Here is a 45,533-nt window from a genome sequence, read left to right as displayed (position 1 = left end):
CCCCCCCCCCCCCCCCCCCCCCCCCCCCCCCCCCCCCCCCCCCCCCCCCCCCCCCCCCCCCCCCCCCCCCCCCCCCCCCCCCCCCCCCCCCCCGGTCCCGCGCTCAGCCGTTCGGCAGGATCACCGCGCGGCCGTTGATCAGCCCGGCGTGCAGGCGCTCGTACGCCAGCGGGGCCTCGTCGATGCCGTAGGTCTCGACGTGCACCTCGACCGCGCCGGCCCGGGCGAGGTCCAGCACCTCGATCAGCTCGGGTCGGGTGCCCCAGTACGGGGAGGCCACCGACACCTCGTACGGGAGGGTGCCGAAGCCGACCGGCAGGGAGCCGCCGCCGAGGCCGACGATCGTCACGTCGCCCTCCACCGCCGCCATCGCGCCGGCCGAGGCCACCGTCGGCGGGGCGCCGACGAAGTCGAGCACCACCTGGGCGCCGACGCCGCCGGTGAGGGCGCGGACGGCCGCCGGTGCCGCGGCGTCCGAGAGCACCGTCTCGTGCGCGCCCACGGCCCGGGCCAGGGCCAGCTTCTCCTCGGTCACGTCCAGGGCGACCACCCGGGCCGCCGTCATCGCGCGCAGCAGCTGGATCGCGACATGGCCGAGGCCGCCGGTGCCGATCACCACGGCGGTGCTGCCCGGCACCAGCTTGCCCAGCGAACGCTTGATCGCGTGATAGGGCGTCAGACCGGCGTCGGTCAGCGGGACGGCCCGCACCGGGTCGAGACCGCCGAGCGGGACCAGGTGCCGCGGGTCGTCGACGATCATGTACTCCGCCATCGCGCCCGGGGCGCCCAGGCCCGGTGGGCGGATGCCGAGTTCGGCGGCGCGCAGGCAGTAGTTCTCCTTGCCCTCCGCGCATTTGGCGCAGCTGCCGCAGCCCCAGGGCCCGTACACGGCGACCGGGTCGCCCTCGGTGAAGCCGGTCACTCCGGCGCCGAGCGCCGCGACGGTGCCGACGCCCTCGTGGCCGAGGGTCAGCGGCAGCGGGAAGGACAGCTGCTCGGCGGGCAGGCTCATCACGGCGATGTCGGAGTGGCACACGCCCGCAGCGGTGACCTTCAGCAGGACCTGCCCGGGGCCGGGCTCCGGATCGGGGACGGTGACCACCTCGGGGGCGGCGCCGGCCGTGCGGTACTGGACTGCCTTCATCGTCGTGACTCTCCTTCGGTGCGGGCGCGTTCGGGACGGGCTTCCGGTGCGCGCGGTGTGCGGTGTCCCCCCGGAATCGGCCGGGTCAGCGGGCCGCGTAGGCGCCGTCGACCAGGTGGTAGCTGCCGTGGACGAAGGAGGCCCGGTCGGACAGCAGGAAGGCGGTCAGCTCGGCGACCTCCTCCGCGCGGCCGAGCCGGCCGGCCGGGTGCAGCGCGACCAGCGCGTCGCGGGCGGCGGCGTCGGCGTCGCGCAGCAGCGGCGTGTCGATGAAGCCCGGGCCGACGGCGTTGATCCGCACGCCCTGGGCGGCGTACTCCAGGGCGGCCGTCTTGGTGAGGCCGACCACGCCGTGCTTCGCGGCGGCGTAGGCGGGCGAGCCGGCGAAGCCGTTGGTGCCGAGGATCGAGGCCATGTTGACGACCGCGCCGCCGCCGGCCGCGAGGATGGCGGGGATCTCGTAGCGCAGCGAGTAGAAGACGCCGTCCAGGTTGGTGGCCAGCACCCGCCGCCAGTCCTCGGGCTCGTAGGCGCCGGTGGGGGCGGCCGCCCCGGCGATGCCGGCGTTGTTGACGGCCAGGTGGAGGGCGCCGAGCCCGTCGACGGTGGCCCGGACGGCGGCGCGCACCGACTCCGGGTCGGTGACGTCCACTTCGACGGCCAGGGCGCGGGCTCCGGCGGCCGTCAGCTCGGCGGCGGCCTCGCGGGCGCCCGCGGCGTCGAAGTCGGCGATCGCGACGGCGGCGCCGCCGGCCGCCAGTCGCCGGGCCACCGCGAGGCCGATGCCGGAGGCGCCTCCGGTGACCAGCGCGGTCCGGCCGGTGAACTCCTGGGTGTAGTCGATGCCGGTCATGGCGGTCGTTCCTTTCGTACCGGTGCACGCCGGGTGGGCGCGCTCGTTCACACCGCCGTGCCGTCGGGTGGCGGCTCGGCGGTGAGCAGCTCGAAGGCCTGCTCCAGCAGGTCGGGCAGGTCGGGGGCGGCCGCGCCGGTCGCGGGGTGCCGGACCCAGGCGCGGGAGGCGGCCTGGAGGGCCGCGACCCCGAGGCCGATGGCGACGGCCGGGCGCAGGTCGTGCTCGGCGTCCAGGCCGAGCCGGGCGGCGGCGATCCGGATGGACGCCTCCTCCTCGTCGACGCAGATCCGCCGGTAGGCGGCGGTCAGCGCGGGTTCCGCGGCGATCAGGCCGAACAGCTCGCGGACGCCGGGGCGCCGGTGCCAGGCCGGGTCGAGGTCGTCCCGCAGCCAGACCCGCAGGGCCGCGCGGTACGCGGTCAGCGGGGTCTCGGCGGCGGGGCGCTCGGCCAGGGCCGCGTTGATCCGGGCGAAGTCGGCCCGCAGGCAGTCCAGTACGGCGTCCTCCCGGGAGGGGAAGTACCGGCTGAAGGTGCGCCGGGAGACGTCGGCCAGGTCGGTGACGTCCTCCACGGAGACGGCGGCCAGGCCCCGCTCCAGGACCAGCCGCAGGGCCGCGGCGGCCAGCGACTCCCGGGTTCGGCGTGCCTTGCGTTCGCGCCGGCCCTCGGGGGCCGCTCCCGCTGCCTCTTCGATGCTCACGTCGTCCACCGTACACCCGGAAATGTCCCACTGGGACATGAGTCTCGGCGGGACATCCGGCGGGTCAGCTCGGTTCGGGATGGAACCGGTGCAGGCCCTTGCGGTCGTAGTAGGTGGTCATCGCGAAGCCGAAGACCAGGGCCGCGACCGTGCCGATCGCGATCATCACCCAGGCCCGCGCCAGCCCGGCGTCGGCCTGCGCGTCGAAGTAGAGGATGGCCCGGACGCCGTCGCTGAGCTGGCGCATCGGCTCGAACACCGCCAGCCCCCGGTAGAAGGTCGGCAGCGCCTGGAGCGGGATGGTCGCCCCGGAGGACGGCAGCGACAGGGCGATGAAGACGAACATGCTGATCAGCTGCCCGATCCCGCCGAACGCGGCGATCAGGGCCTGCGCGCCGAGCCCGACCGCCGCGCTGGCGCAGACCGAGAAGACCCAGAGCAGCGGCAGGTGCGAGGCGTCCATCCCGAGCACCACCACGGTCGCCAGCATCACCAGACTGGAGGTCAGCACCGAGAGGCAGACGGACATCACGCAGGTGACGGTCAGCGTCTGGGTGCGGCTGATCGGCACCAGCGGGTGCTGCATCCGCAGCGGCCCCAGCTCGCTGGCCGCGTAGCCGAGCGCCACGTCCACACCGTTGCTGATCACGTTGGCGCCGAGGAAGCCGGCCAGCACGAGGAGCAGCGTGTAGTAGAACGCCGTCAGGCCCAGCCCGCTGTGCGGGCCGATGGGGTGGCCGACCTTGACCTCGACGGCCGCTGGGTCGGCCAGCTGGAGCAGCGTCGCGTTGATCGCCGCGCCGCCGCCGGCCGCCGGCTGGGCCTGCGCCTGCGCCTGCGCCTGCGCCGTGAGGGTCTTGCCGAGCTGCGTCGAGGCCTGTTGCGCGGCAGCCTGGGTGATCGAGGAGGCCAGCGAGGACGCGAGACTGCCCACCCCGGGGTTGGTCAGCACCGTCAGCGTGGGCCGCGGCGGCATCGGCTGCGCGGGCGCGCCCAGCGCGGCCACGGCGGCGGTGAAGCCGGCCGGGACCTCCAGCGCGCCCGCGAGCTTGCCCGAGGCCAGCTGGTCGTCGGCGGCGGCCTGGTCGAGCAGCCGCCAGGAGACCTGCCCCTGCGGGTCCGGCGCGGCCGCGATGCCGGCCGTGATCTGCGCGCCGAGGTTCTGCGGCTGGCCCGCCACGACGGCCCCCTGGTCGGCGTTGACCAGGCCGATCGGCAACCGGTGCAGGTCCGCCCGGGGGTTGATGATGCCGCCCAGGTAGAGCAGCGACAGCAGGAAGGCCACCGTGCCGACGATGACGGTCGGGACCATCCAGACCTTGGGGTTGCGGAGCACCTGCCAGGCCCGTACCCGTACCACCGCCACCCCGCCCTCGGGCCGCTTCGAAGTCATGGCTCTCCCGTGCGCGTCGTCCGGTCGTCCCGCCCCCGCCAGAAGGTAGCGGCCGACCTCCGTCCGACCGGCGCGCCTCGCCCGAACAGCCCGCAGGCCGACCCGGTCGGCAGCGTCCGGGCCGGGTCGGAGGCGGGACCTCCGGTCCCGCCCTGGCGCACTGACTAAGCGCTTGCTTAGACTCTCCCTCGTCGCGCGAGGTCCGCCGTACCGCGGTCCAGCTCAGTCCAGCCACCGGGAGCCGCCATGTTGTCCGCAGAGAACCGTCAGATCCGCCTCGCCCGCCGGCCGGTGGGCGAGATCGGCCCCGAGGACTGGGAACACGTCACCGAGGCCGCCGCGGCGCCGGGCGAGGGCCGGTTCGCCGGCCGAACCCGCTACCTCTCGCTGGACCCGGCGATGCGCGGCTGGCTGGACGACCGCCCCTCCTACCTGCCGCCGGTCGGGATCGGCGAGGTGATGCGGGCCGGGTCGGTCGTCGAGGTCACCGAGTCCAACCACCCCGGCTTCGCCATCGGCGACCTGGTCGCGGGCCTCTTCGGCGTCCAGGAGCACGTGGTCTCCGACGGGAAGGGCGCCGTGCGGATCGACCCCGCGCTCGCCTCGCCGTCGACCTTCCTCGGCGCGCTCGGCAGCCCGGGCATGACGGCGTACTTCGGCCTGCTGGACGTCGGCGCGCTGAAGGAGGGCGAGACGGTGGTGGTCTCCGGCGCCGCGGGCGCCGTGGGCAGCATGGTCGGCCAGATCGCCAAGGCGAAGGGCTGCCGGGTCGTCGGCATCGCCGGCGGCGCCGAGAAGTGCGCCGTGCTGACGGACGAGCTCGGCTTCGACGCGGCGGTCGACTACCGCGCCGGGAACGTCCGGAAGGCGCTGCGCACCCTGGTGCCGGACGGCATCGACGTGTACTTCGACAACGTCGGCGGGGAGATCCTGGACGCCGCCCTGGCCTGCCTGGCGATGCGCGCCCGGGTGGTCGTCTGCGGCGCGATCAGCCAGTACAACGCCACCGACGTCCGGGGGCCGTCGAACTACCTGTCGCTGCTGGTGCGCCGGGCCCGGATGGAGGGCTTCGTGGTGTTCGACTACGCGCCGCGCTACAAGGAGGCCGCGCGGGAACTCGGCGGCTGGATCGCCGAGGGGCGGATCAAGGTGCTGGAGCACGTGGTCCGGGGCACGGTGGACGACTTCCCGCAGACCCTGCAGATGCTCTTCCGGGGCGAGAACACCGGCAAGCTGGTGCTCGAACTCGTCTGACCGGCCTGGGCGGCGCAGCGGCGGTGAGGGCCCGCGCGGCTGCTCGGCGGCGGCGAGGGCCTCGGACCGCGACGCGGCGGGCGGCGACGCGGCGGGCGGCGACGCGGCGGGCGGCGACGCGGCGGGCGGCGACGCGGCGGGCGGCGACGCGGCGGGCGGCGACGCGGCGGGCGCTCAGACGGTGAGCGGGCCGTCGGACGGCGAGACCGGTGCGGGCAGTTCGGTGCGCCCGCGCAGGTGGCGGTCGACGGCGGCCGCCACCGCCCGGCCCTCGGCGATCGCCCAGACGATCAGCGACTGGCCGCGCCCGGCGTCGCCCGCCACGAACACGCCGTCCGCCCCGCCGGCGAACTCCTCGTCGCGGACGAGGGTGCCCCGCGGGCCGACGGCGAGGCCGAGTTGGCCGACCAGCCCGCCGTCCCGGCCGGGCCCGGAGAAGCCGGCGCCGGGGAAGCCCGGGCCGGCGAAGCCGAGGGCCAGTAGGGCGAGGTCCGCCGGGAGGGTGCGTTCGGTCCCGGGCCGGGGGCTGCGGTCGCCCCGCCGCGCCTCGGCGAAGCGGACGGCCGCCAGCCGGCCGTCCGGGCCCGCCTCGAACCCCACCGTGGCCGCCGCGAACACCCGGGGCTCGGCGGCCGGGCCGCCGGCCTCCTCGTGCGAGGTGGTCACCCGGTAGACCCTAGGGTGCACGGGCCAGGGCTGGCCGGAGGCTCGGCGTCCGGGCGGGCGGGGGTTGATGTCGAACTGGGTGACCGTCGCGGCCCGCTGGCGCAGCGCGGTGCCCAGGCAGTCGGCGGCGGTGTCGCCGCCGCCGACGATCACTACGTGGCGGCCCTCGGCGGAGACCGGCGAGACGGGGTAGTCGCCCTCGTCGACCCGGTTGGCGAGGGTCAGGTAGCTGATGGCCTGGTGCACGCCGGCCAGCTCGCAGCCGGGTACCGGGAGGTCGCGGCAGCGGGTCGCGCCGACCGCGACCACCAGCGCGTCGCTGCGGGCGCGCAGTTCGTCGGCGGGCAGGTCGTGGCCGACCGCGACGCCGGTGCGGAAGACCGTGCCCTCGGCCCGCATCTGGTCGATCCGCCGGTCCAGCCGGTGCTTCTCCAGCCGGAACGCCGGGATGCCGTAGCGCAGCAGGCCGCCGATCCGGTCGGCGCGTTCGTAGACGGTCGTGGTGTGGCCGGCCCGGGTCAGCTGCTGGGCGGCGGCCAGCCCGGCGGGGCCCGAGCCGACCACGGCCACCCGCAGACCGGTCAGCCGCTCAGGCGGCTGCGGCAGGTCGTAGCCGCTCTCCAGGGCCCGGTCGGCGACCGCCAGCTCGATGTTCTTGATCGTCACGGCCTCCGCGTCGATCGCCAGTACGCAGGCGCTCTCGCACGGGGCGGGGCAGAGCCGGCCGGTGAACTCGGGGAAGTTGTTGGTGGCCAGCAGACGCGCGGCGGCGGCGTGCCAGTCGTCGTGGGCGACCAGGGTGTTCCAGTCCGGGACGAGGTTGCCGAGCGGGCAGGCGTGGTGGCAGAAGGGCAGGCCGCAGTCCATGCAGCGGGCGGCCTGGTCACCGGCGACCGGCAGCGTCGCGCCCTCCCGGTAGACCTCGCGCCAGTCTCCCAGCCGCTCCTGCGGGTCCCGGCGCTCACGGGGGTGCCGGGGCGTGGTGAAGAAGGCCATGCGGTCGGCCAGGGGATCAGCCATCGCGGTCTCCGGCGGGGCGTGCCATCGCGGGGCGGTGGCACCGCCGTCCCGCGCCCCGACGGGCGCGCGACCGCACTGCGCACCACCGTGTGGCCACCGTACGCCCGCGAACCGCCCGGCGACAGCGGCCGGCCGTCGCCAGGGCGCCTCGGTCGGCCATGCCCGGGCGCCGGGTGGCCGGAAGTGAATGTTCCGGTCCGAATTGACGGCGTACCGTCGTATGGTCTTAGCGCCGTGAGCGGTCGAACCCCTTGATCCCGCCGACGGCTCCGCCCTAGGATCCAAATGAAATGTCACATGGCAATGGAGCCGTCGTGGGGGATCACACCGTTCCGAGCCGGGGTACCGCCACGAGCGCCCTGCCCAGGCCGTTCTACCGGCTCGCCGTCGGAGACGCCGTCTCCAGCTACGGCAGCCAGCTCAACATGGTCGCGCTCAGCCTCTTCGCCTACGAGGCCGCGGGCAACGCCCTCGGCACCGCCGGGTACCTGACGCTGCGTCTGCTCGGCGGCTTCGGCGCCGGCGTGCTCGCCGGACGCGTCGTCGCCCGCCTCGACCGCCGGCTGCTGATGGTCGGCTGCGCCTTCACCCAGGCCACCGGCCTGGTGGCGCTCGCGATCGTCCCCGACCACCTGCGGATCCCGGTGCTCTACCCGCTGGCCCTGCTCTTCGGCGCGGCCGGCACGCTCAGCGCCGTCGCGCTGCGCAGCAGCGTGCCCGAGATGGTCGGCCCGGAGCACCGGGCCCGCGCCAACGGGGTGCTGGTGACCGGGCGTTCGACGGCGATGGTGCTCGGGTTCGCCTCGGCCGGCGTGCTGGTGGCCTGGGCCGGGTTCCAGGCCGCGCTGCTCACCGACGCCGCCAGCTTCGTCGTGTTCGGCACGGTCGTGCTGCGACTGCCGCTGCGCACCCGGGCCGAGCGCGACGGAGCGACGGCGCGCCCGGCGGCCGAGCCGGGCGGGCGGTTCGCCGGGCTGGTGCTACTGCGCACCCTGCCGGTGATCGGCGCGATGGTCGCCATCCGGCTGGTCGACGCCTTCGGCTCGGCCGCGCACAACATCGGCCTGCCGGTGTTCGCGACCCGGACGTCCCCGGACAACCCGGCCGCCGTGCTGGGCCTGTTCTGGGCCACCTGGGCGGTCGGCAGCCTGGGCGCCCACCAGCTGGTCTCCCGACTGCTCGTCAAACGCGGCCGGGAGCCGGGCGAGCGGGCCTTCGCGGTCGGCACCGCGCTGATGTCCACCTGCTTCATCCTGGCCTTCACCGGGCTGCCGACCCCGCTCTTCCTCGTCGTCGCGCTCGGCGCCGGGCTCGCCGACGGCTTCACCGAGATCTCCTACACCACCCGGATCCAGGCCGTCGACGACGACCGGCGCGGCCAGGCGTTCGGGCTGGTGGCGAGCGCCGAGAGCCTCGGCATGGGCGTCGGGATGCTGCTCAGCGCCGGGCTGATGGAGCGGTTCAGCCCGCTCACGGTGGTCGGCTTCTCGCACGCCGTGCCGATCGCGCTGGCCGCCGGGTTCCTGCTGATGGTGGGGGTCGGCGCCCGTCGACGGCGCGCGCCCGCCGGGCGGCCCGTCCCCGCCGACCACTAGCCGCGTACCGGCCCTCCCCCACCGGGCGGCCGAGCCCCGGGCGACCGCCCGCCGTACCCGCCCGACCGCCGTACCGGCCGCCCCGGCCGCCGCCCGCCGTCACCCCGCCGTACCGCGCCCCGCCCGCCGTTTCGCAGAGCCCAGGAAGGTACGACCCGCATGAGCGTCCCCGGCCCCGACCGCCCCAGAGCCGACGTGGTGGAGGGCCGGCTGCTGCGCCACGCCGGCCTGGCCGACTGCGCCCTCGTCCCCGGCGGTTCCCCGGGCGGCGCCGAGCCGATCGTCTACCTGGTGCCGGCCGACGACCGGGACCACGCCGGACTGCGCCGCTGGGCCGCCGCCCACCTGCTGGAGGACGCCCCCGACGCGGAGATCCGCCTGGTCGACGGCATCCCCCGGACCGCCGACGGGGCGGCCGACGCCGCCGCCCTGGCCGCCGCCCGCGACCCGCGCGAGCACCCCCGCCCCGCCCGTCGGCACCTGAGCGAACTCACCGGCCGCTGGCGCCCGTTCGGCGCCGCCGCGCCGGCCGCACCGGAGCCGTCGGCGGAGCCCGAGCCCGCGGCCGGCGAGCCCGCCGTCGCCGTCGGACCCGCCCTGACGGCGCTGCCCGACGGCCCCGCCGACCTGCCCGACGCGCTGCTGCGCGCCGCCCGGCTGCACCCCGAACGCGGCCTGCACCTGGTGCGCGCCGACGGCGGCGCCACCACCCTGCGCTACCCCGAGCTGCTGGACCGGGCGCTGCGCGTGCTGGGCACCCTCACCGCCGCTGGCCTCGGCCCGGGCGACCGCGCGATCCTCCAAGTCCCCGACCTGGAGCACTACTTCCCCGCGCTCTGGGCCTGCCTGCTGGGCGGCGTCCTGCCCGTCACGGTGGCCCGCCCGCCGGGCTACGACCGCCCGGGCCCCGTCCTGGAGAAGCTGGTCAACGCCTGGGAGACGCTGGAGCACCCGCCGGTGCTGGCCGCCGGTGAGGCCGTCGCCGGGCTCGCGGGCATCGGCCGGCTCGACCCGCGGGCCGCCGGTCTGCGGGTGATCCCGGTCGACCGCTCCGCCGCGCAGCCGCCCGCCGCGCCGCACGGCGCCGGCGGCGATGTCGCGATCCTCCAGCTGTCCTCCGGCTCCACCGGGCGCTCCAAGGCGATCCGGATCAGCCACCGCGGCATCCTGGAGTACGTGGCGGGCGCCTGCGAGCAGGGCTTCGCGCCCGGCGACCCGACCGTCAACTGGCTGCCGCTCGACCATGTCGCGGGCCTGCTGATGTTCCACCTGCGGGACGTCGTGGCGGTCTGCGACCAGACCCACATCCCCACCGAACTCGTCCTCGCCGACCCGCTGTTGTGGCTGGACACGCTGGAGCGCCGGGGCGCCGCACACTCCTGGTCGCCGAACTTCGGCTACCGCCTGGTCGCCGAGGCGCTGCGGGCCGCCCCCGAGCGGCGCTGGGACCTCTCGGCCGTCAAGTCCCTGATCAACGCGGGCGAGCAGTGCACCGAGGGCGTCGCCGAGGAGTTCCTGGCCCGGCTGGCCCCCTCCGGGCTGCGGCCCGACCACCTCCTGCTCGCCTGGGGCATGGCCGAGACCTGCACCGTCATCACCTACAAGCGCTACGGCGAACCCGGCGCCGTCCAGGTCCTGGCCACCGACTCGCTGACCGGAGCGCTGCGGCCGCTGCCGGAGGGCTCGGACGAGGCGGCCACCCGTTTCCTCTCGATGGGCCGCCCGGCCGCCGGCGCGCGGTTGCGGGTCGCCGACGACCGGGGCGCCGTCCTGCCCGAGCTGCGGATCGGACGGCTCCAGGTCTCCTCCGGCCGGGTCACTCCCGGCTACCTGAACAACCCGCGGGCGAACCGCGAATCCGCCACCGCCGACGGCTGGTTCGACACCGGGGACCTCGCCTACCTGCGCGACGGGGAGGTGATCCTCACCGGTCGGCGCAAGGAGATCATCATCATCAACGGCGTCCACCACTTCTGCCACGACCTGGAGGACGTGGTGTCCGCCGTCGACGGGGTGCTCTCCGGTCACGTCGCCGCGTGCGGGGTGCCCGACGAGCGCAGCGGCAGCGAGCAGTTGGCGGTCTTCTTCGTGGCCGCCCCGGAGGCGGGCGAGCCGCACCGGACGGCGGGCGCCGTACGGGCCGCGCTGGCCGAGCGGTTCGGGCTGTCGGCCGCGCTGGTGCTCCCCGTCCCGGCCGCCGACTTCCCCCGCACCACCAGCGGCAAGATCCAGCGCACCGCGATCCGCGCCCGGCTGCTGGACGGCGGCCTGGACGCGCTGATCACCCGCCTCGACCTCGCCGAGGGCAACGCCCGCACCGTGCCGGACGTCGTCCGCCGTGCGGCCTGGGAGCCCCGGCCCGCGCCGGACGCCGCGCCGGTGCCACCGCCGGGGACCGTCCTGCTGCTCGGGCCGGTCGGACCGGGCACCCTGTCGGACGCGCTCGCCGCCGTGCTGCCGGACACCGTCCAGGCGTCCCAGGCCGAGTCCTTCGCCCGGCTGGGCGACGGCTACGCGCTCGACCAGCGGCGGGCCGGGAGCTGGCCGCGGCTGCTGGACGAGCTGGAGGCGGCCGGCCGCCGCCCGCACCGGGTGCTGCACCTGTGGGCGCAGGTTGCCGAGCCGGACGAGGTGCTGTGCGGCGAGGCCCTGCTCGGGCTGACCCGGGCGCTGGCCCACCGGTACGGCGGCGGTCCGGACGGGGTCGAACTCGTCACTGTCAGCGCCGGGTTGCACGCGCTCGCCGACGGCGAGCTGCCGCGGCCGGTCGCCGCGCCGACCGCGGCCCTGACCGCCGGGGCCCGGGCCGAGCGGTTGCTCGCCGGGACCCGCCACCTCGACCTGCCCGCCGACGCCCCGGCGGACCCGCGGGCCGTGCTGGCCTTCCTCGCCGACCCGCGGCGCGAGCCCGAGGCCGCCTGGCGCGACGGGCGCCCCTACGTGCCCCGGCTCGGCCCACTCGCCCCGCTCACCGCGCCGGAGGCCGCCGCCGCACCGGCCTGCACGCTGCTCTCCCCCGGGGCCCGCTGGCTGGTGACCGGCGGGCTGGGCGGCCTCGCCGGGGAGCTGCTCCCGGAACTGCTCCGCCGGTACGGCCCGCACCTGCTGCTGGTCGGGCGCACCGACCCGGCCGCGGGCGGTCCGGCGGCGGCCGCGCGCCGCGCCGCGCTGGAGCGCCTGGTGCGGGCCGGCGGCCGGGTCGAGTACCGGACGGCCGACGTGACGGACCGCCGGGCCCTGGCGGCCGCCGTCGCCGAGGCCGAACAGGCCTGGGGCGCGCCGCTGGAGGGCGTCCTGCACCTGGCCGGCGAGTACCGGATCGGCCTGCTGGAGGAGCTCGGACCCGAGCGGTGGCAGGAGGCCGTCCGGGCCAAGACCGCGGGCACCGACGCGCTGGCCGAGCTGGTGGCGGCCCGCCCCGGTGCCCAGTTCGTCGGCTACTCCTCGATGATCGGGTTCCAGGAAGCGGTCGGCTCGGCGGGGTACGCGGCGGCCAACCGCTCCCTGGAGGCGGCGGTCGAGCGGCTGCGCCGGGAGCACCGGGTCGCGGCCTGGACGGTCTCCTGGGGCCTGTGGCGGGGTGTCGGGATGAACCGGGAGGCCTCCCACGACGCGGCCGCCGCCGAGCGCGGGATCGCCGTGCTCGACGCCGCCGAGGGCCGGCGGCTGGCCACCGCACTGCTCGCGGCCCCGCCCGGTCACTACTACGCCGGTCCCGACAGCACCCGCCCCGCCGCCCGGCGCCGGCTGCTGGCGGGCGAGCCGCGACTGGTCGCCGACGCCCCGCAGCCGCCCGCCGCCGGACCGGCGCGCCCGGTCGTGGCGGCGCCCGCCCCGGCCGAGCTGCGCCGCGCCGTGCTGGACACCTTCGAGGCCGTCCTCGGCGAACCGGTCGACCCCGGCCGGCCCTTCCACGAACTCGGCCTCGGGTCGGTGCAGTTGATGCGGGTCCAGGCCGCACTGGCGGCGGGCCCGGCGCCCGGGCTGGAGCCGACCGCGCTGTTCCGGCACCCCACCGTGGACGCGTTGGCGGCCCGGCTGGCCGGCGGTGCGCCGGAGCCGGCACCGACCTCCACCGCGCCCGCGCCGGAGGTGCCCACCGACCGTCGGGTGGCGGTGATCGGCCTGGCACTGCGGCTGCCCGGCGCGGACACCCCCGAGGAGTACTGGCGCAACATCGTCGACGGCGTGGTCAGCACCACCCGGTACACCCCCGAGCAGCTCGCCGCCGCCGGCATCCGGGCCGAGGAGTACAGCCACCCGGACTTCGTCCCGGTCACCGCGCCGATCGCCGACATCGGCCACTTCGACGCCGAGGCCTTCGGCATCAGCGCCGCCGAGGCCGCCCTGATGGACCCCCAGCAGCGGCTGCTGCTGGAGACCTGTGCCCGGGCCCTGGACGACGGCGGCTACGGCGACACCGCGCCGGACACCCGGGTCGGGGTCTTCGCCGGCACCGGCATGACGCTGTACTCGCTGCGCGGCTACCTCCAGCACGCCATCGGCGCGGCCGCCGACCCGGCCCGGCCGGTCGAGGCGCTGCAGGTCGCGATCGGCAACCAGGCCGACTTCGCCGCCACCCGGGTCGCCTACCGGCTCGGCCTCACCGGGCCCGCCGTCGGCGTGCAGACCGCCTGCTCCACCTCGCTGGTCGCCGTCCACCTGGCCGTCCAGTCGCTGCTGACCGGTGACAGCGACCTCGCCCTCGCGGGCGCCGCCGCCCTGCACGTCCCGCAGGCCGCCGGCTACCGCTACCAGGAGGGCTCGATCCTGGCGCCCGACGGCGTCTGCCGGGCCTTCGACGAGCGGGCCGCCGGAACGGTCGGCGGCAACGGCGTCGCCGCCGTCCTGCTCAAGCGCCTCGACCGGGCGCTGGCCGACGGCGACACCGTGCATGCGGTGATCCTCGGCTCCGCCGTCAACAACGACGGTGCGGGCAAGGTCGGTTACACCGCGCCCGGCCTGGACGGCCAGGCCGCCGTGGTCGGCCGGGCCCTGGACGTGGCGGGCGTGCCGGCCGACAGCATCGGCTACGTCGAGGCGCACGGCACCGGCACGCCGCTCGGCGACCCGATCGAGGTCCAGGCGCTCACCCGCGCCTACCGGGCCCGCACCGGGGCGGTCGGCTTCTGCGCCCTCGGCTCGGTCAAGCCGAACATCGGCCACCTGGACACCTGCGCCGGGATGGCGGGTCTGATCAAGGCCGTCCTCGCGCTGCGCCACCGGGCGATCCCGCCGGTGACCCACCTGACCAGGCCCAATCCGGCTCTCGGGCTGGCCGGCAGCCCCTTCACGCTCCCGACCGAGGCATCGCACTGGCCCACCGGGGATGCCCCGCGCCGGGCCGGGGTCAGCGCGCTGGGCGTCGGCGGCACCAACGCCCACCTGATCCTGGAGGAGGCACCGGCCGGCACCCCCGCGGACGCCCCCGCCGCCCCCGACAGCGAACCGCCGGTCGCCCTGCTGCCACTGTCGGCCCGCAGCCCGCAGGCGCTCACCGACCTCGCGGCCACCGTGCTCGACCGGCTGCGCGGCGAACACCCGCCCCGCCCGGCCGACCTGCTGCTCACCCTCGGCGCGGGCCGCCGCCCGCTGCGCCACCGGCTCGCCGTCACCGCCACCGGGCCCGCCGAACTCGCCGACGCGCTCGCCGGGTTCGTCGCCGGGCGGACCTCCGGCCCGGCGCACTCGGCGCGGGACGCCGGGCGCGGCACACCGGCCCCCGTCCTGCTCTACACCGGACAGGGCGCGCAGTACCGGGGCATGGCCGCCGGGCTGTACCGGGCGTACCCGGTCTTCCGGGAGGTGCTGGACACCTGTGACCGGCTGCACCGCGAGACCTGGGGGGAGTCGCTGCTGCCCCTGCTGCTGGAGCCCGGCCCCGACGGCGGGGAGCAGCCGTGGACCACCGAGGCCGCGCAGCCCGCGCTGTTCGCGGTGCAGGCCGCGTACACCGCGCTCTGGGAGGAGTTCGGGCTGCGGCCGGCGGCGGTGGCGGGGCACAGCGCGGGCGAGTACGCGGCGGCCTACGCGGCCGGGGCCTTCTCGCTGGCCGACGGCCTCTTCCTGGCCGGGGTGCGCGGACGGCTGATGCACCGCTCGACGGAGCCGGGGGCGATGACGGTGGCCACCGCGTCCGCCGAACGCCTCGGCGCGCTCGCCGAGTGGCTGCCCGGGGTGGACCTGGCCGTGGTGAACGGCGCCGGGCAGTGCGTCCTGGCCGGGCGGCCCGGGGACATCGCGGGAGCGGAGGCGGTGCTCGCCCTGGAGGGTGTCGGAACCGAACGGCTCACCGCCGACCGGGCGTTCCACTCCCGGCTGATGGAGCCGATGCTGGAGGCGTTCCGGCGCCGGCTGGAGCAGATCGCCCTCCGACCGCTGCGGGTCCCGCTGGTGAGCAATCTGGACGGCGTGCCGCTGGCACCGGGCACGGTGCCCGGCCCCGACCACTTCGTCCGCCAGACCCGGGAGACCGCGCGCTTCGACCGGGTGCTCGCGACGCTCGACGGGCTCGGCCACGGGCTCTTCCTGGAGGTCGGCCCGCACCACACCCTGAGCGGGCTGGGCCGGCGCGAACTCGCGGGGGCGGTGTTCGTGCCGAGCGGACGCCGCGGTCGCCGCCCGGAGCGCCAACTGCTCGCCGCGCTGGGCACGCTGTGGACCCACGGGGTGCCGGTGGACTGGGCGGCGGCCGCCGCCGCCCGGCGGTGGCCGGACGGGCCCGCGCGGCGCGTCCCGCTGCCGGGCCGGCCGTTCCACCGTACCTACCACTGGTTCACCGCGCCCGGCGCCGAAGACACGGCCGACGCCTCGACCGCATCGCCGCCCGCGACCGCGACCGCGACCCGGCCCGTACCGGCGCCGGGGCCCGTACCGCTGTCGGGTTCCGCACCGCTGACCGTGGCCGGGGCCCGTCCCGGGCCGGCGGCCCCGCCCGTAGCCGAACGCACCGTCCTGGAGGAGCCCGTCATGACCGACACCCCCGCGCCGGACCCGCTGGAGCAGGCGGCCGCCCTGGTCCTGGGCCGGGTCGTCGCGCAGACCGCGCGTCAGCTCGGCGTGGCGGAGGAGGCGGTGGGCGCCGAGGACCCCTTCTTCGACCTCGGGGCCGACTCGCTGTCGATGATCAACATGATCCGGGACCTGGAGCGCGCCTTCGGGGTGCGGGTCCCGATGCGCGAGCTGTTCGAGGACGCGGACACCCCGGCGCGGCTGGCCGGACTGATCTCCGGGCGGATGAGCGCCGAGGCGCTGGCCGGCCTGGTGCCCGCGCCGACGGCGGCGGCTCCGGAAGCGGTGCCCGCGCCGGTACCGGAGCCCCTGGCCGTGGCACCGGCCGCACCCGCGCCGACGCCCGGACAGCCGGCGCCCACCCCGGCCCCCGCCGCTGCGGCTCCCGTCGCTGCGGCTCCCGTCACCCCGGTGGCGGCCGCCGCTCCCGACGGGGCCGGCGCGGTGATCGAACGCCAGCTCGCCCTGATGGGCCAGTTCTCCCAGCTGATGGCCGACCAGCTCGCCCTGCTCGCCGGCACCCCCGCCACGCCCGCCACGCCGACCGCGCCCGCTTTGCCCACCGCCGCAGCCGCCGCCGTCACGGTCGCACCGGAACTCCCCGCCACACCGGCCCAGCCGGCCACCCCATCGCAAGCACAGGTGCACGGCCCGCGCGTCACGGTCGCCCGGGACTCCGGGATGGCCGGGGGCGGCCTGACCGGCGAACAGCGCCGCCACCTCGACGAGTTGGTCGAACGCTTCACCGCCCGCACCGCCGCCTCCAAGGCGCTCACCCAGCGCCACCGCCGGGTGCTCGCGGACAGCCGGGCCGTGGTCGGCTTCCGTTCGGCCACCAAGGAGATGCTCTACCCGCTCGCCGCCCGCCGGGCGCAGGGCTCCCGGCTGGAGGACGTCGACGGCAACTCCTACGTCGACATCACGATGGGTTTCGGCGTGCTGCTCTTCGGCCACGAGCCCGCCTTCGTCCAGGAGGCCGTCCGCGAGCACCTGGCCGGCGGTCTGCGGCTGGGTCCGCGCGGCGCGGAGACCGGCGAGGCCGCCGAACTGCTCGCGGAGCTGACCGGCACCGAGCGGGTCGCGTTCGCCAACTCCGGGACGGAGGCCAACGCGGGGGCGATCCGGCTGGCCCGGGCGTACACCGGGCGGGACACCATCGTGATGTTCGAGGGCTCGTACCACGGGCACTTCGACCACACGCTGGGCCGCCCGGTGGGCCACGGGGCCGAGCGCGAGACGGTCCCGGTGTCGATCGGCATCCCCGGCAGCGCGGTCGCCGACCTGGTCGTGCTGCCGTACGGGGAGCCGGAGAGCCTGCGGGTCATCGACGAGCTGGGCGACCGGATCGCCGCCGTGCTCGTCGAACCGGTGCAGAGCCGCCACCCCTCCCGCCAGCCCGCCGAGTTCGTCCGGGGGCTGCGCGAACTGACCGCCCGCCGCGGCATCGTGCTGATCTTCGACGAGATGCTCACCGGCTTCCGGCCGCACCTGCGCGGCGCCCGCGGGTTCTGGGGCGTGGAACCCGACCTCTCGACGTACGGCAAGGTCCTCGGCGGCGGCTTCCCGATCGGCGCCATCGCCGGGCGGGCGGCCGTGATGGACGGCATCGACGGCGGCTTCTGGCAGTACGGGGACACCAGTCACCCGCCGAACGACACCACCTTCTTCGGCGGCACCTACATCCAGCACCCGCTGTCGATGGCCGCCTGCCGTGCCGTGCTGCGGCACTTCAAGGAGCAGGGGCCGGGCCTTCAGGAGCGGCTGAACGCCCGGACCGGGGAGCTGGCAACCACCCTCAACGGCTTCTTCGAGGAGGAGGAGTTCCCTCTCCGGCTGGCGCACTTCGGCTCGCTCTTCCGCTTCGAGCCGCGTGCCGACATGGAGCTGCTCTTCCACCACCTGCTGGTGAAGGGGGTCTACGTCTGGGAGTGGCGCAACTTCTTCCTCTCCACCGCGCACTCCGACGGCGACGTGGAGTTCGTGGCCGACGCCGTCCGCTCCTCCCTGCGGGACATGCGGCGCGGCGGCTTCTTCCCCTCGACGCGCGGGGTGGCCGTGCCGTCCGTCCCGGCGCCGCGCCTCGAACTGCCCGCGCCCACCCCCGTCCCCACGCCAGTCCCCGCGCCAGCCCCCGCGCCCGCCGGTGACCCGGACCGCGAGGTCGACTTCAGCCTCTCCTTCTTCGGCGACTACCCGCTCGACACCCGGCCCGAGGACCGCTACCGGATCGTCCTGGAGAGCGCCCGGTTCGCCGACCGCAACGGCTTCCACGCCGTCTGGCTGCCCGAGCGGCACTTCCACTCCTTCGGCGGCATCTTCCCCAACCCCTCGGTGCTGGCCGCCGCGCTGGCCCGGGAGACCGAGCGCGTCCGGCTGAACGCGGGCTGCGCCGTGCTGCCGCTGCACCACCCCGTCCGGGTCGCCGAGGAGTGGTCGGTGGTCGACAACCTGTCCGGCGGGCGGGTCGGCCTGGGCTGCGCCAGCGGCTGGCACCCCAACGACTTCCTGTTCTTCCCCGACCGCTACGGCACCCACAAGGAGCTGATGCACCGGCAGGTCGACACCATCCGGGCGCTGTGGCGCGGCGAGCCCTACCGGGGCCGCAACGGCAGCGGCGAGGAGATCGAGGTGCACCTGCACCCGCGCCCGCTCCAGGAGCTGCCGCCGATGTACACGGCGATCGTCGGCAACCCGGACAGCTTCCGCGAGGCCGCCCGCCACGACCTCGGTGTGATCACCAACCTGATGACCCAGAGCGTCGAGGAGCTGGCCGCCAACGTCGCCCTCTACCGGCGCACCCGGGCCGAGCACGGCCTGGACCCCGAGGCCGGGCGCGTGGTGGTGCTGGTGCACAGCTACCTCGGCGCCGACCTCGCCACCGCCCGCGAGCAGGCCTACCGCCCGTTCTGCGGCTACCTGCGCTCCTCGCTCTCGCTCTTCGGGCAGGTCGCCAACAGCCTCGGCCTCACCCTGGACTACGAGAACACCCCGGAGGAGGACCTGGAGTTCGTCCTGGAGCGCGCCTACGAGCGGTACTGCGCCTCGCGCGCGCTGATCGGCACCCCGGAGAGCGTGCGGACCGTCCTGGACTCGCTGCGCGCCGCCGGCGCCGACGAGATCGCCGCCTTCGTCGACTTCGGCCTCTCGCCCGAACTCGTCGCCGCCGGCCTGCCGTACCTGGACGAGCTGCGCCGCACCGCCCAGCGGCCCCGCGAGCGGCGCGCGCCGCTGTCGTACGCCCAGCAGCGGATGTGGTTCCTGCACCGGATGCTGCCCGACAGCTCCCGGTACAACGAGGTCAAGGCCATCGCCCTGGACGGGCCGCTCGACCACCGCGCGCTGGCCGGCGCCCTGCACGCCCTGGCCGAACGGCACCCGGCGCTGCGCACCGTCTTCCGCGAGCAGGACGGCGAGGCGTACCAGGTGGTGCTGCCCGCCCCCGGTGCACCGCTCCCGGTCGAGGACGCCCCGCCGGGGCGGGACCGGGAGGAGGCCGTCCGCGCGCTGGTCGCCGAGGAGGGCGCCCACCGCTTCGACCTGGCCACCGGCCCGCTGCTGCGCACCCGGCTGCTGCGGCTGGCCGAGGAGCGCCATGTGCTCGTCCTCGCCATGCACCACATCGTCATCGACACCCTCTCCGCCGTGGTGATCACCCGCGAGCTGGGCGAGCTCTACCGGGCCGCGCAGTCGGGCCGCCGCCCCGAACTGCCTCACCTGCCCACCGACTACGCCGCGTTCGCGGCCCGGGAGCGGGCCCTGGTGGCCGAGGGCGCGCACGCCGCGAGCCTGGCGCACTGGCGCGAGGTCCTCGGCGGCGAGTTGCCGGTGCTGGCGCTGCCCACCGACCGGCCGCGCCCGGCCCTGCCGGACGGCCGGGGCCGCGCCTTCGTCCGCCTGCTCGACGGCGAACTCTCCGCCCGGGTACGGGAGCTGGCCCGTTCCCGGCGCTCCACCCTGTTCATGGTGCTGCTCGCCGCGTTCGCCGGCGTGCTGCACCGCTTCAGCGGCCAGGACGAGCTCGTGCTCGGCACCCCCGTCGCCAACCGCGAGGAGGGCACCGAGGACCTGGTCGGCTTCTTCGTCAACACGCTCGCCCTGCGCCTCGACCTGTCCGGGGAGCCCGACTTCGAACGGCTGCTCGCCCGGGTGCGGAGCACCGCGCTGGACGCCTACGAGCACCAGCGGCTCCCGTTCGAAGTCCTGGTGCAGGAGCTGAACCCGGCCCGCGACACCAGCCGCAACCCGCTCTTCCAGGTGATGGTGGAGTTCGAGAACCACGCGCTGTTCGAGCTCGACCTGCCCGGCATCGAGGCCCGGCCGCTGGACGACGTCGTCGACAAGTCCGGCTTCGACCTCACCCTGTTCCTCACCAACCTGCCCGAGGGCATCCGCTGCCACGTCGAGTACGCCACCGCGCTCTTCGACCGGGAGAGCGTCGAGCGCCTGCTCACCGCCTTCGAGCAGCTGCTGGCCGCCGCCGTCGCCGACCCCGCCCGCCCGGTGGCCGAGCTGCTGCCCGGCGGCCGCGAGGTGGCCACCCCTGCCCTGCCCGGCACCCCGTCGCTGCGCGAACGGCTGGCCCGCACGGCGGCCGCGCACGCCGACCGCACCGCCGTCCTCACGCCGGACGGCACCCCGGTCACCTACCGCGAGATCACCGACCGGGCCGAGCGGCTGGCGGCGCTGCTGGCCGCCGCCGGGGTCACCGCCGGCACCCCCGTCGCCACCCTGCTGCCGCGCTCCGCCGACCAGGTCGCCGCGCTGCTCGCGGTCGTCCGCCTGGGCGCCGTCCACGTACCGATCGACCCGGTGCACGGCGCCGAGCGCTGCCGGCTGATCGCCGCCGACAGCGGCGCGCCCGTCCTGCTCACCCGCGCCGGCACCGACCGGCTCGGTATCACCCTGCCCGCCGTCCTGGCCGACGACGAGAGCGCGGTGCCGCCGGCACCCGCCGCCGTCGACCCCGATCCCGAGTCACCCGCCTACTGCCTCTACACCTCCGGCACCACCGGCCGGCCCAAGGGCGTCGTGATGCCCTACCGCGGCCTGCGGTCCCTGGTCGACTGGAACACCGACCAGCACGGCCCGCTGCGCACCCTGCAGTACGCCTCCTGCGGGTTCGACGTCTGCGTCCAGGAGACCCTCACCGCCCTCGCCGGCGGCGGCACCCTCGTCCTCGTCGACGAGGCGACCCGCTACGACGCCCGGGCGCTGGCCGACCACCTCCGGCGCACCCGCACCGAACGCATCCACCTCCCGCACACCACCCTGACCGGCCTGCTCGGCGCCCTGGCCGAGGCCCCGGTGCCCGACCTGCGCGAAATCGTCTCCGGCGGCGAGCAGTTGCTGCTCACCCCGGCGCTGCGCGCCTTCCTGCGGGAGAACCCGCGGTGCCGGCTGTTCAACCACTACGGGCCGACCGAGACCCATGCGATGACCAGCGTCGAACTCTCCGCCGACGGCCCCGACCACGCCCCGGTCGGCCGCCCCGTCCCCGGCAGCCGCGTCCAGCTGCTCGACCCGCACGGCCGGCCGGTGCCGGAGGGCGCGGTCGGCGAGATCCACGTGCTCGGCGACCAGGTCGGCCTCGGCTACCTGAACCGCCCCGAGGAGACCGCCGTCGCCTTCGTCCGCACGCCGCAGGGCCTGCGCTACCGCACCGGCGACCTGGGCCGGCTGCGGCCCGACGGCGCGCTGGAGCTCCTCGGCCGGATCGACGAGCAGGTGAAGATCCGCGGCTACCGGATCGAACCAGGGGAGGTGGAGAACGTGCTGCGCGCCGTCCCCGGGGTGCGGCAGGCCGCCGTTGCCGCGCACCACGGCCCGCAGGGCACCGCGCTCGCCGCGTACGTCGTGCTCGCCCCCGAAGCCCCCGAAGACCCCGAAGCCCCCGAGGCTCCGGCAGCTCTGCCGGCTCCGGCAGCTCCCGACGCGGCCGCCGCCCTCGCCCGGGTGCGCGACGAGCTCGCCGACCGGCTGCCCGAGCACATGGTGCCCCGGCTCTGGGCCCGCGTCACCCACGTGCCGCTGACCCGCAACGGCAAGCTGGACCGCGCCGCACTGCCCCCGGCCGTGCCGATCGGTGCCGACGCGGACACCGCCCCCGCCACCGAGCTGGAGCAGCGCCTCCAACAGCTCTGGGCGAAGGAGCTGGACGTCCCCGCCCCGGGCGTGGAGACCTCGTTCTTCGATCTGGGCGGGCACTCGCTGGCCGCCACCCGGCTGCTCAACCTGGTTCGCGAGGAGACCGGCCTGGAGATCGGCATCCTCGACTTCTTCCGCCGCCCCACCATCCGCGGCATGGCCGACCGCGCCCGCGCCGCCGCACCGGCCGAGACCTTCGAGCGAGGGACGCTGTGACCACCGTGCCCACCGGACCGACCGCGCCCGCCGTGCCCGCGCCGACCGAGGACTGGCAGCGGCTCCTCCGGCTGCTGGACGAGCGGGAGGTCGTCCTCTCCACCGAGGGCGGCCGGCTCGACTACCTCGCCCCGCCCGGAGCGATGGACGCCCCGCTCGTCGCCCTCGTGAAGGCCGAACGGCCCCGGCTGCTCGCCACCCTGACCGGCGGCGGCGCCGCCGAGGCCGCCGCACCGGCCGGCATCGCCCAGGCCCGGATGCACCGCAGCCACGGCCGGGTGGCCGACCCGAGCCTGTGGAACATCACCCAGCGGATCACCCTGCGCGGGCCGCTCGACCCCGCCCGCCTGCAACGGGCCCTGACCGCGCTGACCGCCCGCCACCGCAGCGTGCGCACCCGGTACGCACCCTCCGACCTCGGGCTGCTCCAGCAGGTCCTGCCCGCGCCCGACGCCCTGCCGCTGCCGGTCGCCGCGGTGGGCGGCGGCGCGGAGGCGGTGGCCGCCGCCACCCGTGAGGAGGCCGCCACCCCGTTCGACCTCGCCGCCCCGCCGCTGCTCCGGGCCCGGTTGCTCCGACTGGGCCCCGAGCACCACGTCCTGCTGCTGACGATCCATCACATCGTGCTGGACGGCTGGTCCCTGGCCACCCTGCTGGCCGATCTCGGCACGCTGTACGGGGACCACCGGGCCGACCTGCCCGAGCCGGGATCGATGATCGAACACGCCTGCTGGGAACGGACGGTGGTGACCCGGGAGGCGGTGCGCCGGGCCACCGCCCGGTACGCCGAGCGGCTGACCGGGCTGCCGCTCACGGTGCCGCTGCCCACCGACCGGCCCCGGCCCGAACGGCGCTCCGGGCACGGCGGCGTGCTGCCCTTCACGCTCACCCCCGAGCTCACCGCAGCGCTGAACCGGTGCGCGGCCCGCCGCTCCACCACCCCGGCGGCCGTGGTGCTGGCCGCCGTGGGCGATCTGCTGGGCGAACTCACCGGCGCCGACGAGACCTTGGTGATGCTCTCGACCGCCAACCGGCGGCGCCGGGAGCACGAGCGGCTGGTCGGGCTGCTCACCACCAACCTGCCGGTCCGGCTGCCGAGCCGCGCGCCGGGCGGGTTCGCCGGGCTGGTCGACCGGGCCGGCGAGGCCCTGGCCACCACGCTCGACCAGGCGGACGTCCCGTTCGGCCTGGTCACGGAGGAGCTGCGGGCGCGCGGGCTGGCGCTCCCGCCGTCCTTCCCCCAGGTGCTGCTGGCCGTGCAGACCACCCCGGCGCCGGTCCTGGAGCTGACCGGCCTGGACGTCGTGGTCGAGGACGTCCCGGGCAGCGGCGCCCGCTCGGACCTGCTGCTGGTGCTCACCCCCGAGGGGAACGGCCTGGCGGGCCTGGCCGAGTACGACGCCGACCTCTTCGACGAGGCCACCGTCCGGGGCTGGCTGGACCGGCTGGTGCGGCGACTGGCCGAGCAGGTGCCGCCGCTGGCGTGACCCTCCCCCGGGTCGGGCCCCCGGGGCCCGGTGCCTGGGCGTGACCCCGGAGGCCGCCCCAGCGCCCGTCAGGCGCGCAGGAAGGCCTCCAGGGCGGTCGCCAGCGCCACCGGCACCTCGTGCATCGGGTAGTGCCCGGAGTTGGCCAGGACCTCCAGGTCCGCGTTCGGGTAGTGCGCCAGCCAGGTGCCGCGCATCAACTCCGCGGACAGCGCGAGGTCGTGCTCACCGACGAAGACCTTGACCGGCAGGGTGCTGCCGGCGATCCGCGCCGCGAAGTCCTGGGTGGTCCAGTCGTCGAGGTAGCCGGCGACGGCCTCCGGGCTGGAGCCGGCCACCGAGCGGGCCGTCATCGCGTCCAGCCAGCGGCCGCAGGCGCGGTGCCCGGTCACCAGGTCCAGGATGGCCCGCCGGTTGGCGGGCTGCCGCGGGGCCTGGTGGAACAGGTCGTACGCGTCGCCCTCCAGCGGATAGGCGCTCGCGGGCACCGGGGCCAGCCCCACCAGCTTGCGCACCCGGTCCGGTGCCTCGGCCAGGACGCGCTGCGCCGCCTTGCCGCCCATCGAGTGCCCGACCACGGAGAAGGTGTCCCAGCCCAGCTGGTCGGTCAGGGCGAGCGCGTCCGAGGCGATCTCCGCCAGGGTGAACTCGCCCTCCACGTCGCGCCGTTCGCCGTAGCCCCGGTAGTCGAGGAAGGCGTAGCCGAAGGCGTCCGGGTCCAGGTGGTCGAGGAACGCGCCCCAACCCGCGCTGGTGCCGAACCAGTCGTGCAGGACGAGCACCTTGTGCTCGCCGGTACCGATGGTGCGGTGACTGATCGTCATGGCGGCGCTCCCGTTCGCGATGGTCTGCCGCTCTCCTCCCCCGGCCCGCCGTTCACCAACCCCACCGGCCACCGACGCCACGGCGCCCACCCCGGGAGCCGGGGCCGCCCGGCCCCCGCGGGGTCCTCAGGCGGGCAGCTGCTGGCGGTAGGCGTCCAGCGCGGGCGCGGTGGTGGTGGCGAGGAACTCCGTGACGGCGTACTCCGCCAGGCCGGCCAGGCTGAACGGGTCGGTCCGGACGATCTCCTCGACGACCGCCCGGTCCGGGGCCACCGCGATGATCACGCCGCCGTCACGGGGCTCCTTGCGGCCCGAGGCGAGGAAGGCCCCGGCCTCGTAGTGCTCCTTCAGCCACTCCACGTGCCGCGGGAGCACGGCGTCGATACGGTCCAGGGGCGCGGTGTAGGTCAACTCCAGAACGAACATGCGTCCAGGCTAGTCCTCCCTCCCGACGGGGTGTCAGCGGGGCGGCGGTCCGGAGATTTTGCCGAACGGTCGACCAACGCGCCCCGCGTCCCGGATAGCGTGCGGGCATCCCCGTGATCACGGGCGCGGCCGGACCGCGCCGGAAGAGGTGTGCCATGAACCGGATCGACGTCCCCGCGACCGCCGCCGCACTGCCCGGGGCCTGGCGCTCGCGCGTCCTCGGCCGGATCGGCACGGCCGCCGTCAAGGTGCTGCGGATGGACGAGCTGCCGCTGGCCGAGGAGCGGCACCCGCACGCCGAGGCGCTGCTCGTCCTGGACGGCCGGCTGGACCTGCTGGTCGCCGGCACGGCCGTCCCGCTCGGCCCCGGGGAGCTGTACGTGGTGGCGGCCGGGGTCCCGCACGCGGTGGCCCCGGGCAGCCGGGGCACGCTGGTGATCGTCGAGGTGGACGGGGACGGCGCCGGACCGGCCTGAGCCCGCCGTCCGGACGGCCCGCGCCCCGTTCACGCCGTCAACGGCGCAGGGGACTGCCCGGAGCCGGGCCGACTGCGGTACAACTGCGCTGATATGACGATTGATCGGAGATATCTGCCATGAGCAAGTCAGCTCTGCCCCGCCGCGGTGTGCTCGTCGGCGCGGCGGCCACGGTCATCGGCTGGAACACCGCCGGCCGCAGCTGGGCCGTCGCCGCCGGCCAGGACGCCCCCACCGACGGCCAGGCCACGGCGGACGCGGTGGCCGCACTGCCCCGGCTGGACGGCAGCCTGGTCACCGACCCCGCCACGCTCACCCGGTTCACCGGTGACTTCGGGCACCTGGTGACCGCCGCGCCCCGGGCCGTACTTCGGCCGGGCTCGGTGCGCGACATCACCGAGGTCGTCGGCTTCGCCCACCGCCACCGGATCCCGGTCGCCATGAACGGCCAGAGCGGTGGCGGCGACCCCGCGGAGCTGGAGTCGCACTCCGGCTACGGCCAGGCCACCGCACCCGGCGGCATCGCCGTCGACGCGCGGGGCCTGGACCGGATCCTCTCCCTCACCCCCGGCCGGGCCGTGGTGGAGGCCGGCGTCACCTGGGCGCAGCTCACCGACGCCGCCCTCGCCCAGGGCTGGATGCCGCCCTGTCTGACGGACTACCTGCACCTCTCCGTCGGCGGCACGCTCAGCGTGGGCGGGATCGGCTCCGCCGTGCAGCGCCACGGCCTCCAGGTGGACACCGTCGAGTCGGTCGACGTGGTCACCGGTACCGGCCGGCTGCTGACCGCCTCCGCCACCACCAACCGCCAGCTGTTCGAGGCCGTCCTGGCCGGCGGCGGACAGGCCGGGATCATCGTCCGCGCCACGCTGCGGCTCGTCCCGGCCCGCCGGCGCGCCCTGGTGTTCAGCCTGTCCTACGACGACCTCGCCGCCTACCTCGGTGACCAGGAGCGGCTGATGGCCGAGCGCCGCTTCGACCTCCAGGCGGGCGAGGCGGTGCTCGACGCCGCGGCCGGCACCTGGCGGTACAAGATCGAGACGGTCGCCCACTACGACGGCGCCACGCCACCGGACCGGGACGCCCTGCTGCGCGGGCTGCGCTGCCTCCCGGGCGAGACCACCGTCGTCGACCAGAGCGCCCGCGACTACGCCTTCCGGGTCGACGGCTTCGCCGGCTACCTCAAGGCCGCCGGCCTCTGGACCCAGCCCAAGGCCTGGCTCAGCGTCTTCCTGCCCGCCTCCACCGCGGCCGCCTTCGTCCGCGAGGCCACCGCGTCGCTCACCCCCGCGGACCTCGGCGCCGGGCTCCTCCTGCTCTACCCCTACCGCACCGCCGCCCTGACCCGCCCGATGGCCGTGATGCCGGACGCACCGGTCGGCTGGCACTTCGACCTGCTCTCCTTCCCCGCCCCCGGCGCCGACACCGCCGCCATGCTCCGCCGCAACCGTCGCCTCTACGACCGGGCCGTCGCCCTCGGCGGCAAGCGCTACCTGATCGGCGCCGTCCCCGGCATGACGCCGACGGACTGGCGCCGTCACTACGGTTCCCGCTGGGCGGCCGCCGTCGCTGCGAAGCGCCGCTACGACCCGGCCGGCATCCTCACCCCCGGCCAGGGCATCCACACCTGATCCGCCGCAGGCCCGCCCCGCCCCCGCGGCGGGCGGGGCGGGCCTGCGGGGAGGCACGGTGAAAATCGGTTCGGATCGGCGTGCGCCCGTGAGAGTGTCGACGGGGAAGGAGTGCGAGCGCGTGGACGCGGCCTGACGACGCGTCACCCGAGCGAGTCGTGAGCGGACGGAGCGCCGCGGCCGGCCCGGGCCGACAGCCGGTCGGCCGAGGCGGCGACACCGGTGGACGGAACGAGGGACGAACCCGATGGAAGCTGCACGCGTGATCGCCCTCGTGGCCGCGACGATCACCACCGGACTGAGCGCGGGGCTGTTCTACGCCTACGCCTGCTCGGTGATGCCGGGGCTGCGGACGACGGAGGACCGTACGTTCATCGACGTGATGCAGCGCATCAACGTGGCCATCCTCAACGGCTGGTTCCTGGTCGGGTTCGTCGGTGCGCTGGTCTGCACGGCGGTGGCGGTGGCACTGCACCTGCCGTCGGACGGTCACGACGTCCTGCCGGCCGCCGTCGCGGCCCTGGTCTGCTACACGGCTGCGCTCGCGGTGACCCGGAAGATCAACGTCCCGCTGAACGACGCGCTGGCCGCCGCCGGGGAGCCCGGGCGGATCCCGGAGCCCGCCGCGGTGCGCGAGCGGTTCGAGGCGCGCTGGGTGCACTGGAACATCGCCCGGGCGCTGCTCTGCACGGCGGCCCTCGGATGCCTCTGCTGGGCGCTGGTGCTGCACGGCAACGCGAGCGGCTGAGCCCCGCCCGGCGCCGGGTGGGGCTCAGCGCGCGGCCGGCGGCCTCGGCGGGTTGGTGCGCAGCGGAGCGATCTCGCGGTCCAGCGTGGCGACATCCATCGCTATCCGCCGGGCGATGTCGCGCGGACCCGCCTCGGCCGGCAGCCGCCGGCTCCAGGAGCGGGCCCGGGCCGGGCCGTCGTGCGCCATGTGGAAGTTCAGCCGCAGCCCGCCGCCCAGATCGACCAGGCTGATCAGGAAGTGGATGTCGGACAGGTCGATGATGACGTCGTTGCCGATGCAGGAACAGCCGACCAGATCGCCGATCTCCTCCTCCGCGAGGTACTTGGCGAGCTGGACGGCCTTCCCCTCGACACGGAACGGTCGCAGTACGGGATCCACGCTGGCTGTCGCCTCTTCCCCGGTGTTCGCTGGACTCCTGCCGTTGCCGACATGATTCTAGAACCGTCCTTGGAGTCCAAGTCACCGGCATCACAACGGACTTGGCCAGACAGCACGAGGGGGCGCAGGGGCGCACCACGGCGGAGGGGCGGCGAGCCGCCTGCGCGGTGCGGTCCGCCGGCTACCGCGTCTCGTGCTCCTTCCGCGCCGTCGCGGGCTCCCGGTGTCCCGCCCGCTGCCGCCACAGCAGCGGCAGGGCCGGCGCCGCCACGACCGCGAGCAGGCCGGCCAGGCCGATCGCGCGGCCGGCGCCGATCGCCTGGACGTCGCGGAAGGCCGCGGTGATGGCGTCCGCCGTGGCCTGGTCGACCGAGGAGAGGATCTGGTCGGCGAGCTTGGAGTCCGTGACCGCATTGCCCAGTTGCTGGGCGTCGTCCTCCGAGAGCCCGGCCGCCCGCGCCCGGCTGATCGCCTGGTCGGTCTCCACCGCCTGCTGGACCGCGACCGTCACGGCCACCCCGAAGGCGCCGCCCAGCATGCTGGTGACCTTGAACATCCCGGAGGCCGTCCCGGCCAGCTCCTCCGGCGGCCCGGCGACCGCGGTGTCGGACAGCGGGACGGACATCAGGCCGAGACCGGCGCCGAGCACCAGCAGCCCGGTGGCCAGGACGGCGTAGTGGTAGGTGTCGCCGATCACGGCGGTCACCAGGGTGCCGATGCCCAGCAGGAACAGGCCGACGACCACCGGGAGCCGGGCCCCCCGCCGGGCCGCCACCCGGCCGCCGAACGGGTTGAACAGCAGGATGGTCACGGTGGACGGCAGCAACAGCAGCCCGGCCGCGACCGGACCGTAGCCGCGGACCTCCTGGAGGTAGAGCGTGAGCAGGAAGCTCACCCCGGCGAAGACGATGTTCATCACGGAGTTCGCCGCGAGCGCCCCGTCGAACGGGCGGGAGGCGAACAGCCGCAGGTCGAGCAGCGGATCCCGGACCCGCCGCTCCACCAGCACGAACAGCGCCGCGAGCAGCACCGACGCGACCAGCAGAGTGATGATCACCGGGTCGGTGAAGCCGTCCTCCTGACCGGCCGTGCACCCGTAGAGCAGGCAGAACGCGGCCGCGGCGCTGATCACCAGGCCGGTGAAGTCGATGTGCCGGGTGGCGTTCGGGTCGGTGGACTCCACGGCCGACCGGCGCACCAGCCACCAGGCGATCACCGCCAGCGGGGCGTTGATCCAGAAGGTCGACCGCCAGCCGGCCAGGCCGGTCAGCACGCCGCCGACGGCCGGCCCGGCGGCCTGGCCGACCCAGGCCACCGCCATCCAGGCCCCGAACGCCCGGGGCTGCTCGCTCGCCGGGAACATCGGCGGGATCAGCGCCAGCGTCGCGGGCAGGATCAGCGCGGCGCCGAAGCCCATCGCGGCCCGCCCGGCGATCATCCCGGTCACCCCCGGCGTGAACGCCGTCAGCAAGGAGACCACGCCCAGCAGCACCAGGCCGATCTCCAGCATGCGCTTGCGCCCGAACACGTCGCCCAGCTTCCCGGCCGCGAGCACCAGCGCACCGGTGGAGAGGCTGAAGGCGTTGTTGGCCCACTGCAGGGCGGGCAGCGAGACCGACAGTTCGTCCGAGATCGTCGGCACGGCGACCCCGAAGTCGGCGAACGACAGCCAGACCATGCCGGCCGCGACGCACATCCCGGTCATCGCGGTCCACCGCTGCGGGGAGTACCCGCCGTCCGGCTCCCCGGACGTTCCGGCCATGGGTCCGCTCCCTCCTGCGCCCGGCCCCGTGCCGAACGGACCTGCCCACTATCCGGGCCCGCCCGGCACCGGGCCGGTGGCACACGCCGCGCATCCCCTGAACGGCCCCGTCGGCCTGGCCCTGCCCCGAGGCGCGCGGTCAGCCCCGTCACCGTGGCCCGGCCCCGAGAGGCACGGTCAGCTCCGGGCCCGGTGCTCGTACTGGTAGGGCGTCATGGTGGTCAGGACGGCGAAGCCGAGCCGCTCCAGGATCGGGCGGCTCTGGTCGGAGGCGTCGACCCGCAGGTACTCGTAGCCGAGACCGGCGGCGATCCGGGCCCGGTGCGCCACCAGCGCGCGGTAGACGCCGCGGCCGCGCCAGGCCGCCAGCGTCCCGCCGCCCCAGAGCCCCGCGAAGCCCGTTCCGGGGTACAGCTCCATCCGGGACGCGCACACCGGAACCTCCCGGCCCTCGTGGTGGGCGATCGCGAGGTGCACCTTCAGGGTGTCCGGGCTCTCGGTGAGCTGGGCCAGGATGCGGCGGCCGAGCCGGGTGCCGTCGGTGCCGAAGGCCTCCTCGTGGACGGCGACCACCTGGGCCACGCCCGCCTCGTCGGTGACCTCGCGCAGCTCGATGCCGGCCGGCTCCGCCGTGTCCGCCATCCGGCGGGTGAGGTCGCCGAGCTCGGCGACCATCAGGGTCTCCGGCTCCTCCGGGGTGAAGCCGGCGGCGGTGAGGCGCTCGCCGAGGTCGGCCGGGCGGTCGTGGCCGTACACGGTCCACTCGAAGTCCTGGCCGAGACCGGCGTAGTGGCGGACCTGCTCGGCGATCACGGCGTCGGCGACGGTGGGATCGAGGTCGGACCAGACGATGCCGTTCCAGACGCTTTCGGGACCGCTCTGGCGCACGATCCCCGGGGACTGCTCGATGCGCGCGGCCGGGGTCTCGCTCGAGATGCCTCGGCGCATCCGGGAGTCGACGAGGGCCAGCAAGGTGTCGTGATCGGTAGTCATCCGGGCACTCCATCATCCCGGTGAGCTGCGGGGCAATCGGAATTCCGGTGGGTGGCCGGTGGACGGTGGACGGCCGGGGTCGGCTCTCCTCGCCCCGGCCGCCCGGTCGCCCTCGGTCAGCGCCGGGCCGCGGTCACCACGGTCGCGTCGCGGTCCTCGCACGAGGCGACCGCGCCGTCCAGCCCGGCCGCGCCGACCACGGCGAGGGCCGCGGGCACCTGGCGCTCACTGGTCTCGAAGAACAGCGCCCCGCCCGGGGCCAGCCAGTGCGGCGCCTCCCCCGCCACCCGGCGCAGCACGTCCAGCCCGTCCGCGCCGCCGTCCAGGGCCGGGCGCGCCTCGTGCACCCGGGCCTCGGCGGGGAGCAGCGCGATGTCGGCGGTCGGTACGTAGGGCACGTTCGCCAGCAACACGTCGACCCGGCCGCGTAGTTCGACGGGCAGCGGATCGAACAGGTCGCCCTCGAACACCCGGCCGCCGGCGCCCGCCAGGTTGCGGCGGGCGCACCGGACGGCGGCCGCGTCGACGTCCGCCGCGTACACCTCGACCGGGTGGGCGGCCGCCGCCGCGAGGGCGGCGGCCAGCGCGCCGCTCCCGCAGCAGAGGTCCACCACCAGGGCGTGGGCGGGCGTCAGCCCGAGCGCCGTCTCGACCAGGAACTCGCTGCGGCGCCGGGGCACGAAGACGCCCGCGTCGACGGCGATCCGCAGACCCCCGAACTCCGCCCAGCCGACCACGTGCTCCAGCGGGCGGCCCTGGGCGCGGGAGCGGACCATCGCCGCGAGTTCGGCGGGAGTGGCGGCGGCGTCGAGCAGGATGCGCGCCTCGTCCTCGGCGAAGACGCAGCCGGCCGCCCGGAGGCGGGAGGTCACCGAGGAACGCAACAGTGCGGAAGAGAAGACAGACAACAGAAGAACCCCATCAAAGACACAGGCGAAAGATCAATCCGCCAGGACTCCCCGAGAGGGACCGCCGCCGAACCGGCAGAGCGCCACTACGCGCTCGGTGCCACGTCTTCACAGCTGTTCCCGGGGAGCACCCGCTCCGTCGTACCGGTAATGGGTCTCACCTCCCGAGGTCGTGGTTCTGTTCGGCGCCGCCACCCTACCGCACGCTCCGCACCCGGAAGGCATCGTGGCGAGGGGCCCTCACCCGGTGGCATCCAGGTCCGATGCGCTCCTCCGCCGCACCCGACAAGCCGCCGTTCGACGCCGTGCAGTGCGACATCGACGGCGTGGTCCGCTTCTTCGACCACCACGAGGTGACCCGCCTCGAACACGCCGCCGGGCTGGGGATGACGGGGCTGCTCCACCGCGAGCCCGAGGACCTGCGCCGGGCGCTCGCCCCGCTGTTCGACGGCCCGCGCGCCCCGGGCCGGTAGACCGTCGGCCGGGGCGCGGGCCTCGGGCCTCGGGCCTCGGGCGGGGTGACCGGGCCTCAGGCGAGGTGGTCGGCGACCAGGGTGGCGAACTCCTCCGGGGTGAGGATCCGGATGCCGAGCTCCTCCGCCTTGGCCCGCTTGGAACCGGCCTTCTCCCCCGCGACCAGCAGGGTGGTCCGCTTGGAGACGGACGAGGAGGCCTTGCCGCCGGCCCGCTCGATCAACTCGTTGACCGCGTTGCGCGAGAGCTCGGCCAGCGGACCGGTCATGGCTCCGGTGACGACGACGCTCTCACCGGTCAGCGGGCCGGCCACCGCACCGCCGGCCTCCGCACCGCCCGCCGCCTCCCCCTCCGCGCCGTCGGCGGACGCGACGGGCGCGGTCGGGGTGGTGACGGCGGTGCCCACCCCCAGGGCGGCCAGCCGGTCCAACAGCGGTGACACCCCGGCGAGTTCGGAGACGATGACGGCGGCCTTCTCGGCGCCGATGCCGTCCACCCCGGCCAGCGCCTCGGCGTCGGCGGCGCGGATCGCCGCCATACTGCCGAAGTGTGCGGCGATCCGGCGCGACATCGTCCGCCCCGTGCCGCGGATCCCGAGCGCGCAGAACACCCGGTTGAGCGGCTGGGTGCGGGCGGTCTCGATGGCGGCGAGCAGGTTGTCGGCGCTGGTGTCGCCCATCCGCTCCAGGGTGAGCAGCTGCTCCTTGGTGAGCGTGAAGAGGTCGGCGAGATCGGCGACCAGCCCCGCCTCGACGAGCTGGACGGCGCGGGTGCCGCCGAGGCCCTCCACGTCGAGCTGGTCGCGCCCGGCGGCGTAGATGATCGAGGCGACGGCCTGGCAGGCCCGGCCGCGCACGCAGCGCCAGCGCTGCTCGGTGGTGTCGATGGCGTCACCGCAGCGCGGGCAGGTCTCGGGGAAGGCGATCGGCTGCTCGGCGCCGGTGCGCTGGTCCACCAGGGGGGCCTCGACGCGCGGGATGACGTCGCCCGCCCGGTAGACGAACACCTGGTCGCCGATCATCAGACCCCGGCGCTCGATGTCGGCCGGGTTGTGCAGGGTGGCGTAGGTGACGGTGACACCGTCGATGACCACCGGCTCCAGGACGGCGCGCGGCGCGATGATGCCCGTCCGGCCGACGTTCCACTCCACTCCCAGCAGCCGGGTGACCTTGTGCTGGGCCTGCAGCTTGCGGGCCACCGCCCAGCGCGGGGCGCGCGAGCCGGAGCCGGCCTGCTCCTGGTCGGCGGCGGAGTCCGCCTTGACCACGACGCCGTCGATGCCGAACGGCAGGGCGGCGCGCAGCGCGGCGATCTCGTCCACGCGCTGCCCGACCTCCTCGATCGTGGCGCAGCGCTGCGGGCGGGCCGCCGTGCTGGCGGCGGTGTTGGCGCCGAGAGCGGCGAGGCGCTCCAGCAGCTCGCCGTGCCCGAGGTCGGGCAGCCCGATGGCGCCGTAGGCGAAGAAGGTGAGCTCGACGCGGTAGGCGCGGTCCTTGGCCCGCAGGGTGCCGGCCGCGCCGCTGCGGGGGTGCGCGAACGGGGTGGCGCCGTGCTCGGTGCGGACGGCGTTGGCGTGGTCGAACTGCTCCTGGGTGAGCAGGACTTCGCCGCGCAGCTCGATGTCCAGGGGTTCGCCGAGCCGGGCGGGCAGGCCGAGCACCGCGTCGGCGGCGTGGGTGATGTCCTCGCCCGCGAGGCCGTCGCCGCGGGTCAGCACCTGGGTGAGGCGGCCTGCCCGGTAGCGGGCCGCGATCGCCAGGCCGTCCAGCTTCGGCTCGACGCACCAGCCGGCCACCGGCCGGCCCAGCCTGCGCTCCAGACCCTCGGCCCAGGACGCCAGCTCCTCGGCGGAGAACACGTTGTCGAGCGAGAGCATCGGCACCGAGTGCGGGACGTCCCCGACGACCGCGCCGCCGGCCACCTTGCCGGTCGGGGAGTCGGGGAGCACCTCCTGCGGGTGCTCGCGCTCGTACGCCTCGATGGCGCGCACCAGGGCGTCGTACTCGTCGTCGCCGAGCGGGGTGGCGCCGTCGGCGTAGTACGCCGCGGCGGCCCGCACCGCCGTGGAGACGGCGTCGGCGTAGGCGTCCGGGGAGGCCAGGGCAGCGGGAGAGGCCATGGTGGCTGCGTCCTTCATACCGCCATCATGGCTCCCGGTACTGACATGCGACCGCTGAGCCGTTCGACCGCGGGGCCGTTCGACCGCAGGGCCGTTCGACCGCCGGGCGCGGGTGTCTCCGGACGGCCGGGGCTGGCAGGCCGCCCCACCGGCCCGCGGACCGTCGGCCTTTCCGTCCCCGGCGACCGGGGTCGGGACGGCGTCCGCCGCGACCGGGGTCAGCCGGCCGGCGGCGCCGCGGTCCGGTAGGAGTCGACCGCCTCCGGGAGGACGAGGCAGGGCAGCAGCCAGTCCCAGAACGCCTGCAGCCGGCCGGCCAGCTCCTCCCGGCCGCGCGCCGCGCCGCCCAGCACCTCCAGTCCGCACGCGGCGGCCACCAGCAGGGACTCCGGACCGACCCCGCCCGCGCGTTCGCGCAGCTCACCCGCCCGGCGCGCGCCCGCCAGCAGCTCCCGGACGGCGCCCGCCCAGACGCCCTGGAAGCCGCGGACCCCGGCGACCGGCCCGTCCTCGCCCTGCCAGGCCCCGTCCTCGCGGCCCAGCCGGAACGCCGCCCGGACCACCGGATCCGACTCCAGCGAGGCCACCAGCCAGTAGCCCGCGTCGATCAGTGCCTGGACGGACGTGGATTCCGTCCGCAGCGCGCAGCAGGCCTCCCGCAGCGCCCGCTCGGCGTGCTCCACCACGGCCCGCGCCAGCTCCTCCTTCGAGCTGAAGTGGAAGTAGAGCGCGCCCTTCGTCACCCCCGCCGCCGAGGCGATGTCCGCGAGCGTCGCGCCCGCGTAGCCGGACCGGTCGAACAGCTCCGCTCCCGCCGCGACCAGACGCCCGCGCGTCCGCTCCGATCTCTCCTGCACCAACCGGCCCTCCATTCCGCCCGCCCGCACCACGCCGGGACCGACCCGGCGACCGCCGCCGTCCGTCACCCGTTCCGCGGGAGCCGGCCAGGTCCGCGCCGGACCGTCGTCGCGCCGCCGGTGGGACGTCCCCGCCCCACCGCGACACCCCGGCCGACCGCCACCGGTCGCCCGAACTCCCGCGCGTCGACGATGCCGTGACTGATGGTCACCGGGTAACCCCTCCGGTGATCTGCCGACGCATCCTTGGCACATTGGTTTGCCCGGGCGGCCGGGCGGCCGACCGGCCGGAGGGTGGGCACGGCCGTGGCGGCCCCGCGTCCGGCCGCGCGCCGGACCGGCGTCGACCCCGCCGCACCGGACGGCGCAAGAAACGGGACGAGCGGTTTGTCAGCCACCAAACCGGACGCGCTGTACGGTTCGGCGTGACACGGGCAGGGCCCCGGCGGACGGGTTTTCAGCAGGCCGCGGCCGCGCGGGCGGCGGCGACCTCGGCGACCACCCTGGCGCCCCGGTCGGCATCCATCTCCAGGGAGGCCAGCACCCCGGGCACGGCCACGCTCGGCAGCAGGTGCTGGAAGAGGCCCGCGACGCGTCGCTCCAGGTCCGCGCGACCGGTGAGCTTCTGCGACTGGACCTGCACACCCGCCCAGGCCGCCGTCACCAGCCAGGCGGTGTCGGCCGGCACCACGTGCGGGAGCAGTTCGCCGCGCTCCCCCGCCGCCGTCAGCAGCGCCTCGAACCGGGAGATCCACCCGGGGACGGCGCCCCCGCCCAGGTCCCCGAGGCCGTCCTGGCCCAGCGACAGCCGAGCGCCCGCGCTCAGCACCGTGTCACGCGGCAGCAGATGGGCCACCACCATGCCGGTGTCGACGAACTCCTGAAGTCTGCAAGCGCGTTCGGGCACGGAGTCGTGGGCGAACTGCTCCTCCACCACCCCCTGGGCGAGGTCCCGCTTGGACGCGAAGTGGAAGTAGACCGCTCCCCGGGTGACGCCGGCGCGGGCCACCACCTCACCGATCGTCGCCGCCTCGTACCCGCACTCGTCGAAGACCGATGCCGCCGCCTCCAGAATCAGCCGGCGCGTCCGCACCGCCCGCTCCTGCCGCACCACACGACCACCCCGCCCACCGCACCGATCGAACAAAACCAGACAGCCCGTATCTTAACCGGCAGGCAATCCCGTACCGAACCTGCGGTTTTCTCCGGCCCGGCGGCCGCTTCGGGGCCAGGAAACCGACCGTGCGGTATATCGGGAGGTCTACGGCGCGCTCCTGGCCCACCGCGAGGCGTCGGGATCCCGCCGGAGCTAGGGGAACGGCGTGGCGGGAGCCGCGTTCAGGGCGTCGTCGACCCGCTTCCAGAAGGCCCGGAAGTCCCCGGGAGCCGCCCGGTCGGCGGCGTACTGGGCGGAGTGCGCCTTCAGCGCCTCCAGGTACTCCGGAGTGAGGATGACCGAGAACTCCCATCGGTCGGGCCCGCTGTAGGCCGGGACGGCACGGTTGCGCGCCTGGGCCAGTTCGTCCGAGATCATCCGGAGGTCGAGCAGGTACTCGGCGAACCGCTCCCCCTCGGGCGGGGCCGCCCGCAGCCGCTCGGCGAGCCGGTCGAGCAGCGCCTTCATCCGGTCGTAGTCGTGATAGTCCAGCTCGACGAGGTAGGTGAACTCCCTTGTCTCCACCCGGTTCTCGCGCACCTTCTGACACCAGACCGGGGCCAGCTCCCGGGCGGACGGGGCCGAGCGCGGATGCCTGCGCAGGAGGGTGGCCAGTGCCCTGAGGTTCCCGTCCCCGATGTTCCCCTGGTACTCACGGGCGACGGCCGGGAGGGTGACCCGGGTGGGCTGCAGGGTGCTGAAGTGCGCCAGCACGACGCCGTGTTCCTGCTCGTCCAGCGTTCCCCACTCACCGTGCGGGCCGCCGCACGCGTCCGCGAGTGCGGACAGACAGGCCGCGACGGCCATCGCCTCGCTGCCCCGCCACTCCCGCTCCAGCCACTGCTCGAAAGCCGACCCGTTGTTCACCGGCTGCCCTCCCTGTCGGTCCTGTCGATCGGTGCTCCGCGGTTCCCCGTCGTCGAAACGCCTGCGGCCGGCCAGCGCGCCGAGCCCGAGCGTGAGTCGCTTCTGCAGGCCGTCGTACCGGGACCGGGCGATCTGGTGACCGGCGTCGGCCGCCTTCTCGTACCAGCGCAGCGCTTCGCTCGGGTTGCCGAGCCGCTCCTCGTAGAGGGTCCCCAGGAAGAGCGCGCCGAACGCGCTGCCGAGCTGCGCGGACCTCCGGTACCAGTGCATGGCCAGCTCGGCGTCGGCGGCCGACGGCTCCTCCGGCAGCTCCCCGCGCAGCCTGGCCCGCATCCGGCCCTCGACGATCAGCCCCAACCGGGCCATCGCGTCGGCGTTCCCGGCCCCGGCGGCCAGCCGGTGGAGCTGCTCGATCCTCGGCAGGTTCTGCGTCCCGTCCCCGCCGCTCCACTCCAACTCCAGGAGGCAGGCGGCTTCGTAGGCCTCCCGGGCCTGCTCCTCGGTGAGCAGCCCTTCCGGCAGGGCGAACGGGTCGGGCGGCGGTGGCAGTCGCGGCGCGGTCGGGAGGCCGCCCGGGAACGTGACGTGGTAGTGGACCCCGCCCGTGACGAGGCCGGCCTGGACCACCGACATCGACACCGCCGTCCCGACGGAGAGTTCGTTGCGGACCACGCCCGGCATGTCCGGCGTGGCAGCGTCCGCCACGTCCGGCGGCACGTCCGGCACATCCGACGCATCCGGCCCGGCGACGCCCGGCGCGGACGGCGCGGCGCGGTCCGCGCGGTGCTCCGCGGCCTCGTCCAAGAGGTCACCCCACTCGCTGCGCGTCCGGACGGCGTCGCCGGTGCCACCGGCCGGCGACGGGGCCGGACGGACCGGTCGACAGCGCCGGTGCAGGGATGCTACCCGCGTCAACCACGGTGCGGGACACGCGTTCTGGCCAATCTGACGGCGCACGGCAGGGCACGGCACCCTGCTCCCCCGCGCGACCTCCAGGAGCCGCCGGACCGATTCGGAGTGAGCCGCCGGACCCACCCGTAGTGAGCCGCCGCACCGGCCCGGAGTTCGGCGTCGGGCACCCCCGGGCCCTCCGGGCCGGTCCGCCCGTCCGGGTGAACAGCGCATGCGGCACCGGGGCGGAACGCCTAGCGTGGCCCGGGGCACCCCGCCCGGCCCGCCGCCCTCCCCGGACGGGCGCGACCGGGGCCGCGGGGCTCCGACCCTCCGGCTCCGCCCCCCGTTCCCCTCAGGAGATCCCCGTGACCACGACGACCCCGCTGTCCGATCTCACCGGCGACTACGTCCTGGACCCGGCGCACACCCGGATCGGCTTCGTGGCCCGCCACGCCATGGTGACGAAGGTGCGCGGCGCGTTCCACACCTTCGAAGGCAGCGCCCACCTCGACGGCACCGACCCGAGCCGCTCCACCGCCCGGGTGTCGATCAGCACCGAGAGCATCGACACCGGCAACGAGCAGCGCGACGGGCACCTGCGCACCAACGACTTCCTCGACGCCCCGAACCACCCGAGGATCACCTTCACCTCGACGGGCGTCGAGCAGCTGAACAGCGCCGAGTACCGGGTCAGCGGCGATCTGACCATCAAGGAGACCACTCGCCCGATCACCATCGACTTCGAGTACACGGGCAACGCCCGGGACCCCTACGGCAACCTCCGGGTCGGCCTGGAGGGATCGGTCGCCATCAGCCGCAAGGACTACGGCATCACCTGGAACGCCGCCCTCGAAGGCGGCGGCGTCCTGGTCGGCGACAAGGTGGTGCTGGAGTTCGACATCTCGGCGATCAAGCAGGAGTGACCCGGCCCGGGTGTACCCGAGGGCCTGTGGCGGAGACCGCCACAGGCCCTCGGCGCGTTCCGGGGCGCGCCGCGCGGTTACTCAACCTATTGGTTGAACAAGCGCGCGGCGAGGAGTAGCCTCGTACTCAACCAAACGGTTGCAAAGAGAGGCAGAGGTGCGCTGATGGCCACCGATCCGCTGTCCAGGGCGTTCGTCGCCCTGGCCGACCCGACCCGGCGCGACATCGTCGCCCGGCTCTCCGTCCGCGACGCCGGGGTCGGCGAACTCGCGGAGGCCTACGCCATGTCGATGCAGGCCGTCTCCAAGCACCTCAAGGTGCTGGAGGAGGCGGGGCTGGTGAGCCGCAGTCGCGACGCCCAGCGCCGGCCGTGCCACCTGGAGCCCCAGGTGCTCGATCTGATGACGGTCTGGATCGAGCGGTACCGCCGGCAGGCCGAGGAGCGGTTCGGTCGGCTGGACGCCGTCCTCGCCGCCATGGAGGACGGCGACGCGCCCGGAGCGGCCGTCCCGGCTCCGGAATCCCCCGAAGAGCACGAAGAGCACGAAGGAGCAGCGTCATGACCTCCAGCGACGACCGCCGGACCACGATCGAGGCGGACCCGGCACTCCCCGTCATCCGCATCGTCCGCGAGTTCGACGCCCCACCGGCCCGGGTGTTCCGCGCCTGGACCGAGCCCGAGCTGGTGGCGCGGTGGCTCGGCCCCAGGGACCGGGTCATGAAGATCGACACCTGGGACGCCCGCACCGGCGGCAGCTACCGCTACTCCGCTCTGGCCGGGGACGGGGCCGGGGACGGGGCCGGGGTCGGGCCGGCGAGTGAGGTGATCGCCTCCTTCTACGGCTCGTTCCACGAAGTCCGCCGGGACAGCCGGCTCGTCCAGACCTTCACCTTCGAGGGCGTACCGGACGGCGTCTCGCTGGAGACCGTACTGTTCGAGCCGGTCGGCGAAGGCCGCACCCGGGTCAGCTCGCTCTCCCTCGTCGACAGCCTGGCCACCCGCGACGCGATCATGGCGAGCGGGATGGACCGCGGCGTGATCGAGGGGTACGAGCAGCTCGACGAGCTCCTCGCCGCCGGCTGACCCCGGCGCGCCGCCGCCACGGGGGCGGTCGCTCAGGACAGCACGGCGACGGCCTCGACCTCGACGAGCTGGTCGGTGTAGCCCAGGACGGTGACGCCGAGCAGGGTGCTGGGCACGTCGTGGCTCCCCAGGTAGGAGCGGTAGACCTCCCACGCCGTCACCAGGTCCTCCTGCCGGGAGGAGGCCACGTACACGGTGGTCCGGACGAGGTCGGTCAGGCCGGCGCCCTCGTCCTCCAGCACGGTGATCAGGTTGCGCATGACCTGGTGGGCCTGGGCCCCGACGTCGCCCGCCGCGACCGTCCGCCCTTCCGCGTCGAGCGGGCAGGCGCCCGCCAGCCAGAGCGAGCGCACCGGCGCGTCCACGGAGGCGGCGTAGGCGTAGTCCACCGCCTGGGTGAGCCGGTGGTTGCGGATCAGCCGGACCGTACCGCTCATGGGGGCTCCGAAGGTCGAACGGATGTCTGCTCCCCATCCTCGGCAGCCTCCTGATCGCCGGTCAAACCATTAACCACCGCCCGCTCCTCCCGCCGCGCCCCCGCGCCCCCGCACTCCGGGTTCACCGGTGCGGGTGATGGCGGGTCGCCCCGCCGGACGGCGATCCTGGTGCCCCACCGAACGAAGGGGTTCCGCGATGGTGCTTCGACTGCCCGGCCGCGGTGTCGGCCGCCGCCGGATCCTGGGGCTGGCCCTGGGCGCGAGCGCCGTACCCGTCCTCGCGACCGTCGCGGCCCGGGCGGCACCGGCCGCGGCGCCGCTGCCACCGGCCACCCTGGGCCGCCGGGTCGCCGAGGTGGCGGCCGCGCAGATCGGCGTGCCGTACGCCTGGGGCGGCGGCGACCGGCTGGGCGCGGGCATCGGGTTCTGCGACGAGGAGAACGGCTACCTCGACGGCCAGTGCCTCGGCGAGCACACCGTCGGCTTCGACTGCAGCGGGCTGTCCCTCTACAGCTGGTACCGGGCCAGCGGGGGCGCCGTCGACCTCGCCCACTACACCGTCGCGCAGTACCACCGCTCCGAGCCGGTCGCCCGGGCCGACCTGCTCCCCGGCGACCTGCTGTTCTTCTCGCGCGCGGACGCGCCGCTGCACCACGTCGGCGTCCACGCGGGCGACGGCGCGATGATCCACGCCGAACGCACCGGCACTCTGGTCACCCGTCTGCCCGGTGTCTTCGAAGACCCGCGCTGGGCGGCCGAGTTCGCCGGCGCCCGGCGCCCGCTGCCGCTCGGCTGAGCGAGCGGAAGCGACCGGGAGCCCGCCGGCCCGCTCTCAGAGCGCCCCCGGCAGGTCGTGGTGGACCCGGCGCAGCAGGTCGTGCAGGGCGCGGCGCTCCCGCGGGTCGAGCGGGGCGAGGATCTCGTCCTGCACCGCGCGGGCCTCGGCCTCCAGTTCGGCCAGGACCGCCCGGCCCGTCCCGGTGATGCTCACCGAGACGCGCCGGCGGTCCGCCGTGTCACGGATGCGCTCGACGCAGTCGGCGGCGGCCAGCCGGTCGGCGACCTTGGCCATGTCGCTGGGGTCCACGCCGAGCCGCCGGACCAGGTCGCGCTGGGCGTGCGGCCCGAAGTCGGCCAGTGCGGCGAGCACCGCCATGTCCCAGAGCCGCAGGCCGCGCCCGGCCAGCCGCTCGGCCAGCCGGCTCCGTGCGGCCCTGCCGGTCCGGGAGAGCAGGTAGGTGCTGAGGTCCAGCAGGGTGGGCGGGGTGGAGCTCTCGGGGATCACCCCATCAGTCTAGGGTCCGGCCCTATAGTGGGTCAGCACCTACTAATTGCGGTGGGCCGCCCGCCGCCCCGAGCCCAGGAGTCCCGACGTGGATGCCCTGTACACCCGCCTGCTCGTCTCCCGCTTCGCCGAGTGCTTCGCCTTCTACCGCGCCGTCCTGCCCCCGCTCACCGGCGCCGCCCTGGTCAAGGGCGAGGCGGCGGGCCCGTACGCCAACTGGGAGGCCGACGGCCGGACCGTGCTCGCGCTGTACGACCGCGCGATGATGGCCGCCGCCCTGGGCACCGAGGGGCTCCCGCCCCGCCCGCCGGCCGCCCAGGACTCCGCGATGCTGGCCGTCCGCGTCACCGACGTGGACGAGGCGCTCGCCCTCTGCCTCCGCCACGGCGCCCGTGTGGCGGCCGAAGCCACCGACCGCCCCGCGTGGGGCCCGACCCTGCGCACCGCCCACCTCCGCGACCCGGACGGCCACCTGATCGAGCTGCAGTCCTACTGACCGCCGCCCCCCGCGGGCCGGCTACTCCCCGGCCGGGGCGGGCTCCCACAGGTCGGGGCTGCCCGCCCCGACCAGGGACCGGATCCGGGCCAGGGCCTCGTCGGCCGGGATCGGGGCGAGCCGGCGGCCGTCGCGCAGGCGCAGGGCCACCTGGCCGTCGGCCGCCTCCTTCGGCCCGATCACCGCCTGGTACGGGACCAGCCGGGCCTCCCGGATCCGGGCGCCCAGGGTGCCGTGCTCGGGCCCGGCGACCTCGGCCCGCAGCCCCTGGTCGAGGCAGCGCTGCCGCAGTCGCCCGGCCTGGTCGGCCTCCCCCTCGGAGACCGGCAGCAGGACCAGCTGGGTGGGCGCCAGCCAGGCCGGGAACGCGCCGCCGTACAGCTCGATCAGATGGGCGACGACCCGCTCGACGCTGCCGATGACACTGCGGTGCACCATCACCGGGCGGTGCCTGGCCCCGTCGGCGCCGATGTAGTGCAGGCCGAACCGCTCCGGCTGGTGGAAGTCGATCTGCACGGTGGAGAGGGTGGATTCGCGACCGGCGCCGTCGGCGATCTGGACGTCGACCTTCGGTCCGTAGAACGCCGCCTCCCCCTCGGCCGCCTCGAAGGGCACGCCGGACCGCTCCAGCACCTCGGTCAGCAGCGCGGTGGCCCGCTCCCAGAGCGCCGGGTCGGCCACGTACTTCCCGCCCTCACCGGGCAGCGAGAGCCGGTAGCGGACGGGGCGGATCCCGAGCGCGCGGTGCGCCTCGCGGATCAGCTCCAGCGCGGCCACCGCCTCGTCGGCCGCCTGCTCGGGGGTGCAGAAGATGTGGGCGTCGTTCAGCTGGATCGCCCGGACCCGGGTGAGCCCGCCCAGCACGCCGGACGGTTCGGACCGGTACATCCCGCCCAGTTCGGCCATCCGCAACGGGAGATCGCGGTAACTGCGCGCCCGGGAGCGGTAGATGAGGGCGTGGTGCGGGCAGAGGCTGGGGCGCAGCACGACCTGTTCGGCGCCCAGGTCCATCGGCGGGAACATGTCGTCGCGGTAGTGCGACCAGTGGCCGGAGATCTCGTACAGCTCGCGCTTGCCGAGCACCGGCGAGTACACGTGGCGGTAACCGGCCCGCTGTTCGCACCCCCGGACGAACTCCTCGAGGGCGTGCCGGACGGCGGCGCCGTCGGGCAGCCAGTACGGCAGGCCGGCGCCCATCAGCGGGTCGGTGTCGAAGAGGTCGAGTTCACGGCCGAGGCGGCGGTGGTCGTGCATGGCGGCGGTCTCCACTCGGGTCTGCGGGGTGGCACCTGCGGGGGCTCTCCGCAGGCGGCGCTCCTGGGCCGAGTGGGCGGGAACGACGAAGCCCCGGGGCACTCGGCCCCGGGGCTTCGGACTAGGTCAGCAGTCAGCGCACCGGGACTCTCTCCGGCGTCGTCGTCAGGACGGCTGCAGCGCGCTTCATGCCTCCCACGGTAACAGGGCGGCGGCGCTCCCGGCGATCCGTTTCCGGTGCTCGCCCGCGCCCCGGAGCCGATCGGGAGCGGGCGCCCTCAGTACAGCACCGCGCAGCCCCGCTCGCCGAGGGCGGCGAGCAGCCGGGGCGGCGGTGTGACGTCGTTCCACCGCAGGTCGAGCTTCTCCAGGGCCGGCAACCCGGCCAGCCAGTGCGGCAGTTCGGTGATGCGGTTGCTCCGCAGGTCCACCCGGCGCAGCAGCGGCAGCCCGGCGAGCACCGGAGGGACCTCGGTGAGGGCGTTGTCCCGAAGGTCGAGCTCGCGCAGCGCGGCGAGTCCGGCGGCGGACGGCGGCAGAGCGGTCAACGCGTTGCCGCGCAGCCACAGTTCGCGCAGGGCGCCGAGCCGGCCGAGGGTGTCCGGCAGCCGGGTGAGCCGGTTGTGCTGGGCCCGCAGCTCCACGAGGGCGGTCATCCCACCGAGGGCGTCCGGCAGTTCGCCGATCCGGTTCTCGCCGACGTTGAGGTAGCGCAGGGCGCCGAGCCGGCCGAGGGCGTCCGGCAGCCGGGTGAGCGCGTTGTCGTGCAGGTAGAGGAAGTCGCGCAGTGCGGTGAGTTCGCCGAGTTCCTCCGGCACGGCGGTGAGCGCGTTGTGCCCGAGGTCGAGGGTCCGGAGACGGCGCAACCGTCCGATGGCGGGCGGCAGTTCGGTCAGGCCGGTCTCGGCCAGGATGAGGACGGTCAGGTCGGTGCGGTCCCAGACGGATTCCGGCACCGCACCGAGCGGCTGCCGCCAGAGGTTGAGGGTCAGGTCTGTCACCCGGGCATTCTCCGCCGGTGCGACGCCACGGCGAAGCCCGGGGCCGCTACGCGCCCGGGAGGTGGAGGGTCCCGTCGAGGACGGTGACGGCGGTGCCGGAGAGGTGGACGCGGTCGCCGTGGAGGGCCGTCCGGACCAGGCCGGTGCGGGCGGAGACCTGGAGGCCGGCGAGCTGGTCACGGCCCAGCCGGGCCGTCCAGTACGGGGCGAGCGCGGTGTGGGCGCTGCCGGTGACCGGGTCCTCCGGGATCCCTCGGGCCGGGGCGAAGAAGCGGGAGACGAAGTCGTACCCGGCGTCGCCGCGGGCCGCGGGCGCGGTGACGATGACGCCGCGCAGGTCGTCGCGGAGCGTCAGGGCGGCCAGCGCGTCGAGCCGGGGCGTCAGGTCGCGCACGGCGGCCTCGTCCGGCAGGACGGCCAGCAGGTCGCCGAGCCTGCCGGTGTGCCAGGTCGACTCGGGCTCGACGGTCAGCGCCTCGGCCAGCCCCTCGGGGACGGGGACCTCGGTGCCGGGCGCGGCCGGGAAGTCCAGGGTGACGCCGCCGGCCTCGTCGGTGTGGGTGACGAGGACCCCGTGGTACCGGCTGCGGAACCGCACCGTGCCGAGGATCCCCCGCTCGGTGCGGAGCGTGTGCGCCGTGGCCAGGGTGGCGTGCCCGCACAGGGTGGCCTCGACGGTGGGGGTGAACCACCGGATCGCCCAGTCGGCTTCGGCGCCGCCGGGCAGCGGCAGGGCGAACGCCGTCTCGGAGTGGTTCAGCTCGGCGGCCACCTGCCGCATCCAGGTGTCGTCCGGCCACTCCCCGGCGGGCAGCAGGCACACGCCGGCCGGGTTGCCGGCGAACGGACGGTCGGTGAAGGCGTCGACCACGTGAATGCGCATGGCGGGGACGATAGCGGTGGCCCCGGCGGGTCGCCATGGCCAATCGGAGGTGATTGGCCTGGTGGGGGGGGGGGGGGGGGGGGGGCCCCCCCACCCCCCCCCCCCCCCCCCCCCCCCCGCGCCCACGTGGGGCCCTTCTCCGCCTTTTTCCGATTTTCATCCCCAC

Annotated in this window: 33 protein-coding genes; 13 read left to right on the top strand and 20 right to left on the bottom strand. The window is 75.5% G+C overall.

What is annotated here, in order from left to right:
- Positions 1 to 103: 103 nt before the first annotated feature.
- The 4 genes from ACZ4UX_RS07445 to ACZ4UX_RS07430 all read right to left on the bottom strand — a co-directional run bounded on the left by ACZ4UX_RS07445 (position 104) and on the right by ACZ4UX_RS07430 (position 4,094).
- Positions 104 to 1,144: an NAD(P)-dependent alcohol dehydrogenase gene (locus ACZ4UX_RS07445; protein ID WP_465705956.1), complete on the bottom strand. Its 1,041-nt coding sequence runs from the start codon at positions 1,142 to 1,144 to the stop codon at positions 104 to 106.
- A gap of 85 nt (positions 1,145 to 1,229) precedes the next feature.
- Positions 1,230 to 1,997, bottom strand: coding sequence for an SDR family NAD(P)-dependent oxidoreductase (locus ACZ4UX_RS07440; protein ID WP_465705955.1), 768 nt, complete (start codon positions 1,995 to 1,997; stop codon positions 1,230 to 1,232).
- A gap of 47 nt (positions 1,998 to 2,044) precedes the next feature.
- Positions 2,045 to 2,701 carry a TetR family transcriptional regulator gene (locus ACZ4UX_RS07435; RefSeq protein WP_465705954.1) on the bottom strand — a complete coding sequence of 219 codons (657 nt, stop codon included), beginning with the start codon at positions 2,699 to 2,701 and terminating at the stop codon, positions 2,045 to 2,047.
- A 64-nt stretch (positions 2,702 to 2,765) separates the two neighbouring features.
- Positions 2,766 to 4,094, bottom strand: coding sequence for a YhgE/Pip domain-containing protein (locus ACZ4UX_RS07430; protein WP_352287743.1), 1,329 nt, complete (start codon positions 4,092 to 4,094; stop codon positions 2,766 to 2,768).
- A gap of 246 nt (positions 4,095 to 4,340) precedes the next feature.
- On the opposite strand from ACZ4UX_RS07430, the gene ACZ4UX_RS07425 reads away from it, so the two are divergent.
- Positions 4,341 to 5,348: an NADP-dependent oxidoreductase gene (locus ACZ4UX_RS07425; RefSeq protein ID WP_465705953.1), complete on the top strand. Its 1,008-nt coding sequence runs from the start codon at positions 4,341 to 4,343 to the stop codon at positions 5,346 to 5,348.
- 174 nt (positions 5,349 to 5,522) lie between these two features.
- Here the strand turns inward: ACZ4UX_RS07425 and ACZ4UX_RS07420 are convergent, their stop codons facing one another.
- A complete protein-coding gene (locus ACZ4UX_RS07420) occupies positions 5,523 to 7,022 on the bottom strand; it encodes a glutamate synthase subunit beta (protein WP_465705985.1) in 1,500 nt (499 codons plus the stop codon).
- 326 nt (positions 7,023 to 7,348) lie between these two features.
- Here ACZ4UX_RS07420 and ACZ4UX_RS07415 point away from each other — a divergent pair, with 326 nt between their 5' ends.
- From ACZ4UX_RS07415 to ACZ4UX_RS07405, 3 genes are all read left to right on the top strand, one after another.
- The gene (locus tag ACZ4UX_RS07415) at positions 7,349 to 8,629 is read left to right on the top strand and encodes an MFS transporter (RefSeq protein ID WP_465705952.1); all 1,281 of its coding nucleotides are present in this window, start codon (positions 7,349 to 7,351) and stop codon (positions 8,627 to 8,629) included.
- Positions 8,630 to 8,788: 159 nt separating this feature from the next.
- Positions 8,789 to 22,000: a MupA/Atu3671 family FMN-dependent luciferase-like monooxygenase gene (locus tag ACZ4UX_RS07410; protein ID WP_465705951.1), complete on the top strand. Its 13,212-nt coding sequence runs from the start codon at positions 8,789 to 8,791 to the stop codon at positions 21,998 to 22,000.
- The gene (locus tag ACZ4UX_RS07405; protein ID WP_465705950.1) at positions 21,997 to 23,487 is read left to right on the top strand and encodes a condensation domain-containing protein; all 1,491 of its coding nucleotides are present in this window, start codon (positions 21,997 to 21,999) and stop codon (positions 23,485 to 23,487) included. Before ACZ4UX_RS07410 ends, ACZ4UX_RS07405 begins: the two co-directional genes overlap by 4 nt.
- Positions 23,488 to 23,555: 68 nt before the next feature.
- Here the strand turns inward: ACZ4UX_RS07405 and ACZ4UX_RS07400 are convergent, their stop codons facing one another.
- Together ACZ4UX_RS07400 and ACZ4UX_RS07395 are read right to left on the bottom strand one after the other, a co-directional pair.
- Positions 23,556 to 24,311 (bottom strand): alpha/beta fold hydrolase, encoded by a 756-nt coding sequence (locus tag ACZ4UX_RS07400; RefSeq protein ID WP_380382916.1) that lies wholly within the window; start codon positions 24,309 to 24,311, stop codon positions 23,556 to 23,558.
- Between the two features lie 126 nt (positions 24,312 to 24,437).
- A complete protein-coding gene (locus ACZ4UX_RS07395; RefSeq protein ID WP_465705949.1) occupies positions 24,438 to 24,737 on the bottom strand; it encodes a YciI family protein in 300 nt (99 codons plus the stop codon).
- Between the two features lie 155 nt (positions 24,738 to 24,892).
- On the opposite strand from ACZ4UX_RS07395, the gene ACZ4UX_RS07390 reads away from it, so the two are divergent.
- The 3 genes from ACZ4UX_RS07390 (at position 24,893) to ACZ4UX_RS07380 (ending at position 27,592) form a co-directional block, all read left to right on the top strand.
- A complete protein-coding gene (locus ACZ4UX_RS07390; RefSeq protein WP_465705948.1) occupies positions 24,893 to 25,213 on the top strand; it encodes a cupin domain-containing protein in 321 nt (106 codons plus the stop codon).
- 119 nt (positions 25,214 to 25,332) lie between these two features.
- The gene (locus ACZ4UX_RS07385) at positions 25,333 to 26,844 is read left to right on the top strand and encodes an FAD-binding protein (protein ID WP_465705947.1); all 1,512 of its coding nucleotides are present in this window, start codon (positions 25,333 to 25,335) and stop codon (positions 26,842 to 26,844) included.
- Positions 26,845 to 27,091: 247 nt separating this feature from the next.
- The gene (locus ACZ4UX_RS07380) at positions 27,092 to 27,592 is read left to right on the top strand and encodes an anthrone oxygenase family protein (protein ID WP_352287724.1); all 501 of its coding nucleotides are present in this window, start codon (positions 27,092 to 27,094) and stop codon (positions 27,590 to 27,592) included.
- Between the two features lie 24 nt (positions 27,593 to 27,616).
- On the opposite strand, the gene ACZ4UX_RS07375 is transcribed toward ACZ4UX_RS07380, so the two are convergent.
- The 4 genes from ACZ4UX_RS07375 to ACZ4UX_RS07360 form a co-directional block, all read right to left on the bottom strand.
- The gene (locus tag ACZ4UX_RS07375; protein ID WP_465705946.1) at positions 27,617 to 27,973 is read right to left on the bottom strand and encodes a hypothetical protein; all 357 of its coding nucleotides are present in this window, start codon (positions 27,971 to 27,973) and stop codon (positions 27,617 to 27,619) included.
- Between the two features lie 181 nt (positions 27,974 to 28,154).
- Entirely contained in the window at positions 28,155 to 29,735 is a 1,581-nt protein-coding gene (locus tag ACZ4UX_RS07370) for an MFS transporter (RefSeq protein ID WP_465705945.1), read from the bottom strand.
- A 177-nt stretch (positions 29,736 to 29,912) separates the two neighbouring features.
- Positions 29,913 to 30,728 (bottom strand): GNAT family N-acetyltransferase, encoded by an 816-nt coding sequence (locus ACZ4UX_RS07365; RefSeq protein ID WP_465705944.1) that lies wholly within the window; start codon positions 30,726 to 30,728, stop codon positions 29,913 to 29,915.
- Between the two features lie 116 nt (positions 30,729 to 30,844).
- Complete coding sequence (locus ACZ4UX_RS07360) at positions 30,845 to 31,600, bottom strand: putative protein N(5)-glutamine methyltransferase (protein ID WP_329485791.1); 756 nt, start codon at positions 31,598 to 31,600, stop codon at positions 30,845 to 30,847.
- 299 nt (positions 31,601 to 31,899) lie between these two features.
- Here ACZ4UX_RS07360 and ACZ4UX_RS07355 point away from each other — a divergent pair, with 299 nt between their 5' ends.
- The gene (locus ACZ4UX_RS07355) at positions 31,900 to 32,109 is read left to right on the top strand and encodes a hypothetical protein (RefSeq protein ID WP_465705943.1); all 210 of its coding nucleotides are present in this window, start codon (positions 31,900 to 31,902) and stop codon (positions 32,107 to 32,109) included.
- A 56-nt stretch (positions 32,110 to 32,165) separates the two neighbouring features.
- On the opposite strand, the gene ligA is transcribed toward ACZ4UX_RS07355, so the two are convergent.
- The 4 genes from ligA to ACZ4UX_RS07335 all read right to left on the bottom strand — a co-directional run bounded on the left by ligA (position 32,166) and on the right by ACZ4UX_RS07335 (position 37,913).
- Positions 32,166 to 34,247 carry an NAD-dependent DNA ligase LigA gene (gene ligA / locus ACZ4UX_RS07350; RefSeq protein WP_465705942.1) on the bottom strand — a complete coding sequence of 694 codons (2,082 nt, stop codon included), beginning with the start codon at positions 34,245 to 34,247 and terminating at the stop codon, positions 32,166 to 32,168.
- Positions 34,248 to 34,447: 200 nt separating this feature from the next.
- Positions 34,448 to 35,086, bottom strand: a complete 639-nt coding sequence (locus ACZ4UX_RS07345; protein WP_380382897.1) for a ScbR family autoregulator-binding transcription factor — start codon at positions 35,084 to 35,086, stop codon at positions 34,448 to 34,450.
- Positions 35,087 to 35,543: 457 nt separating this feature from the next.
- The gene (locus ACZ4UX_RS07340; protein WP_465705941.1) at positions 35,544 to 36,179 is read right to left on the bottom strand and encodes a ScbR family autoregulator-binding transcription factor; all 636 of its coding nucleotides are present in this window, start codon (positions 36,177 to 36,179) and stop codon (positions 35,544 to 35,546) included.
- Between the two features lie 216 nt (positions 36,180 to 36,395).
- Complete coding sequence (locus tag ACZ4UX_RS07335) at positions 36,396 to 37,913, bottom strand: tetratricopeptide repeat protein (protein WP_465705940.1); 1,518 nt, start codon at positions 37,911 to 37,913, stop codon at positions 36,396 to 36,398.
- A 455-nt stretch (positions 37,914 to 38,368) separates the two neighbouring features.
- Between ACZ4UX_RS07335 and ACZ4UX_RS07330 the strand changes: the two genes are divergently transcribed.
- The 3 genes from ACZ4UX_RS07330 (at position 38,369) to ACZ4UX_RS07320 (ending at position 40,011) form a co-directional block, all read left to right on the top strand.
- The gene (locus tag ACZ4UX_RS07330) at positions 38,369 to 38,926 is read left to right on the top strand and encodes a YceI family protein (protein ID WP_465705939.1); all 558 of its coding nucleotides are present in this window, start codon (positions 38,369 to 38,371) and stop codon (positions 38,924 to 38,926) included.
- Between the two features lie 165 nt (positions 38,927 to 39,091).
- Positions 39,092 to 39,490 (top strand): ArsR/SmtB family transcription factor, encoded by a 399-nt coding sequence (locus ACZ4UX_RS07325; RefSeq protein ID WP_465705938.1) that lies wholly within the window; start codon positions 39,092 to 39,094, stop codon positions 39,488 to 39,490.
- Complete coding sequence (locus ACZ4UX_RS07320; protein ID WP_465705937.1) at positions 39,487 to 40,011, top strand: SRPBCC family protein; 525 nt, start codon at positions 39,487 to 39,489, stop codon at positions 40,009 to 40,011. Before ACZ4UX_RS07325 ends, ACZ4UX_RS07320 begins: the two co-directional genes overlap by 4 nt.
- A gap of 32 nt (positions 40,012 to 40,043) precedes the next feature.
- Here ACZ4UX_RS07320 and ACZ4UX_RS07315 read toward each other — a convergent pair whose 3' ends face one another.
- Positions 40,044 to 40,448 carry a RidA family protein gene (locus ACZ4UX_RS07315; RefSeq protein ID WP_465705936.1) on the bottom strand — a complete coding sequence of 135 codons (405 nt, stop codon included), beginning with the start codon at positions 40,446 to 40,448 and terminating at the stop codon, positions 40,044 to 40,046.
- Between the two features lie 196 nt (positions 40,449 to 40,644).
- On the opposite strand from ACZ4UX_RS07315, the gene ACZ4UX_RS07310 reads away from it, so the two are divergent.
- Positions 40,645 to 41,244: a C40 family peptidase gene (locus ACZ4UX_RS07310; protein ID WP_465705935.1), complete on the top strand. Its 600-nt coding sequence runs from the start codon at positions 40,645 to 40,647 to the stop codon at positions 41,242 to 41,244.
- Between the two features lie 36 nt (positions 41,245 to 41,280).
- Here the strand turns inward: ACZ4UX_RS07310 and ACZ4UX_RS07305 are convergent, their stop codons facing one another.
- Positions 41,281 to 41,733, bottom strand: coding sequence for a MarR family winged helix-turn-helix transcriptional regulator (locus ACZ4UX_RS07305; protein WP_465705934.1), 453 nt, complete (start codon positions 41,731 to 41,733; stop codon positions 41,281 to 41,283).
- Positions 41,734 to 41,821: 88 nt separating this feature from the next.
- On the opposite strand from ACZ4UX_RS07305, the gene ACZ4UX_RS07300 reads away from it, so the two are divergent.
- Positions 41,822 to 42,229: a VOC family protein gene (locus ACZ4UX_RS07300; RefSeq protein WP_465705933.1), complete on the top strand. Its 408-nt coding sequence runs from the start codon at positions 41,822 to 41,824 to the stop codon at positions 42,227 to 42,229.
- A 21-nt stretch (positions 42,230 to 42,250) separates the two neighbouring features.
- On the opposite strand, the gene thrS is transcribed toward ACZ4UX_RS07300, so the two are convergent.
- The 3 genes from thrS to ACZ4UX_RS07285 form a co-directional block, all read right to left on the bottom strand.
- Entirely contained in the window at positions 42,251 to 43,537 is a 1,287-nt protein-coding gene (gene thrS / locus ACZ4UX_RS07295; protein WP_465705984.1) for a threonine--tRNA ligase, read from the bottom strand.
- Between the two features lie 224 nt (positions 43,538 to 43,761).
- Entirely contained in the window at positions 43,762 to 44,484 is a 723-nt protein-coding gene (locus ACZ4UX_RS07290; RefSeq protein ID WP_465705932.1) for a leucine-rich repeat domain-containing protein, read from the bottom strand.
- 46 nt (positions 44,485 to 44,530) lie between these two features.
- Positions 44,531 to 45,367, bottom strand: coding sequence for a PhzF family phenazine biosynthesis protein (locus tag ACZ4UX_RS07285; protein WP_465705931.1), 837 nt, complete (start codon positions 45,365 to 45,367; stop codon positions 44,531 to 44,533).
- Positions 45,368 to 45,533: the final 166 nt, after the last annotated feature.

It is taken from the genome of Kitasatospora sp. NPDC028961 (assembly GCF_055564815.1).
This window is presented reverse-complemented; position numbering and strand designations above follow the sequence as displayed.

Coding starts and splice junctions, on each gene's coding strand:
- ACZ4UX_RS07445 (WP_465705956.1), bottom strand. CDS start 1,144: ATGAAGGCAGTCCAGTACCGCACGGCCGGCGCCGCCCCCGAGGTGGTC.
- ACZ4UX_RS07440 (WP_465705955.1), bottom strand. CDS start 1,997: ATGACCGGCATCGACTACACCCAGGAGTTCACCGGCCGGACCGCGCTG.
- ACZ4UX_RS07430 (WP_352287743.1), bottom strand. CDS start 4,094: ATGACTTCGAAGCGGCCCGAGGGCGGGGTGGCGGTGGTACGGGTACGG.
- ACZ4UX_RS07425 (WP_465705953.1), top strand. CDS start 4,341: ATGTTGTCCGCAGAGAACCGTCAGATCCGCCTCGCCCGCCGGCCGGTG.
- ACZ4UX_RS07410 (WP_465705951.1), top strand. CDS start 8,789: ATGAGCGTCCCCGGCCCCGACCGCCCCAGAGCCGACGTGGTGGAGGGC.
- ACZ4UX_RS07400 (WP_380382916.1), bottom strand. CDS start 24,311: ATGACGATCAGTCACCGCACCATCGGTACCGGCGAGCACAAGGTGCTC.
- ACZ4UX_RS07395 (WP_465705949.1), bottom strand. CDS start 24,737: ATGTTCGTTCTGGAGTTGACCTACACCGCGCCCCTGGACCGTATCGAC.
- ACZ4UX_RS07390 (WP_465705948.1), top strand. CDS start 24,893: ATGAACCGGATCGACGTCCCCGCGACCGCCGCCGCACTGCCCGGGGCC.
- ACZ4UX_RS07385 (WP_465705947.1), top strand. CDS start 25,333: ATGAGCAAGTCAGCTCTGCCCCGCCGCGGTGTGCTCGTCGGCGCGGCG.
- ACZ4UX_RS07380 (WP_352287724.1), top strand. CDS start 27,092: ATGGAAGCTGCACGCGTGATCGCCCTCGTGGCCGCGACGATCACCACC.
- ACZ4UX_RS07370 (WP_465705945.1), bottom strand. CDS start 29,735: ATGGCCGGAACGTCCGGGGAGCCGGACGGCGGGTACTCCCCGCAGCGG.
- ACZ4UX_RS07365 (WP_465705944.1), bottom strand. CDS start 30,728: ATGACTACCGATCACGACACCTTGCTGGCCCTCGTCGACTCCCGGATG.
- ACZ4UX_RS07355 (WP_465705943.1), top strand. CDS start 31,900: ATGCGCTCCTCCGCCGCACCCGACAAGCCGCCGTTCGACGCCGTGCAG.
- ligA (WP_465705942.1), bottom strand. CDS start 34,247: ATGAAGGACGCAGCCACCATGGCCTCTCCCGCTGCCCTGGCCTCCCCG.
- ACZ4UX_RS07325 (WP_465705938.1), top strand. CDS start 39,092: ATGGCCACCGATCCGCTGTCCAGGGCGTTCGTCGCCCTGGCCGACCCG.
- ACZ4UX_RS07320 (WP_465705937.1), top strand. CDS start 39,487: ATGACCTCCAGCGACGACCGCCGGACCACGATCGAGGCGGACCCGGCA.
- ACZ4UX_RS07315 (WP_465705936.1), bottom strand. CDS start 40,448: ATGAGCGGTACGGTCCGGCTGATCCGCAACCACCGGCTCACCCAGGCG.
- ACZ4UX_RS07310 (WP_465705935.1), top strand. CDS start 40,645: ATGGTGCTTCGACTGCCCGGCCGCGGTGTCGGCCGCCGCCGGATCCTG.
- ACZ4UX_RS07285 (WP_465705931.1), bottom strand. CDS start 45,367: ATGCGCATTCACGTGGTCGACGCCTTCACCGACCGTCCGTTCGCCGGC.